The 56909-nt window shown below is 59.4% G+C and carries 53 protein-coding genes, 1 tRNA gene, 3 pseudogenes and 1 riboswitch (1 of these 58 running past the window's edge); of the genes and pseudogenes, 27 read left to right on the top strand and 30 right to left on the bottom strand.

The genetic code is table 11. The features are described from left to right. Positions 1 to 1990, top strand: a pseudogene (locus AC1DIS_RS04355) (calcium-binding protein); the annotation flags it as partial. Between the two features lie 109 nt (positions 1991 to 2099). Here the strand turns inward: AC1DIS_RS04355 and AC1DIS_RS04360 are convergent. From AC1DIS_RS04360 to AC1DIS_RS04380, 5 genes are all read right to left on the bottom strand, one after another. Then, positions 2100 to 4838: a winged helix-turn-helix domain-containing protein gene (locus AC1DIS_RS04360; RefSeq protein WP_477780784.1), complete on the bottom strand. Its 2739-nt coding sequence runs from the start codon at positions 4836 to 4838 to the stop codon at positions 2100 to 2102. A 229-nt stretch (positions 4839 to 5067) separates the two neighbouring features. Further along, positions 5068 to 6432, bottom strand: a complete 1365-nt coding sequence (locus tag AC1DIS_RS04365; protein ID WP_018929604.1) for a DUF1329 domain-containing protein — start codon at positions 6430 to 6432, stop codon at positions 5068 to 5070. A 28-nt stretch (positions 6433 to 6460) separates the two neighbouring features. Then, positions 6461 to 8350 (bottom strand): DUF1302 domain-containing protein, encoded by a 1890-nt coding sequence (locus tag AC1DIS_RS04370; RefSeq protein WP_477744012.1) that lies wholly within the window; start codon positions 8348 to 8350, stop codon positions 6461 to 6463. Positions 8351 to 8683: 333 nt separating this feature from the next. After that, positions 8684 to 10366, bottom strand: a complete 1683-nt coding sequence (locus AC1DIS_RS04375) for a fatty acid--CoA ligase (protein ID WP_477744013.1) — start codon at positions 10364 to 10366, stop codon at positions 8684 to 8686. A gap of 147 nt (positions 10367 to 10513) precedes the next feature. Further along, complete coding sequence (locus AC1DIS_RS04380) at positions 10514 to 11698, bottom strand: MFS transporter (RefSeq protein ID WP_477780785.1); 1185 nt, start codon at positions 11696 to 11698, stop codon at positions 10514 to 10516. A gap of 84 nt (positions 11699 to 11782) precedes the next feature. Between AC1DIS_RS04380 and AC1DIS_RS04385 the strand changes: the two genes are divergently transcribed. Continuing rightward, on the top strand, positions 11783 to 12553 hold the full coding sequence (locus AC1DIS_RS04385; protein ID WP_111454523.1) for an AraC family transcriptional regulator: 771 nt from the start codon (positions 11783 to 11785) through the stop codon (positions 12551 to 12553). A 13-nt stretch (positions 12554 to 12566) separates the two neighbouring features. Here AC1DIS_RS04385 and AC1DIS_RS04390 read toward each other — a convergent pair whose 3' ends face one another. After that, on the bottom strand, positions 12567 to 13196 hold the full coding sequence (locus tag AC1DIS_RS04390) for a LysE family translocator (protein WP_019582369.1): 630 nt from the start codon (positions 13194 to 13196) through the stop codon (positions 12567 to 12569). Positions 13197 to 13287: 91 nt separating this feature from the next. Here AC1DIS_RS04390 and AC1DIS_RS04395 point away from each other — a divergent pair, with 91 nt between their 5' ends. The 3 genes from AC1DIS_RS04395 to AC1DIS_RS04405 all read left to right on the top strand — a co-directional run bounded on the left by AC1DIS_RS04395 (position 13288) and on the right by AC1DIS_RS04405 (position 16136). Continuing rightward, positions 13288 to 14253 (top strand): 2-hydroxyacid dehydrogenase, encoded by a 966-nt coding sequence (locus AC1DIS_RS04395; protein WP_477744015.1) that lies wholly within the window; start codon positions 13288 to 13290, stop codon positions 14251 to 14253. Positions 14254 to 14285: 32 nt separating this feature from the next. Next, a complete protein-coding gene (locus tag AC1DIS_RS04400; protein ID WP_064616188.1) occupies positions 14286 to 15284 on the top strand; it encodes a class I SAM-dependent methyltransferase in 999 nt (332 codons plus the stop codon). Positions 15285 to 15335: 51 nt separating this feature from the next. Continuing rightward, positions 15336 to 15460: riboswitch (yybP-ykoY riboswitch) on the top strand. A gap of 91 nt (positions 15461 to 15551) precedes the next feature. After that, a complete protein-coding gene (locus AC1DIS_RS04405; RefSeq protein WP_026286682.1) occupies positions 15552 to 16136 on the top strand; it encodes a TMEM165/GDT1 family protein in 585 nt (194 codons plus the stop codon). Between the two features lie 80 nt (positions 16137 to 16216). Here the strand turns inward: AC1DIS_RS04405 and AC1DIS_RS04410 are convergent, their stop codons facing one another. Next, positions 16217 to 17035, bottom strand: coding sequence for a M48 family metallopeptidase (locus tag AC1DIS_RS04410; protein WP_018929596.1), 819 nt, complete (start codon positions 17033 to 17035; stop codon positions 16217 to 16219). Positions 17036 to 17309: 274 nt separating this feature from the next. Between AC1DIS_RS04410 and AC1DIS_RS04415 the strand changes: the two genes are divergently transcribed. Continuing rightward, complete coding sequence (locus AC1DIS_RS04415) at positions 17310 to 19451, top strand: methyl-accepting chemotaxis protein (protein WP_086946024.1); 2142 nt, start codon at positions 17310 to 17312, stop codon at positions 19449 to 19451. 66 nt (positions 19452 to 19517) lie between these two features. Here AC1DIS_RS04415 and AC1DIS_RS04420 read toward each other — a convergent pair whose 3' ends face one another. The 3 genes from AC1DIS_RS04420 to AC1DIS_RS04430 are packed head-to-tail and all read right to left on the bottom strand — an operon-like array spanning position 19518 to position 20632. Next, positions 19518 to 20141 (bottom strand): SOS response-associated peptidase, encoded by a 624-nt coding sequence (locus tag AC1DIS_RS04420; RefSeq protein ID WP_007939796.1) that lies wholly within the window; start codon positions 20139 to 20141, stop codon positions 19518 to 19520. 35 nt (positions 20142 to 20176) lie between these two features. Continuing rightward, positions 20177 to 20437, bottom strand: coding sequence for a putative signal transducing protein (locus tag AC1DIS_RS04425; protein WP_007939795.1), 261 nt, complete (start codon positions 20435 to 20437; stop codon positions 20177 to 20179). 12 nt (positions 20438 to 20449) lie between these two features. Further along, positions 20450 to 20632 (bottom strand): CPXCG motif-containing cysteine-rich protein, encoded by a 183-nt coding sequence (locus AC1DIS_RS04430; RefSeq protein WP_018929594.1) that lies wholly within the window; start codon positions 20630 to 20632, stop codon positions 20450 to 20452. A 138-nt stretch (positions 20633 to 20770) separates the two neighbouring features. On the opposite strand from AC1DIS_RS04430, the gene AC1DIS_RS04435 reads away from it, so the two are divergent. Beyond that, positions 20771 to 21937: a 1-acyl-sn-glycerol-3-phosphate acyltransferase gene (locus AC1DIS_RS04435; protein ID WP_064616186.1), complete on the top strand. Its 1167-nt coding sequence runs from the start codon at positions 20771 to 20773 to the stop codon at positions 21935 to 21937. 94 nt (positions 21938 to 22031) lie between these two features. On the opposite strand, the gene AC1DIS_RS04440 is transcribed toward AC1DIS_RS04435, so the two are convergent. Beyond that, positions 22032 to 22310: a hypothetical protein gene (locus AC1DIS_RS04440; protein ID WP_007939791.1), complete on the bottom strand. Its 279-nt coding sequence runs from the start codon at positions 22308 to 22310 to the stop codon at positions 22032 to 22034. Between the two features lie 194 nt (positions 22311 to 22504). Between AC1DIS_RS04440 and AC1DIS_RS04445 the strand changes: the two genes are divergently transcribed. Continuing rightward, positions 22505 to 22711, top strand: a complete 207-nt coding sequence (locus tag AC1DIS_RS04445; protein ID WP_018929592.1) for a hypothetical protein — start codon at positions 22505 to 22507, stop codon at positions 22709 to 22711. Between the two features lie 79 nt (positions 22712 to 22790). Here the strand turns inward: AC1DIS_RS04445 and AC1DIS_RS04450 are convergent, their stop codons facing one another. Beyond that, positions 22791 to 23375, bottom strand: a complete 585-nt coding sequence (locus tag AC1DIS_RS04450) for a YajG family lipoprotein (protein ID WP_018929591.1) — start codon at positions 23373 to 23375, stop codon at positions 22791 to 22793. Between the two features lie 186 nt (positions 23376 to 23561). On the opposite strand from AC1DIS_RS04450, the gene AC1DIS_RS04455 reads away from it, so the two are divergent. Beyond that, entirely contained in the window at positions 23562 to 23795 is a 234-nt protein-coding gene (locus AC1DIS_RS04455) for a hypothetical protein (RefSeq protein WP_064616185.1), read from the top strand. 741 nt (positions 23796 to 24536) lie between these two features. Further along, entirely contained in the window at positions 24537 to 26045 is a 1509-nt protein-coding gene (gene mqo, locus AC1DIS_RS04460; protein ID WP_018929589.1) for a malate dehydrogenase (quinone), read from the top strand. A gap of 218 nt (positions 26046 to 26263) precedes the next feature. Here the strand turns inward: mqo and AC1DIS_RS04465 are convergent, their stop codons facing one another. Further along, positions 26264 to 26551 (bottom strand): PA4642 family protein, encoded by a 288-nt coding sequence (locus AC1DIS_RS04465; RefSeq protein ID WP_018929588.1) that lies wholly within the window; start codon positions 26549 to 26551, stop codon positions 26264 to 26266. Positions 26552 to 26614: 63 nt separating this feature from the next. Beyond that, positions 26615 to 27100 carry a hypothetical protein gene (locus AC1DIS_RS04470; RefSeq protein WP_111454521.1) on the bottom strand — a complete coding sequence of 162 codons (486 nt, stop codon included), beginning with the start codon at positions 27098 to 27100 and terminating at the stop codon, positions 26615 to 26617. A gap of 151 nt (positions 27101 to 27251) precedes the next feature. On the opposite strand from AC1DIS_RS04470, the gene dauA reads away from it, so the two are divergent. Then, on the top strand, positions 27252 to 28973 hold the full coding sequence (gene dauA, locus AC1DIS_RS04475) for a C4-dicarboxylic acid transporter DauA (protein WP_477744016.1): 1722 nt from the start codon (positions 27252 to 27254) through the stop codon (positions 28971 to 28973). Between the two features lie 101 nt (positions 28974 to 29074). On the opposite strand, the gene AC1DIS_RS04480 is transcribed toward dauA, so the two are convergent. Further along, positions 29075 to 29632, bottom strand: coding sequence for a hypoxanthine-guanine phosphoribosyltransferase (locus tag AC1DIS_RS04480; RefSeq protein WP_007939779.1), 558 nt, complete (start codon positions 29630 to 29632; stop codon positions 29075 to 29077). Positions 29633 to 29808: 176 nt separating this feature from the next. On the opposite strand from AC1DIS_RS04480, the gene upp reads away from it, so the two are divergent. Beyond that, complete coding sequence (gene upp, locus AC1DIS_RS04485; protein WP_007939777.1) at positions 29809 to 30447, top strand: uracil phosphoribosyltransferase; 639 nt, start codon at positions 29809 to 29811, stop codon at positions 30445 to 30447. Positions 30448 to 30449: 2 nt separating this feature from the next. After that, positions 30450 to 31724, top strand: coding sequence for a uracil-xanthine permease family protein (locus tag AC1DIS_RS04490; protein ID WP_018929585.1), 1275 nt, complete (start codon positions 30450 to 30452; stop codon positions 31722 to 31724). Between the two features lie 177 nt (positions 31725 to 31901). Here the strand turns inward: AC1DIS_RS04490 and hemH are convergent, their stop codons facing one another. Together hemH and AC1DIS_RS04500 are read right to left on the bottom strand one after the other, a co-directional pair. Continuing rightward, the gene (hemH, locus tag AC1DIS_RS04495) at positions 31902 to 32924 is read right to left on the bottom strand and encodes a ferrochelatase (protein ID WP_477744017.1); all 1023 of its coding nucleotides are present in this window, start codon (positions 32922 to 32924) and stop codon (positions 31902 to 31904) included. Positions 32925 to 32937: 13 nt separating this feature from the next. After that, positions 32938 to 33840 (bottom strand): TIGR01777 family oxidoreductase, encoded by a 903-nt coding sequence (locus AC1DIS_RS04500; RefSeq protein WP_026286681.1) that lies wholly within the window; start codon positions 33838 to 33840, stop codon positions 32938 to 32940. 196 nt (positions 33841 to 34036) lie between these two features. Between AC1DIS_RS04500 and AC1DIS_RS04505 the strand changes: the two genes are divergently transcribed. From AC1DIS_RS04505 to AC1DIS_RS04530, 6 genes are all read left to right on the top strand, one after another. Continuing rightward, positions 34037 to 35023, top strand: coding sequence for an NAD(P)/FAD-dependent oxidoreductase (locus tag AC1DIS_RS04505; RefSeq protein WP_477780786.1), 987 nt, complete (start codon positions 34037 to 34039; stop codon positions 35021 to 35023). A 154-nt stretch (positions 35024 to 35177) separates the two neighbouring features. Beyond that, positions 35178 to 36140 carry a YbgA family protein gene (locus AC1DIS_RS04510; protein WP_477744018.1) on the top strand — a complete coding sequence of 321 codons (963 nt, stop codon included), beginning with the start codon at positions 35178 to 35180 and terminating at the stop codon, positions 36138 to 36140. Continuing rightward, positions 36140 to 37081 (top strand): MerR family transcriptional regulator, encoded by a 942-nt coding sequence (locus AC1DIS_RS04515; protein ID WP_258613129.1) that lies wholly within the window; start codon positions 36140 to 36142, stop codon positions 37079 to 37081. The genes AC1DIS_RS04510 and AC1DIS_RS04515 overlap by 1 nt, the downstream gene beginning before the upstream one ends. A 34-nt stretch (positions 37082 to 37115) precedes the next feature. Next, entirely contained in the window at positions 37116 to 38564 is a 1449-nt protein-coding gene (phrB, locus tag AC1DIS_RS04520) for a deoxyribodipyrimidine photo-lyase (RefSeq protein ID WP_086946021.1), read from the top strand. Positions 38565 to 38631: 67 nt separating this feature from the next. Beyond that, positions 38632 to 39405, top strand: a complete 774-nt coding sequence (locus AC1DIS_RS04525) for an SDR family NAD(P)-dependent oxidoreductase (RefSeq protein WP_026286680.1) — start codon at positions 38632 to 38634, stop codon at positions 39403 to 39405. A 60-nt stretch (positions 39406 to 39465) separates the two neighbouring features. Beyond that, positions 39466 to 39771: a YkgJ family cysteine cluster protein gene (locus tag AC1DIS_RS04530; RefSeq protein WP_018929577.1), complete on the top strand. Its 306-nt coding sequence runs from the start codon at positions 39466 to 39468 to the stop codon at positions 39769 to 39771. A gap of 69 nt (positions 39772 to 39840) precedes the next feature. Here AC1DIS_RS04530 and AC1DIS_RS04535 read toward each other — a convergent pair whose 3' ends face one another. The 6 genes from AC1DIS_RS04535 to hemA all read right to left on the bottom strand — a co-directional run bounded on the left by AC1DIS_RS04535 (position 39841) and on the right by hemA (position 45208). Further along, a complete protein-coding gene (locus AC1DIS_RS04535) occupies positions 39841 to 40359 on the bottom strand; it encodes an acyloxyacyl hydrolase (RefSeq protein WP_018929576.1) in 519 nt (172 codons plus the stop codon). 116 nt (positions 40360 to 40475) lie between these two features. After that, positions 40476 to 41267: a glutamate racemase gene (gene murI / locus AC1DIS_RS04540; protein WP_018929575.1), complete on the bottom strand. Its 792-nt coding sequence runs from the start codon at positions 41265 to 41267 to the stop codon at positions 40476 to 40478. Next, positions 41260 to 42015 (bottom strand): molybdopterin-synthase adenylyltransferase MoeB, encoded by a 756-nt coding sequence (locus AC1DIS_RS04545; protein ID WP_018929574.1) that lies wholly within the window; start codon positions 42013 to 42015, stop codon positions 41260 to 41262. Before AC1DIS_RS04545 ends, murI begins: the two co-directional genes overlap by 8 nt. Beyond that, a complete protein-coding gene (gene prmC, locus AC1DIS_RS04550; protein ID WP_018929573.1) occupies positions 42009 to 42839 on the bottom strand; it encodes a peptide chain release factor N(5)-glutamine methyltransferase in 831 nt (276 codons plus the stop codon). Before prmC ends, AC1DIS_RS04545 begins: the two co-directional genes overlap by 7 nt. Then, positions 42840 to 43922: a peptide chain release factor 1 gene (prfA, locus tag AC1DIS_RS04555; protein ID WP_007939759.1), complete on the bottom strand. Its 1083-nt coding sequence runs from the start codon at positions 43920 to 43922 to the stop codon at positions 42840 to 42842. Further along, positions 43919 to 45208, bottom strand: coding sequence for a glutamyl-tRNA reductase (hemA, locus tag AC1DIS_RS04560; protein WP_477780787.1), 1290 nt, complete (start codon positions 45206 to 45208; stop codon positions 43919 to 43921). The genes prfA and hemA overlap by 4 nt, the downstream gene beginning before the upstream one ends. 234 nt (positions 45209 to 45442) lie before the next feature. On the opposite strand from hemA, the gene AC1DIS_RS04565 reads away from it, so the two are divergent. The 8 genes from AC1DIS_RS04565 to ychF all read left to right on the top strand — a co-directional run bounded on the left by AC1DIS_RS04565 (position 45443) and on the right by ychF (position 52362). Next, positions 45443 to 47167 (top strand): tetratricopeptide repeat protein, encoded by a 1725-nt coding sequence (locus tag AC1DIS_RS04565; RefSeq protein WP_086946020.1) that lies wholly within the window; start codon positions 45443 to 45445, stop codon positions 47165 to 47167. Between the two features lie 4 nt (positions 47168 to 47171). After that, on the top strand, positions 47172 to 47789 hold the full coding sequence (gene lolB / locus AC1DIS_RS04570; protein WP_018929569.1) for a lipoprotein insertase outer membrane protein LolB: 618 nt from the start codon (positions 47172 to 47174) through the stop codon (positions 47787 to 47789). Positions 47790 to 47791: 2 nt separating this feature from the next. Further along, positions 47792 to 48643, top strand: a complete 852-nt coding sequence (ispE, locus tag AC1DIS_RS04575) for a 4-(cytidine 5'-diphospho)-2-C-methyl-D-erythritol kinase (RefSeq protein ID WP_477780788.1) — start codon at positions 47792 to 47794, stop codon at positions 48641 to 48643. Positions 48644 to 48680: 37 nt separating this feature from the next. Further along, positions 48681 to 48755, top strand: a tRNA-Gln gene (locus AC1DIS_RS04580). A 46-nt stretch (positions 48756 to 48801) separates the two neighbouring features. Further along, entirely contained in the window at positions 48802 to 49743 is a 942-nt protein-coding gene (locus AC1DIS_RS04585; RefSeq protein WP_003171603.1) for a ribose-phosphate pyrophosphokinase, read from the top strand. Between the two features lie 142 nt (positions 49744 to 49885). After that, positions 49886 to 50485 carry a 50S ribosomal protein L25/general stress protein Ctc gene (locus AC1DIS_RS04590; protein ID WP_477744070.1) on the top strand — a complete coding sequence of 200 codons (600 nt, stop codon included), beginning with the start codon at positions 49886 to 49888 and terminating at the stop codon, positions 50483 to 50485. 169 nt (positions 50486 to 50654) lie between these two features. Beyond that, on the top strand, positions 50655 to 51239 hold the full coding sequence (gene pth, locus AC1DIS_RS04595) for an aminoacyl-tRNA hydrolase (RefSeq protein ID WP_008074178.1): 585 nt from the start codon (positions 50655 to 50657) through the stop codon (positions 51237 to 51239). A gap of 22 nt (positions 51240 to 51261) precedes the next feature. Further along, positions 51262 to 52362, top strand: coding sequence for a redox-regulated ATPase YchF (ychF, locus tag AC1DIS_RS04600; RefSeq protein ID WP_018929566.1), 1101 nt, complete (start codon positions 51262 to 51264; stop codon positions 52360 to 52362). Between the two features lie 73 nt (positions 52363 to 52435). Here the strand turns inward: ychF and AC1DIS_RS04605 are convergent. The 7 genes and pseudogenes from AC1DIS_RS04605 to bcsC form a co-directional block, all read right to left on the bottom strand. Further along, a pseudogene (locus AC1DIS_RS04605) lies at positions 52436 to 53004 on the bottom strand (hypothetical protein). Positions 53005 to 53007: 3 nt separating this feature from the next. After that, on the bottom strand, positions 53008 to 53451 hold the full coding sequence (locus tag AC1DIS_RS04610; RefSeq protein ID WP_477744019.1) for a DUF3592 domain-containing protein: 444 nt from the start codon (positions 53449 to 53451) through the stop codon (positions 53008 to 53010). 321 nt (positions 53452 to 53772) lie between these two features. Next, on the bottom strand, positions 53773 to 54396 hold the full coding sequence (locus AC1DIS_RS04615; protein ID WP_477744020.1) for a glutathione S-transferase family protein: 624 nt from the start codon (positions 54394 to 54396) through the stop codon (positions 53773 to 53775). A gap of 151 nt (positions 54397 to 54547) precedes the next feature. Next, positions 54548 to 54856: pseudogene (locus AC1DIS_RS04620) on the bottom strand (LysE family translocator); the annotation flags it as partial. Between the two features lie 257 nt (positions 54857 to 55113). After that, positions 55114 to 56001, bottom strand: a complete 888-nt coding sequence (locus AC1DIS_RS04625) for a helix-turn-helix domain-containing protein (RefSeq protein ID WP_477744021.1) — start codon at positions 55999 to 56001, stop codon at positions 55114 to 55116. Between the two features lie 48 nt (positions 56002 to 56049). Further along, positions 56050 to 56337 carry a putative quinol monooxygenase gene (locus tag AC1DIS_RS04630; RefSeq protein WP_204125528.1) on the bottom strand — a complete coding sequence of 96 codons (288 nt, stop codon included), beginning with the start codon at positions 56335 to 56337 and terminating at the stop codon, positions 56050 to 56052. Positions 56338 to 56456: 119 nt separating this feature from the next. Then, positions 56457 to 56909: the 3' end of a cellulose synthase complex outer membrane protein BcsC gene (gene bcsC / locus AC1DIS_RS04635; protein ID WP_477780789.1), read on the bottom strand. It continues 3024 nt past the right edge of the window; 453 of the gene's 3477 nt are visible here — the last part of the coding sequence; its start codon lies off the right edge, out of view — the gene reads right to left on this strand; the stop codon is at positions 56457 to 56459.

The following is a 56909-nucleotide window of genomic DNA, read 5'->3' on the forward strand; positions in this document are numbered from 1 at the left end:
CGACCTGAACAACACCCTGCTCGGCAACGCCTACAACAACACCCTGCAAGGCGGGGCCGGCAATGACTGGCTGGATGGCGGCGCCGGCGCCGACACCCTCAGCGGCGGCAGCGGCGACGACACCTACGTCATCGACAACGCCACCGACACGGTCACTGAGCTCGCCGACGAAGGCCACGACCTGATCCGCACGGCGGTGAGCTACACCCTCTCGGCCAACGTCGAAGACGGCGTGCTGCTCGGCACCGCCGCGTTGAACCTCACCGGCAACGAACTCRATAACAGCCTCACCGGCAACGCCGCCGCCAACTTCCTCAATGGCGGTGCCGGCCAAGACCTCATGATTGGTGGTGCAGGCAACGACGTTTACGTTGTGGATAACGTGGGTGACGTGGTGGTGGAAACCGGCACCTCGCTGAGCGAAATCGACACGGTTATGTCGTCGATCAGCTACACCCTGGGCAGCAACCTCGAGAACCTGACCCTCACCGGCAACGATAACCTCACCGGTACCGGCAACGCCCTGAACAACGTGCTGATCGGCAACAGCGGCAACAACGTGCTGGAGGGCGGAAGCGGCGCCGACGTGATGATTGGCGGCTTCGGCAATGACACCTACGTCGTCGACARCCTCAAGGACRYGGTCRCCGAGACCAGCACCCTGCTATCTGAAATCGACACCGTRCGYKCCTCGGTGAGCTGGGCCCTGGGCGCCAACCTGGAAAACCTCACCCTGACTGGCAGCGACAACCTCAACGGCGTCGGCAATGCCCTGAACAACGTGCTGACCGGCAACAGCGGCAACAACGTGCTCAACGGTGGCGCGGGGCTGGACACGCTGATCGGCGGCGCCGGCGACGACACCTATATCCTCGACCAGGCCGGCGAACTGGCGCTGCTGCAGGAAACCGCCGACCAGGGCCGCGACCTGCTGAACATCAGCTACACCTCGACCCTGGCCAGCAGCACCGTCGACCTCAGCCAAAGCAACCTGCAGAACGTCGAAGATGTCACCGTCACCGGCCTCGGCAACTTCACCGTGATCGGCAACGACCTGAACAACACCCTGCTCGGCAACGCCGCCGCCAACTTCCTCGACGGCAAGGCCGGGGCTGATACCCTGGACGGCGGGGCTGGCAACGACACCTACGTGGTCGACAACCTCGGCGACACGGTGATCGAACGCGGCACCTCGCTGGTCGAAATCGACACGGTCATGTCGTCGATCAGCTACACCCTGGGTAGCAACCTCGAGAACCTGACACTCACCGGCAGCGACAACCTCGACGCCACCGGCAACTCCTTGGGCAACCGTCTGACCGGTAACAGCGGCAATAACGTTCTGGATGGCGGAACCGGCGCCGACCTGATGATCGGCGGCACTGGCAACGACACTTATATCGTCGACAACCTCCAGGACGCGGTCACCGAGACCAGTACCCTGGCGAGCGAAATCGACACCGTACGTTCCTCGGTGAGCTGGACCCTGAGTGCCAACCTGGAAAACCTCACCCTCACCGGCAGCGACAACCTCACCGGCGTCGGCAACGCCCTGAATAACGTGCTGACCGGCAACAGTGGCAACAATGTGCTCAATGGTGGAGCAGGCAACGACCTGCTTGATGGTGGTATGGGCAATGACCTGCTGATAGGAGGCCTGGGCACAGACATCCTGACGGGCGGCTCTGGTGCCGACCGGTTTGTTTTCAATTTACTCAGTGAGCTGGGCAAAGGGGCAAACAGTGACGTCATCACCGACTTCAGCAGCCTACAGGGCGACAAGATCGACCTGTCAAAACTCGATGCCAATATGCTCACCACTGCGTTCAACGCCTTTACATTCATTGACTCGAATGCGTTCACAGGAGCAGGACAACTGCGTTTCGAAGATCATGTGTTGTACGGCAACGTCAACGGCAGGCTGGATGCAGATTTCGCAATCCAACTGGTAGGCGTCGATACCTTCAGTGCCAAGGACTTGGTAGTTTGACCAAGGTTTGAACAATACGCCCTGACCAATGTCGGGGTGTTTTGTTTTGTATCACCAAGACTGAACCCAAGCGCCAAGACTTGAACGCGAAAAATGTCGGGGGCCCCGTTCACCCCAACACCCCTAACTCTTTCGCCCGAGCCACGGCCTGCGTGCGCCGCTCAACACCTAATTTACTGTTGATATGACTGGCATGGGTCTTGACCGTATGCAGCGAAATGAACAACTGATCACTGATTTCCTGATTCGAACATCCCTGCGCGATCAGCCGCAAAACCGCCAGTTCACGCGTACTGAGTTGTTCAGCAACAGGCGATGACTCAACCACTGGACGGGAGGCCATGGCCGGAAGCTTTTCCAGCAGATGCTGCGAAACCGGCGTCGGCGCACAGGGTTGAAGTTGCCCACGCAGCCAGTCCGGATGCTCGGCCAGTAATCGGTCAAACGGTTGCAGGACACCTCCGGCGGCCGCTTCCAAAGCCTGGGCCAGCGCCTTGYGGGCCTCGGGTTCGCGTCCGCCCGCCAACAACAGCGTAACGTTCTGATTCAGCGCCATCACGCTGAGCATCTGCCGACCGCTACGCTGACCGTGTTCATGCAGCGCATTCAGGCGCCCTTCGGCGAGCATGGGCTGGCCCTTCATCATGTCCAGCACCGCCTGTTGCAACTCAATGTGCAGCGGCAGTTGTGGATGGAATTCCGGGGGGGCAGCCGGGTGCTCGCCGTTATAGGTCTGGCCCAGTCGCGCAAGCCAGGCTTCGGCCAGATCGGTGCGACCCTGAGCCAGCCAGAGTTCACATTTGACCAGGGTAATCATCGCCAGATAGTAAATCGGCGGGACGTCCCAGATGTGCATCAGGCGCTCGGCCTCGGCAAGTTCGGCGAAGGCCTTCGCGAATTCGCCGCTGTTGCCCTCCAGCCGGGCAATCACGCAGTGGCCGATCAATACGCTGATATCGCGACAGGCCCGGGCTTCGCCCAACCCCGCTTGCAAACGTGCCCGTGCGGCCTGGGGTTGCAAGCGCAGCGCCAGCAAAAAACCCTCGTACAAGGTCAGGCGTGCACGCACCGCATAGAGTCGTTGAGGGGATAAACCTTGCAAGCGTTGCAACCCCTGACGGACTTCATCCAGTGAACGAAGAATCTCCCCGCGCGCCTGCAATACCCGGGCGCGGTCGTAATGAGCCAAGGCCTCGAACAACGGATTGCCAACGCGCTGTGCCAACTCCAGCGAATCACGATTCAACCCCCGGGCACGCCACAAGTCGCCATCGGCAATCGCCAGATTGGACAATGTCGACAGGCACATCAGTCGCTGTCCATACCGTTTGGCCGGCAGGCTTTCCAGTGCTTCGGCGCAATAGAGCATGGTCAGCTCGCGATTGCCTCGCCCCCGGGCAATGATCCCGCTCAGGGCCAGCCATTGCGCCAGCATGGATTTTTGCGCAGTAGCCGACGGCGCCGGCAGGAAGCGGCTCAGGTGACTGGCCAGCTCTTCGGCGGCGTCCAGTTGACAGGCCAGCCCCAATGCCCAGCTGTAGAGCACGATCAGCCGTGGCGTGCTGATTAACAGGCTATCGGGCAAGTCCATTTTCCAGCGCAGCAACATGCCGACGTTCTGCTCGGCCAGCAGTTGCTCTTCAGAAAGGTTTTGCACCAGATTCGCCGCGACATCCAGATGCCCGGCGCGCAACGCCTGCTCCACCGCCTCATCGAGTAGCCCTTGGGCGTTGAACCAGCGGCAGGCGCGCAGGTGCAAGCTGGCCGTCGGCACCATCGCCTGGGCGGTGGGCCGGCTGCGCAACAGGTCGGAAAACAGGTGGTGATAGCGGAACCAGTGACCGTGTTCGTCCAGCGGCACCAGAAACACCTGATGCGCCAGCAGGAAACGCAGGATCTCGGCGCTGTCATGGGCCTCGCGCACAGCGTCGCACAGCTCACTGCAAAAGCGCTCCTGGGGCGCGGTGTCGTACAGGAATGACTGCACCTCGGCGGGCAGGCAATCGATGACTTCTTCGAGCAGGTAGTCGCGAATCAGCCCTTCCCCGCCGTACAGCGACTGGGGCAATGCACCCTCGCTGCCCACCTCGGAGGCCGCCAATAGCCAAAAGCGCAGCCCTGCCACCCAGCCTTCGCTGCGCTGGATCAAATTCTCCAGCGCCTCGCCACGCAATGAAATGCTGTGTCGATCAAGCAGGCTCAGGGCTTCATCATGGGTCAACCGAAGATCCTGCTCATGCAACTCGAGCAGTTGCCGCGACAGCCGCAGGCGTGCCAGATGCCAGTCCGGACGCTGCCGACTGGTGACCATGACCAACAGGCCATCGGGTAAATGATTGAGGAAAAACTGCAGACAACGATCGAGCACCGGCCCCTGGGCCAGATGATAGTCATCAAGTACCAACAGCAGCGGCGTGTTGGGTGAAAGGTGCACGGCCAGTTCATCGAGCAAACCGTCCAGCCATTCTTCAAAGGCGAACGGTTGATGACGTTGGCGCATTTTCAGCAGCCCCAACGCCTGGCTGCCCAGTTGTGGAAAGTAGTCCTGAAGACCTTCGAGCAGGCGCTCAAGAAAACGGCCGGGATCACTGTCCCGCAGACTCAAGCCCAGCCACAGGCTTTGCCAGTGATCCGGCAACCCCTGACAAAACTCCACCGCCAATGAACTCTTGCCGAACCCTGCCGGCGCGCTGACCAACAACAGCCTGCCACCGAGACCTGCACTCAGGCGCTCGCACAGACGCGGCCGCAGCACATGGCCGGCGGGCAGCGGAGGCCGGAAAAAACGCCCGTCCAGTGCCGCGACGGCAACGCTTGCAGGGCCCGGAAGTGGGGACAGATCAGTCATGGCCGGCTCTTGTTTGAAATACTGATGGCGGCGTTACAGATGTCCGCAGCCTAGCGGTAAACGAAGAGCTATTGAAGGTTATTGCTACAAATGGCTACAAAAAGACTACGAGCAAAAATGTCGGTAAACCGGACAGCCACACCGGACAACGATCTTTATGAACTGCCAAAAAAACGCCCCGAACCAGTCGGGGCGTTTTTTCGAGGATGCGGCCTCGGGTTACAACGTTTTAGCGAACGCCTTCCTGACGCAACGCGGCCGGAGTGAAGTCGGCGGTGCTGGCGGTGAAGCCGAAGTTATAGGCCGACTTCTCTTCGTTCTTCATGCCCAGTGCCAGGTAGCGGCCCGATTGCAGGTCGTACAAGGTTTCGAGGGCATACCACGGCACTTGCTTGTCGTAGTAGTTCTCGGAGTGAGCCTCGGCGACGCGCCACAGTTGCCCGCGACCGTCGTAGTGGTCGACCACTGCCGCCTGCCAGGTGTCTTCGTCAATGTAGAAGTCACGTTTGGCGTAGATGTGACGCTGACCTTCCTTAAGCGTCGCGACCACATGCCAGACCCGGCGCAGTTCATAGCGAGCCAGGTCCTGGTTGATGTGACCAGCCTTGATGATGTCGGCGTACTTCAGCTGTGGCGAATCGAGCTTGTAGCTGTCGGAGGCGATGTACATCTCTTTCTTGCCTTCGAGCTTCCAGTCATAGCGATCCGGCGCACCGTTGTACATGTCCAGGTTGTCGGAGGTACGCAGGCCATCGGCAGCGGTACCCGGCCCGTCATAGGACACTTGTGGCGCACGACGCACTCGGCGCTGCCCGGCGTTGTAGACCCACGCCGAACGCGGCTCTTTCACCTGGTCGAGGGTTTCGTGCACCAGCAGCACGCCACCGGCCAGACGAGCCGGCGCGGTCACTTTCTGCTTGAAGTAGAACAGAATGTTGCCCGGGTTCTTCGGGTCGTAATCCTTCATCCTGTCGCGGAACACGAACTGGTCCTCGAAGTACACCAGGCTGAACGAGCCGTTCGCCTGCGGCGTGGCCTGGGTTATCAGACGGGTCACACTGCCGCCGCGATAACGGGTGATATGGTTCCAGATGACTTCAACGCCACTTTTCGGAATCGGGAACGGGATCGCGGTTTCGAAGTTCTCCAGACCATTACCACCGGACACCAGGTTAGTGTTGGTAGCGTTCTTCTTGATGGAGGCAAACACCTCATCCGGCACAGTGGCGCCACGATGGGACGGGTAGACCGGCATCTTGAAGGTTTCCGGGTAGCGCTTGAACATCGCGTACTGGCCCGGCGCGAGTTTGTCCTTGTACTGGTCGACGTTCTGCGCGGTGATGGTGAACAGCGGTTTTTCACTCGCGAACGGATCAGACAGAAAACCCTTGCTGTCCACGCTACCGGCGTTTTTTGGCATCGGTTTCCAGGCCGGGATCGAGCCGTCGGCGTTGCCTGCCATCTCGGCCCCCATCGGGGTCAGGCTCTTGCCCAGCTTGTCCGCTTCGGCCGCAGGGACCGCCGCCATGACAGCGGTCGCCAGCAGCGAAAGCCCCAGAACACCAACATGGAACAGACTCTTTGTTATTTTCATAAATGTGTTCGTCCTGAAAATGCAGTGCTTAGAAGTTCACGCCGAAGCTGAGCGCAACGAAGTCGCGGTCATCTACGGTGGTGTACTTGCCGTCAAAGAAGTTGGTGTACGCCAGGCTCGCGGTGTAGGTGTTCTGGTATTCGGCATCGAGCCCCAGGCTTACCGCTTTACGACCTTCCTCGAAGTTGCCGCCAGGGCCTGGCGAGTAACCGCTCACGTCGTGGGACCAGGCCACGTTCGGCTTGAGGTTCACACCGGCGAATACGTCGGGGTATTCCCAAATGGCCCGGGCGCGATAACCCCACGAAGTAGCCGTAGTGAAGCCGTCGTTGTTGCAATTGCGGCTGCGGTTGTTGGTAGCGGCACCCGCGCCGGCACCATTGATGGTGCTGGTGTTGAGGATCGCCGAGCAGGTATCGAGGCCACCGGTGGACGGCAGTTCGCCAGGCCCGTAGACCGGGTCACGACCATAACGGACGTCAGAGGTACTTTCCAGGCCTCCGACGTGGGTCACGCCCACTTCGCCCACCAGGGTCAGGCGGCTGGCGCCCATGACCTGATCGAAGAAGTGCGTCAGGGTGGTCTGGAACTGGGTGATTTCCTTGCGGCGATAGCCGTGCAAGTCCTGACCCGGCACACCGTTAAGCAGCGAAGCATTGGTCAGGGTGCCGCCCAATGGACGCACGCCGGCGAACAGAATGTCGGTGGAGTTGAGCTGCACCGGCGCGTTCGGACGATAGCTGAGCTCACCGCTCCACGCCGTGCCGGTAGGCAAGGTGGTGGAGAAGCTCAAGCCGTAGAGGCGGATGTCTTCCGGGTACTCGACGAAGTAGTTCGAGTTACCCGCGACCACCAACGGCGCCAGAGCCCGAAGCGCCCCCGGCAAGGCCGCTGCCTGCGCATAGGCCGATGCTGGAGCCCCCGTAGCGCTGAAGATCGGCGCACGGCTGTGGTAGTTCATGAAGTAGGCACCGAACTCGGTGTCCAGCGGCTCGAACATGTATTTGAGGGACGCGCCCCATTGGCCGCTGTCCCGTGCATCGCGATCAGGGCCACGACGCACCAGTACACCTTCGTCGTTAACGTCGACGCCCAGCCTGGCCAATGCGGGCAAGGCGGCGCCCGGAATGGTCGAACGCTTGTTCAGCACGCGCAGGTTGTTGTCGCAACCGTCGGCAATGATGTCGGGCTGGGAGAAAAAGGTGCCGCAGTTATCGACGACGGTCTGGTCCCATTCCAGTTGATAAAAGGCTTCGGCCGACAGAGTGTCGGTGAGGCTCTGGGACACGTAGAACATGTTGACCGGGATCAGACCTTCCTTGACCTCGGCGCCGGGACGACGAAACGCGGAGACGTCGATCGGGTTGATCGAGTTGATGCCGCCGCCGATGAAAGTACTTTCACCCCAGCTCACAACCTGCTTGCCCAGACGCACGGAACCCGGCTGATCGGCAATGGAGTAGTTGTGGTAGACGAAGGCGTCGAGGAGCTCGCCGCCGGAGGATTTGGCGCCTTCCTTGCGGTTGCTGTCGCTGATGTCCTTGAATTCGCGGCTTTCATCCTTGAGTTCGAAGTCGTACCAGTATTTGCCTCGGACGAAGACACCGGTGTCGCCGTATTTCAATTCAAGGTCATGAATACCCTTGAAGATCTTCGAGAAGGTTTCGCCACTCTTGAAGTTGGCGTGACCGTCATCGGACGTCTGGGACAGGCCATGGCCCCCGTTATTGACGCCGATCAGGTTTTTGTTGGGACTCTGAGTAGACCAACTGGCTCCGATCGACAGGGATGAGTCGAATTGACCTTCGATTTCACCAACGTTGAAACTGACGCCGAATGCGGGCCCGGCGAGCGAAGAGGCAAGACTGACCGCCAGGGGCAGTTTCGCCCGGCGCCAGAACTGGTTTACTGATGTCATCGACGCTACTCCATGTGCATTATTGTTATGGCTTAGTACTTTTAAAAACGCTGTGGGTAACCGGAAGCCAAGCGGTCCGAAGTCACTCCAAAGTTGCATCGCCCCGTTTATTGCGTGAGCTCCGTTCTTAAAAATCCTTGAGCGGACTATAGCCAGCAGGTAGTAGTGCTTGATCCCTCTAAAGTGTGATTTGCGCTGCCGGCCACCCTGGAACAGTCCTTTCGCCAGTCCGACACATGTCGGCACGGCAAGGATGGCTGAAAAATCGGATTTCACAAGCCAAGCGCTTGCTTGGTGGCTCTGGCGTGCCCTTTCGGGCACGCCAGATGACGCTTAAAGCGTCGAGAGGAAGGTGCTGTTGTTGGCCTGCCATTCGGTGATGTCGACGCGGATACGCTTCTTGTCGAGCTTGCCGACGCTGGTCTTGGGAATTTCAGTAACAACGGCGATCTGACTCGGGATAGCCCACTTGCTCAGGTGCCCCTGTTCAACGTACGGCTTGAGGTGCTCCTTGAGTTCCCTGGCCCCGATCTGATGCCCTTCGCGAACCACCAACAGCGCAAATGGGCGCTCGCCCCACTGCGGATCGGCGATGCCCACTACTGCTACCTCACGTACCGCAGGGTGGCGACTGATCAGGTCTTCCAGGTCCAGGGAAGAGATCCACTCGCCACCGGTCTTGATCACATCCTTGATCCGGTCACGGATGTCGATCACGCCCATGCTGTCCAGGGTTGCCACGTCGCCGGTGTGCAGCCAGCCCCCGGCCCAGAGCTCGGCGCCTTTTTGCGGCTCGTTGAAGTAACCCTCGGTGAGCCACGGCGCACGCAGCACCAGTTCGCCCTGGGTTTCACCATCGGCAGGCAGGAAGTTGCCCTCGGTGTCGACGATTGCCGCCTCGACCAACGGCCCCGGCACACCAGCCTTGATCCGGTAGGTGGTGCGTTCGTCTTCGGTGCCGGCCATCAGCTCATCGTTGAGGTGGGCGCATGATACCAATGGCCCGGTCTCCGACATGCCATAGGCGGCGGTCAATTGGATGCCCTTGGCCTTGGCGGCGTTGTACAGCGCATGGTTGAGCGCACTGCCGCCGATGACGATTTTCCAGCCACCGAAATCGACGTTTTGCGCCGCCTTGGCATTGAGGACCATTTGCAGAATGGTCGGCACGCAGTGGGAAAAGCTCACCTTCTCCTTGCGCCACAGCTCCACCAGATACTCGGGGTCGTAACGGCCCGGATAAACCTGCTTGAGCCCGAGCATGGTCGCCACATACGGCAAGCCCCAGGCATGCACATGGAACATCGGGGTGATCGGCATGTACACGTCGTTGGTGCCCAACAGCCGCACGCTGTCGATGGCGCCCATGATGGTCGCCACGCCCATGGTATGCAGCACCAGTTGCCGATGGGTGAAATACACGCCTTTGGGGTTACCGGTGGTGCCGGTGGTGTAGAACGTGGTGGCCACCGAGTTTTCGTCGAAGTCCTGGAAGTCGTACTGCGGGCTCGCCGCGGCCAGCAGTTGCTCGTACTCGCCGACAAGGTTCGGCAACTCGGCAGTTTTTTCCGGCAAGTCGGTCAGCAGCAGGGTTTTCTCCACCGTGGTCAGGTGCCCGGCAATCGCCTTGTACAAACCGACGAACTCGCTGTTGACCAGCACAAAGCGGTCCTCGGCGTGGTTCATGGTGTAAAGAATCTGTTCTGGCGACAGCCGCACGTTAATGGTGTGGATCACCGCGCCGATCATCGGGATGGCGAACATGCACTCCAGGTAGCGATGGCTGTCCCAGTCCATTACCGCCACCGTATCCCCGGCCTTCACGCCGGCCTCTGTCAGCACATTGGCCAGCCGCGCAACCCGCTCGATCAGGGTCGGATAGCTGTAGCGCAACTGATCGCGGTAGATGATTTCGCGAGTTTTTTCGTAACGGGCGCCGGACATCAGCAGCCGTTTAATCAACAGCGGATACTGGTAAGCGCCCTCGGCTGGAGGAATAACGCGAGTCTGCAACATAAGAGTCCCTTTTTGACTGCACAGTCTTGGCTGCTAAAGCTAAGCACTCTAGAGGCCTTGAACGCCAGCCAAATCAGCCAAAGGTATGATTTGCAGAGCCGTACAAATGCTAGCTTTACGCCAGCACTTGCGAGAATTCGTCAGCCGTTACGCCATTTTTCCTACGGCAGCCTCGGCCGGTGTCCGGGGGAAAACCATTGCAGCCACGAAGGTCAACGCCGCAATACTCGCCAATATCAGGTAAAGACCTACAAAACCTTGGCGCGGTTCGACGAACGAAATCAGCGGAATCGCGGTAGCACTGGCACCGAACGATAAACAGTAACGCAGCGCGAAGACTCGGGATTGCCATTGCGGCGCGACAAAGTTGGCGACCATCGCATCATTCACCGTGACCTGGCCAAACACCACGAACATGAACGCCGCACCCAGCACGATCACGGCCCAGCCGTCGACATAGGCCAACCCGAACAACAGTGGCGCCTGGCACAGCGTCAACACTATGAACGGCCATTTCAGACTGAAACGATGCAAGACCCGGCCGATGCTCAACTGCGCCACGGCGCCGAAGGCATACGCCAGGCTGACCACGACGCCAAGGATTTGCGGTGAAGTAAACAAATCGTGCAGGCGTTCCTGAAACAATTTCGGATAGGTCATGGTCGTTGCGTTGAACACCACACCGCCGGTCGCGGTGGCCAAGGCCAGTACGCCGAACACCATGACCATGGAAATCCGCTGACCGGCCGCATCTTTGAGCGGTGTGTGCGCACGCTTGGGGATCGGTTCTTCGCGCACCTGAAACGCGAAACCGATGCCCAGCCCAATCGCCACCATGCCAGGCAAAACGAATGCCGAACGCCAGCCGAGTTGCGCCACCAGCAACCCGGTGATCAGCGCCGAAAACGCCACGCCAAGGTTGCCCCACATGCCGTTGATACCGATTTCGCGGCCCCGGTTGTACGCGTAAGCCACCAGCATCGCGGTGCCCACCGGGTGATAGATCGCGGCGAAAATACCGATCAGCGTCAGGCCGAGTACCAGCATCGGTGTGCTGCTGCTCACGCCGGTAAAGATCGCTGAAGCGCCAATGCCGAAAAAAAACACCAGCATCATTTTCCGTCGGCTCCAGCGATCCCCCAGCCAGCCGGCCGGCAGCGAACAGGCGCCAAAGGYAATAAAGCCGCCGAGAGACAGGCCGATCATCGCGGCGTAGTCCAGTGCGAAGGCCTGGGTCATGCCGAGAACGGCGGCGGGAAAAATCAGCATGAACATGTGATCGATCACATGAGCTGCGTTGATATAGCGAAGGACATTTCTGGACTGGTTCATCGCGGCACGCTTACGTTGTAGTGAGCGGCTTATGCTAAGTTGGCGAAAAAGAGTAATCCTGACAACAAAGTCATTGGATCTGACATGTTAATCAGCCATTTCCTGCACGGGCCGGTCAGCGCCTATCCGCGAGATTACGTGGACGGTGCTCACCAGGAACTGCATCAACACCGCGAAGCTCAGTTGCTGTACGCCGTTTGCGGCACCATGCGAGTGGTCACTGCGCAAGGTGCCTGGGTCATTCCACCAACCCGAGCCGTATGGATTCCACCATTGGTGGCGCATGAAATTTTCATGTCGGGCGAGGTGCGCATGCGTTCGCTGTTCATTGCCCCCGAACTGTCGCCGCCAACGCTGCAACAGTGCTGTGTGCTGGCCGTCACACCGCTGCTGCGCGAGCTGATCCTGCGCGCGGTGCAAGGTCCGCGACACGCGGAAAACTCATTGATTCAGAAGCTGATGCTAGAAGAGATCGCCAGCCTGGAAAACCTTCCGCTACACATTCCAATGCCCGAGGACCGACGCCTGCAGGGCATCTGCATGGCGCTGCTGCGCGCACCGAATCACTCCAACACCCTGGAAGACTGGGCACAACAGGTCGGCGCCAGCTCTCGAACCTTGGCGCGGCTGTTCCAGCAGCAACTGAAGATGAATTTCAATGCCTGGCGCCAGCAACTGCGCCTGATGGAAGCCCTGCCGCGCCTGCTCGCCGGGGAAAGCGTGCAGAGCGTGGCGCGCGACCTGGGCTACGGCAGTGCTCGGGCGTTCAGCGCAATGTTTCGCCGTTTGCTCGGGGAAAACCCTCGGGAATACCTGAACGCGCTGAACAAATTGAGCGAGCTCAATCCCCCGTAGACACTCAGCGCGATCAATGCATCTCGGTGAACGCGAGTTTCACGCCGATGGCGATCAGCACCGCGCCCATGGTCCGGTCGAACCAGTGGCCCATGCGGGCGAAACCGGCGCGCACGCGTTGTTGACTGAACAACATCGCCACCAGGCAAAACCAGAGCGCCGTTGCCGCTGCCAGATAGATCCCGTAACCGGCCTGTACCGCCAGCGGCGTGTGCGGGTTGATCACCACGGTGAACAGCGACAGGAAAAACAGCGTGGCTTTCGGGTTCAGGCCATTGGTCACGAACCCCGCAGTGAAGGCGCCCCGCGCGGTGCGCTCACCCGCTTCCTGGTGCAGATCGTCAGCCGCAGGTTTGGCCGGTTGCGCGCGCAGGGCCTTGTAGCCGATGTACAGCAGGTACGCGGCAGCGGCCCATTTCAAGGCGTTGAACAGCACGATCGACTGAGACACGATCAACCCGATCCCCAGCAGCGAATAACCGACGTGCAGGAAAATCGCCGAACCAACGCCCAGCGCAGTCCAGGTCCCGGCGCGGCGACCGTGAGTCACGCTCTCCCGCACCACCACGGCGAAATCCGGGCCGGGGCTTGCAACAGCCAGCAGGTGAATCAGCGCAACGGTCAAGAATTCTGTCCAGTACATGGGGGCTCCTTTTGGCCAAGCGTAACTGCTTGTTTCATCTGGTAGGCTCGGCAGATTACGCCCTCAGTTCAATGCACAAAAGGTACAGTTGATGACGAACTCTCGCCGCGCCGTTTTCCTTGACCATCCGTCCCTGGACCTCGGCGATCTCGACCTCAACCCACTACGCGAGTGCTTCAGCGACTTGCAGCTGTTCGCCCAGACCACGCCTGCGCAGGTGATCGAACGCCTCAAAGGCGCCACTGTCGCCATCACCAATAAAATCTTGATTGATGCGGCGGCCATGGCGGCCAGCCCCGAGTTGAAGTTGATCCTGATCACCGCCACCGGCACCAACAATGTCGACCTTGCTGCAGCCCGCGCCCACGGAATCACTGTTTGCAATTGCCAGGGTTACGGCACGCCGTCGGTGGCTCAGCACACGATCATGTTGTTACTGAACCTGGCGACGCGCCTGGGCGACTATCAAAAAGCCGTCGCCGAAGGTCGCTGGCAACAGGCGAAACAGTTCTGCCTGCTGGATTACCCGATCGTCGAACTCGAAGGCAAAACCCTCGGCTTGCTCGGCCACGGTGAACTGGGCGGTGCCGTCGCGCGGCTGGCCGAAGCGTTCGGCATGCGCGTCTTGCTGGGGCAGATTCCGGGTCGCCCTGCCCGCCCGGATCGCTTGCCGCTGGACGAACTGCTGCCGCAAATCGACGCCCTGACCCTGCATTGCCCGCTCAACGAACACACCCGACACTTCATCGGTGCCCGTGAACTGGCCTCGATGAAGCCCGGTGCTTTCGTGGTCAACACCGCGCGAGGCGGCTTGATCGACGAACACGCATTGGCCGACGCCCTGCGCAACGGCCACTTGGGCGGCGCGGCCACCGACGTGTTGAGTGTCGAACCACCGACTGCGGGCAATCCGCTGCTGGCCCAGGACATTCCACGGCTGATCGTCACCCCGCACAACGCCTGGGGTAGCCGCGAGGCGCGGCAGCGAATCGTTGGCCAGTTGACGGAAAACGCTCAGGCTTACTTCAGCGGTAAAGCGCTGCGGGTCGTCAGTTGATAAACTGCGGCACTTTTTTCAAGGAGCAGAGTATGGATCCGCGCAGTGAAGTACTGCTTCGTCAGGCCGAGTTGTTCCAGGGTTCGGTGCTGCTGGCCGGTTTGCCCGCCGATGACTTGCTGGGTCGCTTGCCCGATGCCCACGGCTGGTGCTGGCACGCCGGCGATCAAGCAGCACTGGACGCCCGTTTCGCCGGGCGCAGCCATTTTGGCGTGAATGCGCCCGAGCGCGAATTCGACAGCGCCGTGGTGTTTCTGCCCAAGTCCAAGGACCTGACCGACTATATCCTCAACGCCCTCGCCTCTCGTCTGGCCGGTCGTGAGTTGTATCTGGTCGGCGAAAAACGCAGCGGCATCGAAGGCGCGGCCAAGCAGTTGAACCCCTTCGGCAAACCACGCAAGCTCGACAGCGCACGGCATTGCCAGCTCTGGCAGGTCACCGTGGCCAATGCGCCAGAAGCCAAATCGCTGGAAAGCCTGGCCCAGACCTATGAACTGCCATTGGCCGAAGGGCCGTTGAAAGTCATCAGCCTGCCGGGCGTGTTCAGCCACGGTCGACTGGATCGCGGCAGCGCCCTGCTGCTGGAACATCTGGACAAACTGCCCAGCGGCCACCTGCTGGACTTCGGTTGCGGTGCAGGCGTGCTGGGGGCCGCGGTCAAGCGGCGTTATCCGCACAACCAGGTCACCTTGCTCGATGTCGACGCATTTGCCGCCGCCAGCAGTCGCCTGACCCTGGCCGCCAACGGTCTGGAAGCGGAAGTGCTGACCGGTGACGGCATCGACGCAGCGCCCATGGGCTTGAGCGCGATTCTGAGTAATCCACCGTTCCATGTCGGCGTACACACCGACTACTTCGCCACAGAGAACTTGCTGCGAAAAGCAGCTAAACATCTGAAAAATGGCGGCGAACTGCGGTTGGTTGCCAACAGTTTCCTGAAGTATCAGCCGCTGATCGAAGAGCACTTGGGCGCGTGTGCGATCAAGGCTGAAGGACAGGGTTTTAGAATCTACCGGGCCAAGCGTGGCTGAAAACGCTTTTGCAAAAGAGGGCTTGCCCAATCGGATTTGCCTAGGCAGAATCCGCTCCGTCCTAGGGGAGTAGTCTCCCACGAGCGCCATGCTCGTCCGGCATACGTCAACATACTTGGTCCTCAGACCATGGCGTATGCGACCCACGCGTCCGCATCAGACGGATCGCAGGGTTTGACAAGACCTATGACACGAACACCTTACCCGGGGCGGGAAGGCTGTACGTGTCATAGCCGTGTCGACCCGCCCCTTAGGAAAACCCTGATGATGCTGGACTCTCTACTCGTTCCCACCGCAATCGTTGCCTTGGCCGAAATCGGCGACAAGACGCAACTGCTCGCGCTCATTCTCGCTGCCCGCTTTCGCAAACCCTGGCCGATCATTGCCGGCATCGTCGCCGCGACCCTGGCCAACCACGCGGCGGCCGGTGCGGTAGGCGCCTGGTTCGGCAGTTTCTTCTCGAATGCGACGCTTCACTGGATCCTCGCCGCCAGCTTCGCCGCCACGGCGCTGTGGACACTGGTGCCGGACAAGATGGACGAAGACGAAGCCAGCACCGCCCGCAAGTTCGGACCGTTCCTGACCACGCTGATTGCGTTCTTCCTCGCGGAGATGGGCGACAAGACTCAGGTTGCGACCGTGATGCTCGCCGCGCAATACCCGGATCTGTGGCTGGTGATCCTCGGCACCACCGCCGGGATGTTGATTGCCAACGTGCCGGTGGTACTGGCGGGTAATTTTGCAGCGGAAAAACTGCCTCTGACTTTGATCCGTCGCCTGGCGGCGTCGGCGTTCTTCATCCTGGCGATTGTCGCGGTGTACAAGGCGATGCAGAGCAGTGGCTGGGTTTGACCCTGGATCTGGTGAGTAACAGATTGTGGCGAGGGGGCGTTCCGACAAGCCCCCTCGCCACAAGCCTCAGCACTTGATGATCAGGATTTCCTGGCTTTCTCGTACAACGGCATGACTTTCGGAATCGCCGCCTGCAACGACGCAATCCGACTGGCCGACGCCGGGTGAGTGCTCAAGAACTCTGGCGGCGCGCCTTCCGAGGCTTTGCTCATTTTGTTCCACAGGGTGATCGCAGAGTTCGGGTTGTAACCAGCGCGGGCGGCCAGTTCGAGGCCGATCAAGTCGGCTTCGTTTTCGTTCTCGCGACTGTTGGGCAAGGTCATGCCGTATTTGGCCACGGTGTCCGCCAGGGCCAGGCTGTCCTGCCCCAGACCGAGCAACGCACCGGCGCCCTGCTTGGCCATTTCGAGACCATAAGCCCTGGACATCGCTTCACGACTGTGCTCGCGCAAGGCGTGAGCGATTTCATGGCCAATGATGGCGGCGATTTCGTCGTCAGTGAGTTGCAGGGTGTCGATCAGCCCGCTGTAGAAAATGATCTTGCCACCAGGCCCGCAGGAGGCATTCAGCTCATCGCTCTTGATCAGGTTCACTTCCCATTGCCACTGGGCCGAATCCGGACGAAACACCGGTGCCTGGGCAATCAGGCGATTGGAGATGGCCTGGACGCGCTTCGCATTGTTACTGGATTTATCCAGCACGCCTTTGGTGCTCGCCTCCCCGATGGTCTGTTGATAAGACTGGGCGTACATCTGGTTGACCTCGGAGGTCGACAACATACTGAACATGTATTGCGTGCGCTCAACGCCCACGGCGCCACCGCTGGTGGTGTTGACCGACTGACAACCGGCAAGCAGCAGACTTGCACTCAGTGCACACAAAACCAATGTCTTACTCATCAAGAAGCTCCCTGGAAACATGCCGCGTATCCTAGGTGGGGATTTGTATCGGCGCCAGATACAACGGACGTGTAGCACGTACATTTCAGACAAAGCCCCGATTACCGTAGGAAAAAATTCACACAACAGCGTCCACCGCGGCTGATCACGGCCAGCAATGATTCATTTACGACATCCAGCACTCTAAAACAGCCAATTCGTTACACCTGGCTCATGCCCCACCGCCCCAGTGCCGATACAGCTCTGCAGACGTCCTCTTGCGTGCGGAGCACCCATGAAATTCAAGTCGATCCAGTTTTCCGTTGCCGCCCTGGCCGGCGCCATTGTGCTCAGCGTTGTCGCAGCCCTGGTGCTGTACGCGCTGTTTTCCGGCGCCCGGACCCAAGACATGGTCCAGCAACGGACTCAGGCGCAGTTTGAGCAAGTCATCGAACAGCGCCTGACGTCGCTGGCACAAACCCAGGTCAGCCAGATCCAGCGCGAACTCGAAGCACCGCTGCTGATTGCCGGCGGTCTGGTGCGGGTCAACGCATTGATCGGCACACCGGGCGCCGACGGCCAGCCGCAACTGAGCCTTAGCCGCGAGCAACTGATCAGCCTGATCAAGGAAAACGTCGCCCGGAACCCGAAAATTCTCGGCACCTACATTGGGTGGGAAAAAAACGCCCTCGACCACAACGATGCGGCCTACGTCGACACCAAAGTAGTCGGCATCGACGCCAGTAACGGGCGCTTCCTGCCGTGGTGGTTCCGTAACGAAGACGGCAGCCTGGGCCTGGACAAACTGGTCGACGTCGACGACCAGAAAACCTTGTCCACCGGTGTGCGCGCCAGCGAGTACTACCTGTGCTCCAAGGAAACCAAAAAATCCTGCGTGATCGATCCGGCGCCCTACAAGGTTGGCGACAAGATCGTCATGCTCGCCTCCTTCATTGAACCGATCATGCTCAACGGCGCGTTCCAGGGCATCGTCGGCGCCGACCTGTCGGTGAACTTCATCCAGGAAATGCTCCTGGGGGCGAATCAGAAACTGTACAGCGGCGCCGGAGAAATGGCCCTGATCGGCGGTAACGGCCGGATCGTCGCCTACACCAAAGACCCGAGCAAATTCGGCGAAAAGGTCAGCGACATCCTCGACAGCAAGCAGATTGCCAACATGGCCAATCTCAAGCGTGGCGAAGTGACTTACACCGTCGACAAGGCCCAGGGCCGGATCGAGTTGTACCTGCCCTTCGGCATCGGCCAGACCGACGCCCGCTGGACCTTGATGCTGCAACTGCCGCTGAACGCGGTGATGGCCGACCTGCAAAAACTTCAGAGTGACCTGGACGCACAGCGCAAGTCCGACACCTTTGGCATGGCCATGGTCGGCCTGCTGATCGCCGGCATTGGTTTGTTGGTGATCTGGCTGGTGGGCCACGGCATTGCCCGGCCGCTGAAGCAGATGGTGACCATGCTCGATGACATCGCCCAGGGCGAAGGCGACCTGACCCGCCGCCTGACCAGCGACCGCAGCGACGAACTGGGCTCGATCGCGAAGGGCTTCAACACCTTCCTGGCCAAGTTGCAGGCGATGATTACTCAAGTGGTGACTTCGGTGCAGAGCGTCAGCGACTCGTCGGAACACACCGCCGACATTGCCATTCGCACCAACATCGGTGTGCACAAACAAATGGCCGAGATCGATCAGGTCGCCACCGCCGTACACGAAATGACCGCCACCGCCCAGGACGTGGCGCGCAACGCCACCCAGGCCGCGCAAGCTGCCAGTCATGCAGATCAGGCGGCGGCACAAGGCATGCAAATCGTCCGGGATACGTCGAATTCGATTGGTGTTTTGGCCATCGAAATCGGCAAAGCCGTCGGCGTGGTGCAGACCCTGGCCAAGGACAGCGAAAACATCAACGCGATCCTGACGGCCATTCGCGGCATCGCCGAGCAGACCAACCTGCTCGCCTTGAACGCGGCCATCGAAGCCGCGCGGGCCGGTGAACAGGGTCGGGGTTTTGCGGTGGTGGCCGATGAAGTACGCAACCTGGCGCAGAAAACCCAGAAGGCCACGGAAGAAATCCAGACCATGATCCAGCAACTGCAACAAGGCACCCGCGATGTGGTGCGGGTCATGGAAGACAGTCAGAACCGCACCGACGAAAGCGTGCAGCACGCGGCGAAAGCGGCCCAAGCGCTGGAAACCATTACGCAAGCGGTGTCGGTGATCAACGACATGAACACCCAGATCGCCAGCGCCGCCGAGGAACAGAGCGCGGTGGCCGACGACATCAACCGCAACGTGATCAACATCGGGCAAGTAGCCAATGAAGTGGCTGGTGGTGCGGATGAATCGAGCGCAGCGAGTGCGGATTTGACCAAGTTGGCGGAACAGCAGCGCCGGTTGATCAATCAGTTCAAGGTTTAGGGTTCAATGACGCGGAGCGTCCATGGCTGCATTCCCACGCGGAGCGTGGGAACGATCATTACGCGCTCAGCCCGGGGTCAAACACTCCGGCCCATTGAGCTTCGGATCATTCACCATGTTCGCCAGCACCCGCTCGCGCAGCGCCGCGGGTTCGCTGGCCAGCAGCGCCTGCAAGGCATGTAGCGGGGTTTCAGGATTGAGCCAGGCTTCCTGCCCCGCCGCATCGAGAATCAACGGCCGACGCTGACTCGAAGCAGGTTGGGTGATTACCGCCGTACTCAGCCATACCTGCTCCTGCACTGGATACGCTTCCCAGATCGCCGCGAAGTAAAGCGTCGAGCCCTCCCCCGGCGTCAGCCAGTATGGACGTTTGCGCGTAGTACCGCGCCACTCGTAAAAACCATTGGCCGGCAGCAGACAACGGCGCAGGCGCAAAGCTTCGCGAAACATCGGCTGTTCGGCAACGGTTTCGGCACGGGCATGGGCCGGCGTGCGGGACAGGTCGGTCAGCCACGGTGGCGTCAGGCCCCAGCGGGCGCGGGCCAACTCACGCTGCCCGTCTGCACCGGCACGCAGCATCAACACCGAATCGTTGGGAGAAATATTCCACTGGGCCTGCTGATCGGCGGGAAATCCGGGCAGGGCTGCGAAGGCGGGGTTCCAGCGAAACAGGGCATAACGTCCACACATGGGGCAATACGACTCTTGATCAAACGAACGTCAGCCTAACAGACCAGCGTGCCGGGAAAGCTGTCCGGTTCATCGCCGGACAGCGGCAGCGCGGCATTGTACGCGGCGATCAGTTCCCGCGCGTATTGCGCCTGGTCGTTATCGACCGATACACCCAGCAGGCCGAATATCGGCAATTCCCCGGTACCGCCGATCAAATCCCGGCCCACCAGATGCGCCTCGATACCTTCACTGGCCAGCATACTTAGCAGCAATTCGCCTTCCATCAGATTTTCCGGCTCATAGATACGCTGCATGGGTGACCCCCTTCATTCGTTTTCGCTGTAGACGTCGAGGTGCCATTCCTCGCCGTGAACCTGCAAGACAAAGGTAATGGGACGACAACACACCGGACAATCCTCGATATAGGTCTGATCACCGCCAGACAAATCCAGAACAGCCTCGACTTCTTCACCGCAATACGGACATTCATACTGCGCAGTTTCCAGCATCGCGGTCTCCCAGGTGACTTGTGCGTATAATCGCCGGTCTATTTGCAGGGCTATTTTTGTCTGACTACCTTTCAGACCGTGCCCCGTTGGTTTTCGATCAATACCTTTACTTACCCTAGCCGTTTCTAACAAGAGAGCATGATGGGCGAATTCGATGCCATCCGACCTTACGACGACAGCGAAGTCCCAGCGGTGCTGGCACGGCTGCTCGGCGACAAGGCGTTTCTAGATATCCTCACCCACTTCCGCTTCCCGCGTTTTGCCGGTGCCTTCGGCTGGATGCTCAAACCTCTTATAGCGCATCGGCTGCGCCGTGAGTTCGCCGACGTCACGTCAGTGGCCACGTTGCAGGACAAAGTCGAGTTTTACGTCGACCACACCATCGAGCGCGCCACGGACGGGGTGACCTACACCGGCGTGGAGCAATTCAAGTCCGGCAGTGCCTACCTGTTCATCGCCAACCACCGCGACATCGTGATGGACCCTGCCTTCGTCAACTACGCCGTGTACCACGCCGGCCTGCCGACCCCACGCATCGCCATTGGCGATAACCTGCTGCAGAAGCCTTTTGTCAGCGACCTGATGCGCCTGAACAAGAGCTTCATCGTGCACCGTTCGATCACCGGTCGTCGCGAGAAAATGGCGGCGTATCAATTGCTGTCGGCCTACATCAACCACTCGATCCGCAACGATTGCGCCTCGATCTGGATCGCTCAGGCTGAAGGCCGGGCCAAGGACGGCGACGACCGCACCGAGTCGGCGATCCTCAAGATGTTCCACATGAGCCGCAAGGACGAGCCGTTCGGCGAAGTCATCCGTTCGCTGAACCTCACCCCGGTGTCGATCAGCTACGAGTACGACCCCTGCGACCAGGCCAAGGCCCGCGAGCTGTACATTCGCGCCACCACCGGCACCTACACCAAGGCACCGGGCGAGGATGACGCGAGCATCGCCAAGGGCATCACCGGTTACAAAGGCCGGGTCCACGTGAACTTCGCCGCGCCGATCACCGAACTGTTCGAAGACACCAAGCAATTGGCGATCGAAATGGACAAGCAGATTCTGGGCGGTTACCGGTTATTCCCGGTGCATTACCTGGCGTATGCGCAGTGGAAAGACGCCGACCCGCAATTGCAGGTGCCGAAAGCGGCCGAGCTGTTTGCGGCAGATGAACTGGCCAAGGCTCAGGAAGAATGGCAGCGTCGACTGGAAGCTTGCCCCGAGGAACATCGTCCGTTCCTGGTGCTGCAATATGCGATGCCGGTGCGTAATCAGTATCGGGTCAAGGCCGGGCTACCGTTGTAGGGTAATGGCTGGATACGACAACGGCGCCTTCGGGCGCCGTTTTTGTTTGTCTTGGTGCAGTAGGTCAGTCAGACACTGTAACTGTGTCAGAACTTCAGACGCGAGTACTGACCCACGACACCAGCAACGCCATCCCAAGGCAGGCAAAACCGAAGCGATAGAAAAACCGGTTCATGCGCAAGGTCGCCCAATCGAGGGTTGGCTCTTCGCTGGGCCTGCTCTGGCGCTGGGCTTCGATACTGGCCATCGCGCGCTGTTCACGACGACGGGTGGCGTGCAGCAACCAGCCGCCCGGGCAGGCGAACAGCAAGGCCAGCAGGTTGATCAGTTTGGCGGGATGAGCGGTAAAGAGCGAAATCAATTGCAGCGACATCACAAACCTCAGGCAAACCGGTGTAACAGACGCCGGGACCGACGACCACGGCGCGGATTCTACCGAAAGCGCTCCGGCCTGCCCCCCCTTTCCGACAAATAACGAAACCATTTAGCCGATTATTGTCCTGTGTCACGGCGCCGTCATCTGAATCCGCCAGTCTGTCGCCCTTCGAAACCGACACGGACCGCGTCATGCTCCACGCCGAAAACCAGGATCGTCTTTACCTCATTGCCCAAAGCGACGAACAACAAACCTTAGTCGGCAGCCTCGCCTTCAATGTACAGGACCGGCATTGGCTGGTGTATTGCGCGTTGGGCGGGCATCAACATGCGGATTTGCCGGAGACGGATTTGCTGACCGGGGTGAGTGTTCTGGACTTCTATTCGCAAGCGGCTTGATTTCCCTTGCTGGAGCGGCAGGCACAAAAAAACCCGGCGCCATCGCTGGCACCGGGTTCTTTAAACAAACTGCAAACCGTTACTCGCCAAGCACCTGACCAATCGTCGGGTCCTTGAACAAGCGGGTCAACGCATCACTCAGCACATCACTGACCAGCTTGGTATTGGTTTCCTGATTCGGCGCCATGCCAAAACGCTGATCCAGCGACGCGCCGTAGCGACCGCTGTAACGACGGTTGGCATTCTGCACATCGGAACGGAACGTCGCGCCAATTGTAGCTTCAGTCACATACAAACCTTCTTTGGGCGACTGATACTTCAGCTCGGCCAGGGTCACCGTCAATTGCGGCGCATTCAGCGCATTGGCCGTCGGCGTGAAGCCCAGCAACCGCACGGCCGCCTCAGCCTGAGCCTGYAGCTTCGGCAGAATCTGCGCGCCCTGCACCGTGATCGCACTGGTCTCCGGGTACAAACCGCCACGGGTCCCCAGGGTTGGCGATGGACGACCGTCCACCACACGCACCACCACCGGCTGACCATGGCCGACCGGCGCCAGCTGAGCCGTCAGCTTGGGTTCCGGGCTCAGTTGTTGCGGGCTGTGGGCGCAGCCGACGAGGGTCAAACTGGTCACAGTGATCAAACCGAACAACAGGCGTTGCAACATGCTCTTCTCTCCAGAATCAGGCAACTAACGATGCCCGCAGTATAGCGGTGCGCCACTGCGGCGAACTAGCTTCGCGCAACGATTACTGAAATCTCTGACAAACCCGGCGCAACGCGGTTCCTGTCACACCTTTGTCACCGCCCGCTGGCAACCTTTATGGCAGTCACCCCCAAAAGGTACGTTGCCATGCGTTTTCTCGTCTCCCTGTTCGCGCCACGCCCGCTGCACCGCAGTTTCGCCCTGCTCGACCACAATGGCCACTGCCAGGCCTTCAAGCAGTGCAGCCTCCAGCCCATGGGCGATGGTTGGGTCGAAATCGAAGAAATTCGCCTCAACTGGCTGCACCAGCCCCTGCCCGCCAGTGCCCGTGTCAGCCAGCACCAGCCACGTGCACGCGCGCAGCAACTGCTGACCACCTGACCCGACGCCTAATAAAAGTCATTAAACACGACCATTTCCCTGCGTTTCTTAGATACAATCTCCCCCCGATTATAAGGACGTCTCCTGATCGGGCCTCGCAGCATCGTTCAATGCCTCGGTATTGACACCCCGCACCGCCCACAGAGAGCCGCCCACACAGATCGAGTGAAGCTGGCGCGCTTGCTGTTTCTCAAGCAAAACCCCCACTTTTCGCGAATCTGCAGAGCTGTCATTACGCTCGGTCACTGAGCTGTTTGCCCGTTTTTGCTGCCCATGCACCCCATGGCGGCAATCCATCCGGGCACGGTGCCAGGCTGGGACAGCCCTTTTTTGAGGTTCACGTCTTCAAAAGAGCGTGAAAAAAACGGGTTTTCACAACTTCACAAGAGTGTGGCGAGCAAATGAATAGTTTTGCGTCTGAAAATGCACCATTAGCGTCTACAACAGCCCAACGACACAGGACCGAGTACTCCTCGAACACCGGAGCCTGAAGCCTGTCCGCTACGGATTTGGTTGCACAAACGGATGTCTCGACCATAAGTCGAATTGCCAGCCGCGTGCCGAAATGAGTTCATGTGACTCTTGAAGCCAGGCCGCATGCATCCGTCGAAGTTGCGAAAAATTGCGAAGATTCGGACATGGCGATCCTGGCCATGGGTACCTGGGGCATCACTGACACGCCCCGGAACGCCTGGCAGCTATGCCGACAATTTGGTGCTGCAGATTTTGGAGACGCGTTAAATGGCGCATAACGAAGCAGTCGACGTAGTACTGGTTGGGGCCGGCATCATGAGTGCCACCCTCGCTGTACTGCTTAAAGAGCTCGACCCCGCGATCAAGCTGGAAGTCGTCGAGCTGATGGATTCCGGTGCCGCGGAGAGTTCCAATCCGTGGAACAACGCCGGTACCGGTCACGCCGGGCTGTGTGAGCTGAACTACACGCCGCAGGCCGCTGACGGCACCGTCGACATCAAGAAAGCCGTGCACATCAACACCCAGTTCGAGGTGTCGAAGCAGTTCTGGTCCTACCTGACCAAGAAAGGCACCTTCGGTTCGTGCAAATCGTTCATCAGCCCGGTGCCGCACCTGAGCTTCGTGCAGGGTGAGAATGGCGTGTCCTTCCTCAAGGAACGCTTCAAGACCCTGAGCAAGCACCATGCCTTCTCGGACATGGAATACACCGAAGACAAAGCCAAGATGGCCGAGTGGATGCCGCTGATGATGCCGGGCCGTCCGGCTGACGAGGTCCTCGCCGCCACCCGCGTGATGAACGGCACCGACGTCAACTTCGGCGCCCTGACCAACCAACTGCTCAAGCACCTGACCAGCGCGCCCGATGCCCAGGTCAAGTACTGCAAGCGCGTCACCGGCCTGAAGCGTAACAACGGCGGCTGGACCGTCAGCATCAAGGACGTCAACAGCGGCAATACCCGCGAAGTCGACGCCAAATTCGTCTTCCTCGGCGCTGGCGGCGCGGCACTGCCGCTGCTGCAAGCGTCGGGCATCGAAGAAAGCAAAGGCTTCGGCGGCTTCCCGATCAGCGGCCAGTGGCTGCGTTGCGACAACCCGGAAGTGGTCAAGCACCATCAGGCCAAGGTCTACAGCCAGGCCGCGGTCGGTTCGCCACCAATGTCCGTGCCGCACCTGGACACCCGTGTGGTCGATGGCAAAAAGTCCCTGCTGTTCGGACCTTATGCCGGCTTCACCACCAAGTTCCTCAAGCACGGTTCGTTCATGGACCTGCCGATGTCGGTTCGCGCCGGCAACATCGGTCCAATGCTGGCCGTGGCCAAAAACAACATGGACCTGACCAAGTATCTGGTCAGCGAAGTGATGCAGTCGATGGAGCAGCGCCTGGAATCCCTGCGTCGCTTCTACCCTGAAGCGAAAGCCGAAGACTGGCGCCTGGAAGTGGCCGGCCAACGGGTGCAGATCATCAAGAAAGACCCGAAGAAAGGCGGCGTTCTGCAGTTCGGTACCGAACTGGTCGCGGCCAAGGACGGTTCCCTTGCCGCTCTGCTCGGCGCCTCGCCAGGCGCCTCGGTGACCGTGTCGATCATGCTGGAATTGATCGAGAAATGCTTCCCGAACAAGGCCAAGGGCGAGTGGGCTGCCAAACTGGCGGAAATCTTCCCGGCTCGGGAGAAAGTCCTGGAAACCGACGCTGCGCTGTATCGCAAGATCAATGCGCAGAACAACGTCGCACTGGAACTGGTTGAAGCAAGCAGCGAAACCCAAAGCTACGCTTGATTCAGCCGCATAAAAAACGCCCCGTCCTCATTGAGGGCGGGGCGTTTTTTTGTGTGCGGTGAAACAATCTTGTGGCGAGGGTGCTTGCTCCCGCTTGACCGGGCTGGCGCACCAGTGCGCAGCGCTCACAAAATCTCCGCCATTCGCAGCATTTTGGGGCCGCTTCGCAGCCCAACGGGAGCAAGCTCCCTCGCCACAAAATTCCAGTGTGCCTGACGTTAACCGCGAGCCTTGTCGATCAACTCGATGTACTCGGCCGCGTTACGTTGATCCTGAATCAGGGCCACGAAGTCATTGCCGTGCTCATCCTTGCCGTCCAGATCGTAGCCGGCTTCGACAAAGAACGTCAGAAAACGCTCGAAGTCATCGATGCGCAGACCGCGGTAGGCCTTGATCAGTTTGTGCAGCGACGGTGAAGTGGCGTCGACCGGCTCAAAATCGAGGAACAGTTTGATCTGCGCATCGCCGATCTCGTCACCAATCACTTGCTTCTTATCTTTACGCATTGCCGACTCCAGCTCGCAGACATTTCACAGGGCGGGCAGTTTACCCCTGCCTTGATGCCGGGCTCAACGCGGACGAACGCTGCCGGTGTGCAGATCGGCCCAGATATGGCCGTTGGCGTAACTCAGAAACTGGCAATACACCGTGTCGTTGCGCAGCAAGTCGATCACCACCCGGTACTGGGCCAACGGGTAATAGAGCGTTAGCGTTTTGCTTTTGTTGTCGTAGATCGGCTTTTTCAGGCTTTTGCTTTCGCCATCGAAGTTGACCATCACCTGGCTGATGGTCGCACCCTTGTTCAAGGGTTTGCCCTTGAGGCGGATCAGCAAGGGTGAGGTGACCGGGATCGGTTGTTGGTTGGACTGACGTTGGCTGCCGAGGACCACCGAATACTCGGTGACCTGCAACAGTTGTTGCTGCTCGGGTTCCGCTTCACGCAGAGTCAAGTCGTCCGGGGGCAAAAACTGCACATGCATCGGTGCCGGAGCGGCGGCCAGGGGTAGGCTGAAGACCAACATCAGGGCGGCGCAGCTGCGGATCAAAAGACTCATGACAGGCTCCTGGGACGAGGCCGAGCACTCTAGCATGATGATCAATCGGGCGAATAACCGATCCAGATCAATACTCTCGAAGACAAGGCTGGGCATACTGAAAGAGCCTTCAGCCCTATTTCGACGGCGTGCCGTCTACTGTGGAGTCCCTATGCCATTCTCCATCCCCCCGTTATTCGCCGCCTGGCGTCAAACTCTGCGTGCAGGTTATAGCCTCAGACGCTTGCGCGGCGACATCAGTGCCGGGGTGACGGTAGGGATTATCGCCATTCCCCTGGCCATGGCCCTGGCGATTGCGGTGGGAGTAGCGCCCCAGCAAGGTTTATATACGGTGCTGATCGCGGCCCCCCTGATCGCCTTGACGGGAGGCTCGCGCTTCAATGTCAGCGGGCCGACAGCCGCGTTCATGGTGATACTGCTGCCGATCACCCAACAATATGGCCTGGGTGGCCTGCTGCTTTGCACCATGCTTGCCGGGGCCATCCTGATTGCCTTGGGGCTGATTCGGGCCGGGCGGCTGATTCAGTACATTCCTTATCCGGTGACCCTGGGCTTTACCGCCGGGATCGGCATAGTCATCGCCACACTCCAACTAAAGGATTTGCTGGGCCTGAGTACCACCGGGCATGCCGAACATTACATCGAGCAATTAGGTGCGCTGCTCCAGGCATTGCCCAGCGCCCGCCTGGGGGACGGAATCATCGGTGTCATGTGCCTGGCGGTTCTGATCGTCTGGCCGCGGTTTGTGCCGAGGGTTCCGGGGCATCTGGTGGCGCTGGCCGTCGGCGCAATGTTGGGGCTGGCGCTGGAAAGCGGCGGGTTACCGATTGCGACGCTGGGCGAGCGCTTCAGCTATATCGTCGATGGCGTCAGCCACCCCGGCATTCCGCCGTTTCTGCCGAGCTTCGACTGGCCGTGGAATCTGCCAGGACCCAATGGTCAGCCGCTGCATCTGTCTTACGACCTGATCCGCCAATTAATGGCACCAGCGTTCGCCATTGCCATGCTCGGCGCCATCGAATCGTTGTTGTGTGCGGTGGTGGCCGATGGCATGACGGGCAGCAAACATGACCCCAACGCCGAACTCCTGGGTCAAGGCATTGGTAACCTGGTCGCACCGTTGTTCGGCGGCATTACCGCCACCGCGGCGATCGCCCGCAGCGCCACCAACGTGCGCAGCGGGGCGTTTTCGCCATTGGCGGCAATTATCCACAGCGCGGTGGTGCTGCTGGCGATACTCGTCCTCGCCCCGCTGTTCAGCTACTTGCCGATGGCCGCGCTGGCGGCGCTGCTCGTGATGGTGGCGTGGAACATGAGCGAGGCCCGGCATGTCGTGCACACCCTGCGCATTGCACCACGCAGCGACGTATTGGTCTTGCTGACCTGCCTGAGCCTGACAGTGCTGTTCGACATGGTACTGGCCGTTGCCGTTGGGCTATTGCTGGCCGCCGGGTTGTTCGTCAAGCGCATGAGCGACCTCACGGACACCGCCGAACTGCCTCGAGAGTTCCATCAAGCCTTACAGGATTTGCCGGAGCATGTTCGTTGCTATGCGATACGCGGACCGTTGTTTTTCGGTGCAGCGGAAAAGGCCCTGGGCGTGCTGCGCAAATTCAGCCCGGAGGTCAAAGTGGTGATTGTCGAGATGAGTGCCGTGTCCATGCTGGACATGACGGCGTTGGCAGCCTTCGACAATATCCTCAGGGATTATCGCACCGACGGCATCGGCCTGATTCTGGTCGGGACGGCAGCGCGCGTGCGCCTGAAACTCAGGCGCGCGGGCATCCATCGGGAACAGCGTCAATTGGCTTACGTGAACAACCTGGAACAGGCTCGACGCAAAAGCGAACGCTGGCTCGTCGGGCAGGACTGAGCGCGCGGTTCAAGCGAACTGCGCACGCATTCGGATGGGATATCTGCCTTCAAGCATCAACGTGTCTGGCGGCTGAAACCACCCCCAGACAGTCAACCTGCTTACAGGCCTTTAACGGCAAAAATTCCGTTCGCGTTACGCCAGTAGCCTTTGTAGTCCATGCCATAACCGAAGATGTAACGGTCAATGCACGGCAGGCCGACGAAATCGGCTTTCAGGTCCGGGCGAGCCTTGCGGTCGTGGTCCTTGTCGATCAGCACGGCGGTGTGCACTTTGCGGGCGCCGGCATGTTTGCAGAAATCGATGATCGCGCCCAGGGTGTGACCTTCATCGAGGATGTCGTCGATGATCAGCACGTCACGGTCGATGAACGAAACTTCCGGCTTGGCTTTCCAGAACAGCTCGCCGCCGCTGGTTTCGTTGCGATAGCGGGTAGCGTGCAGGTAGGACGCTTCCAGCGGGAATTGCAGATGGGTGAGCAGCTTGCCGGCGAAAATCAGGCCGCCGTTCATCACACAGAACACCACCGGATTGCTTTCAGCCAGTTGTTCGTTGATATGTGCACCGACGCGGGCGATGGCCGCCTCGACTTCAGCTTCGGTGTACAGGCAGTCAGCCTCTCGCATGATTTGACGGATATGCTCGAGATCAGCGGACATGGCGCTCTCCAAGGGGTTTGAGGGGGAGGGACGGATTCGGAAAAGCGGGCAAAGGTACGCATCCCGCACGGCCAGATCAAGCGTTTGTGGACTAACGTACTGTATGTCTATAGGACAACACCCTCGGATAGATTAATCTAGGCCGGTTTTTTTGCCCGCCGCCGGAGCCTTTCCCCATGCCCATCCGTGAGATCCGCCATCCGCTGATCCGTCATAAACTTGGCCTTATGCGCCGCGCCGACATCAGCACGAAGAATTTCCGTGAGCTCGCTCAAGAAGTCGGCGCCCTGCTGACCTATGAAGCCACCAAAGACCTGCCGCTGGAAAGCTACGACATCGAAGGCTGGTGCGGCACGGTGTCGGTGGAGAAAATCGCCGGCAAGAAAATTACCGTGGTGCCGATCCTGCGTGCCGGTATCGGCATGCTCGAAGGCGTGCTGAGCCTGATCCCGGGCGCCAAAGTCAGCGCCGTGGGCGTGGCCCGTAACGAGGAAACCCTCGAAGCCCACACCTACCTGGAAAAACTGGTGCCGGAAATCGACGAGCGCCTGGCGATGATCATCGACCCGATGCTCGCCACTGGCGGCTCGATGGTCGCCACCATCGATTTGCTGAAGAAGGCCGGCTGCAAGGACATCCGCGCGATGGTCCTGGTGGCCGCTCCCGAAGGTATCGCCGCTGTGGAGAAGGCTCACCCGGACGTGACCATCTACACCGCTTCCATTGACCAGAAACTGAACGAACACGGTTACATCATCCCAGGCTTGGGCGATGCCGGTGACAAGATCTTCGGCACCAAGCAGAAGGACGCGTGACCATGCAGCAAGAGTTCAACGATCCGCTCTGGCGCACGGTATTGTCCGGCGCGCAGATGCTGTTCGTGGCCTTCGGCGCCCTGGTGTTGATGCCGCTGATTACCGGCCTCGACCCGAACGTGGCGCTGTTCACCGCAGGTTTAGGGACGATCCTGTTCCAGATTGTCACCGGGCGTCAGGTGCCGGTATTCCTGGCGTCGAGCTTCGCCTTCATCACCCCGATCATTCTCGCCAAGGGCCAGTTCGGCCTGGCGGCGACCATGGGCGGTGTGATGGCGGCCGGGTTCGTCTACACCTTCCTCGGCCTTGCGGTGAAGATCAAAGGCACCGGGTTTATCGACCGTTTGCTGCCTCCGGTGGTGATTGGCCCGGTGATCATCTCCATCGGCCTGGCCATGGCGCCGATTGCCGCCAACATGGCGATGGGCAAGGCGGGCGACGGTACTGAGCTGATTCATTACCAGACGGCGATGATGATTTCGATGCCCGCGCTGTTGACCACCCTGATCGTCGCGGTGTTCGGCAGAGGTATTTTCCGCCTGGTGCCGATTATCTCCGGTGTGCTGGTGGGTTTTGCCATGGCGTTTTATTTCGGCGTGGTCGATACCGCGAAGATTGCCGTGGCACCGTGGTTCGCGATTCCACATTTCACCGCGCCGGAATTCAACTGGCAGGCGATTCTGTTCATCGTTCCGGTGGCCCTGGCCCCGGCCATCGAGCACATCGGTGGCGTGATTGCCGTGGGTAGCGTGACCGGTCGCGACTACCTGAAAAAGCCCGGCCTGCACCGCACCCTGCTCGGTGACGGCATCGCCACCACCGCGGCCGGTCTGTTCGGCGGCCCACCCAATACCACTTACGCCGAAGTGACTGGCGCGGTGATGCTGACCAAGAACTACAACCCGAAAATCATGACCTGGGCGGCGATCTTCGCAATCAGCCTGGCGTTCATCGGCAAATTCGGCGCGCTGCTGCAAAGCATCCCGGTGCCAGTGATGGGCGGGATTCTCTGCCTGTTGTTCGGTTCGATTGCCGCGGTGGGCATGAACACCATGATCCGCCACAAGATCGACCTGGGCGAAGCACGCAACCTGGTGATTGTCTCGGTGACGCTGGTGTTCGGGATTGGCGGCATGCTGGTCGGCACCGGTACCGGCCAGAACGATTTCGGCCTCAAAGGCATCGCGCTGTGCGCGGTGGTGGCGATTGCACTGAACCTGTTGCTGCCGGGCAATGACAGCTGGAAGCACAAGAAGGCGGATGAGCCGCTGTTGTAAGCAGGCGACTCAATCCCCTGTGGCGAGGGAGCTTGCTCCCGCTTGACCGGGCTGGCGCACCAGTGCGCAGCACTCACAAAATCTTCATTGACTGCAAAGATTTTGGGGCCGCTTCGCGACCCGGCGGGAGCAGGCTCCCTCGCCACAACCAGCCAGCCGTCACTTCAATGTACGTTCCTATAAAGCCAATGGCGCCCTTTCGCACATGGCACTCAACGCCTTGACCCACAGCGGCTCATCGTTGAGGCAAGGCACCAGCACCAACTCCTCCCCTCCCGCCTCGCGGAATTGCTCCTTCCCACGATCACCGATTTCCTCCAGCGTCTCGATGCAATCGGCAACGAACGCCGGGCACATCACCAGGACTTTCTTCACGCCGCTTTTGGCCAACTCGTCGAGGCGAGCTTCAGTGTAGGGTTCTATCCACTTGGCCCGGCCCAGACGCGACTGAAACGATACGGACCACTTGCCGTCCGGTATGCCCACACGTTTGGCAAACTCTGCGGCCGTGCGCAGGCACTGACCGCGGTAACAGGTCGCGACCACTTCCGGTGGCGCACCGGCGCAGCAATCGCCGCCACCCTCGAAGCTGTGCCCCGGATTAAGCTTTTTCAGGTGACGTTCCGGCAAACCGTGGAAGCTCAGCAGCAGATGATCGAAATCCTGTTGCAGATAAGGCCTGACACTGGCCACCAACGCATCGAGGTATTCCGGCTGATCGTAAAACGGCTGAAGAACCGAGAACTGCACGTCGAGCTTTTTATCGCGCACCACGCGCTTGGCTTCTTCGATCACCGTGGTCACAGTGCTGTCGGCGAATTGCGGATAGAGCGGTGCCAGGGTCACTTTCTTATGCCCCTGGGCAGCCAGCCGCAGCAGCGCGGACTCAATGGACGGCTCGCCGTACCGCATCGCCAGCTCAACAGGCCCGTGAGTCCACTGCCGAGTCATGGCCTGTTGCAGGCGACGGCTGAGCACCACCAGCGGCGAGCCCTCCTCCCACCAGATCGACGCGTAAGCGTGAGCCGATTGTTCCGGGCGCTTGATCAGAATCAGCGACACCAGCAAACGCCGCACCGGCCAAGGCAGGTCGATCACATACGGGTCCATCAGAAATTGATTGAGGTAACTGCGCACATCCGCCACCGAGGTGGAGGCAGGTGAACCCAGGTTGACCAGAAGCAATGCGTGATCGGTCATGCAACGTCCTATTTCAGAGGCGGCCGGACAGATCGTCCAATGCCGCGCGCAAATCAGTGAACCGGAAAGTGAAACCCGCTTCCAGCAAGCGAGCCGGCATCGCCTTCTGCCCCCCCAGCAACAACAATGACAACTCGCCCAGTCCGACCTTCAAGACGAGAGTCGGCATCGGCATGAACGCGGGACGATGCAACACGTCACCCAACGTTTTAGCGAATTCGCGATTGCGCACCGGCTTGGGCGCGCAGGCATTATAGGGACCGCTGGCCCCATTGCGATGCAGAAGAAAATCAATCAGGGCGATTTGATCTTCAATATGAATCCACGACATCCACTGCCGACCGCTGCCGATCGGCCCGCCCAGCCCCAGTTTGAACGGCAACAACAGCCGCGACAAAAAGCCGCCCTCGGCGGACAACACCAACCCGGTGCGGATGAGAACCACGCGGATGCCCAAGGCGTCGGCACGTTGCGCGGTTTCTTCCCAGGCGATGCACAACTGGCTGGCGAAATCATCGATGACCGGTGGCGATTGCTCGGTCAACTCCCGCTCGCCGCCGTCGCCGTACCAACCAATCGCTGAGCCGGAGATCAGCACCTGCGGTTTCTGCTCACGACTTTCGAGCCAGGCCAACAGGGTTTCGGTCAGGGTGATCCGGCTGCTCCACAACAGCGCCTTGCGTTTGTGGGTCCAGAGCCGATCGGCGATCGGCGCCCCCGCAAGGTTGACAATTGCATCCACCGGTTCTGGCCCAAAATCCTCAAGCCGTGCGATTCCCCGTACCTGAGTGCCGCAGATTTTGGCGACTTTAGCGGGCGTGCGACTCCAAACCGTGAGGTGATGTCCCTGACTCAACCAGTGTCGGCAGAGCTGACGTCCTATCAAACCAGTACCGCCGGTCAGCAATATGTGCATGACATCTTCCTCGCGTGGCGTTTTACCCGGATCACTAGTCTATTTTTATAAGCAGGGATCTTTGGTATCGGGCAGGTTCTGTGTTTAACAATAGGCCAAGCTCTCAGAACGAGAACGCTAAAAGTTATACCAAAAAACAATATTGTACAGGTTTGAACCACGGCGTAGTCTGTACAGAAAGGCAAACGAGGCCCCTATGACTGTACCTATCGCAATCATCGGCACCGGCATCGCCGGACTCTCAGCCGCCCAGGCCCTTACGGAGGCCGGGCATGTCGTTCATCTGTTCGATAAAAGCCGCGGCAGTGGCGGACGCATGTCAAGCAAGCGCAGCGATGCGGGCGCTCTGGACATGGGCGCGCAATATTTCACTGCCCGCGACCGTCGCTTCGTCACCGAAGTCCAGCGCTGGCAAGCCAACGGTTGGGTCGCCGTGTGGAYACCGCAGCTCTATACCTACCACGGCGGCCAGCTCAGCCCCTCGCCGGACGAACAGACACGCTGGGTCGGCACGCCGCGCATGAGCGCCATCACCCGTGCCCTGCTCGGTGACCTGGAAGTGCAGTTCAGCTGCCGGATCACCGAGGTCTATCGCGGTGAAGAGCACTGGCATCTGCAAGACGCCGAAGGCTTCACCCACGGGCCGTTCAGTCATGTGGTGATTGCCACGCCAGCCCCTCAGGCGACCGCGCTGCTGCCCTCCGCGCCGAAACTCGCCGGGGCCGCCGCCGGGGTAAAAATGGAGCCGACCTGGGCGGTCGCCCTGGCTTTCGACACACCATTGGATACCCCGATCGAAGGCTGCTTCGTGCAGGACAGCCCCCTCGACTGGCTGGCGCGCAACCGTAGCAAACCGGGACGCGACAACACCCTCGACACGTGGGTGCTGCACGCCACCAGCGCCTGGAGCCGGCAACATATCGATCTGTCCAAGGAAGCGGTGATCGAGCAATTGCATGGTGCCTTTGCCGAACTGCTGCACGACGCCATGCCTGCACCGACTTTCAGCCTCGCTCACCGCTGGCTTTACGCCCGTCCGGCCAGCAGCCATGAGTGGGGTGCCCTGGCTGATGCTGATCTGGGCTTGTATGTATGCGGTGACTGGTGCCTGTCCGRCCGTGTCGAAGGCGCCTGGCTCAGTGGCCAGGAAGCGGCCCGCCGTCTGCACGAACACCTGCAGTGAACCGCCTCGATTCGAGCACATTGCTGCTGTCGACACGGACAGCAGCCCTGAAAAAACCTATACAAAAAAATTGACTTGTACACCTTTGAATCTATGCTGAACGAATGTTGTACAGATTTAACAATCCGTACAGGTCTGGATTCGAGGTGCCCCGATGTCTGCACAATCAACGACCCCACCCAAAATCGCCATCAGCGCCTGCCTGATGGGGGCCGAGGTGCGCTACAACGGCGGGCACAAGACGTCACGGCTGTGCAGCCACATCCTTTCCGATTATTTCGATTTCGTCCCGGTGTGCCCGGAAGTTGCCATCGGCCTGGGTATCCCTCGCGAACCGATCCGCCTGGTCGGCAACCCTGAACATCCGCAGGCGGTCGGCACGGTCAACCCTGAAAACAACGTCACCCGGCCGCTGGCCGAATATGCTCGGAAAATGGCTTTGGAACTGGGCGACATCTGCGGCTATATCTTCATGCAGAAATCCCCTTCGTGCGGTCTGGAGCGGGTCAAGGTCTACCACGCCAACGGCGCGCCGGTGGACGGCGGTAGCCGTGGCATTTACGCCCGGACCTTCTGCGCGCTGCATCCCGATTTGCCGGTGGAGGAAGAAGGCCGGCTCAACGATCCGGTGCTGCGGGAAAACTTCCTTACCCGCGTATTCGCCTACAGCGCCTGGCAGCAGTTGCTGCAAACCGGCCTGACCCGGCGCGGCCTCACGGATTTTCACTCGCGCTACAAATACCTGTTAATGGCCCACAACCCGGTGCAATACAAAACCCTGGGAAACCTGCTCGGCAACATGGGCCGGACCGCCCCTGAAGTCATCGGCCCGCGCTATTTCAGCGAGCTGATGGCGGCCTTGAAAAAATGCGCCACGCGCCGCACCCACACCAACGTCCTGCAACACCTCAGCGGCTATCTCAAACAGGCCATCAGCACTGAAGACAAACAGGAAGTGCAGCATGTGATCAGCCAGTATCGTCACGGCATCGTGCCGCTGGTGGTACCGCTGACGTTGCTCAAACACTACTTTCGCCAGCACCCGGATCCATACATTGCGCAACAGGTTTACCTGCAACCGCACCCGGAAAACCTCAGCCTGCGAAACGCAATCTAATGAAAACCCCACCGGACACCAGCGCCAGCGAAGACCTCGGCACCGACTTCAAAAAGGCCCTGGACGCAGGCTGGCTGCCCATCCGTGAAGTGGCCCGGCAGACCGGGGTCAACGCTGTCACCTTGCGCGCCTGGGAACGGCGCTATGGGCTGATCGTGCCTCAGCGTACTCCCAAGGGGCATCGGCTGTTCTGTGCCGAACACGTTCAACGCATCCTGACGATCCTCACCTGGCTCAATCGCGGCGTGGCGGTCGGTCAGGTCAAGCAACTGCTCGACACGCCTCAGGTACTTGCCGAGCCCGTCGGAAACGATTGGCTGGTGTTGCGCCAGACACTGCTACAAGCCGTTACCCAACTGGCCGAACGCACCCTCGATGACACCGTAAACCAGGCGATGGCGCTGTATCCGCCACGCACCTTGTGTGAACACCTGTTGATGCCGTGGCTGGCGGAACTGGAACAACGCTGGCAAGGCCAGTTCGGCGCGCAGATGGAGCGGGTGTTTGTCTATTCCTGGTTGCGCAGCAAATTCGGCGCGAGGATTTACCACAACAACCGCCAGTTACGTACCGCGCCGCTGTTGCTGATCAATCAATCGGACCTGCCTCTGGAACCTCATCTATGGCTCACCGCCTGGCTGATCAGCAGCACCGATTGCCCGGTGGAAGTTTTCGACTGGCCACTCCCGGCCGGCGAACTGACGCTGGCGGTCGATCACCTGCAAGCCCGCGGCGTCCTGCTGTATTCCAGCAAAGCCATGAATCTTGCAAAATTGTCGAAACTTTTGAATGGCGTCAGTTGCCCAAAAATGATCGCCGGACCAACGGTGTGCATCCACCACGCCGATTTGTCCGCAAAAAACACCGCCATTGCTGATTTGATCCTGGCCGATAACCCGTTATCGGCCCATCTGGACCTGATACAGCGCGGGCTCATTTAATGGCGCTTTTTTGATGAATCGTACGGATACGACCATGCAATTGATCTGGCTGCGCAGCGACCTGCGTCTACACGACAACACCGCCCTCTCGGCCGCCGCAGCCCGTGGCCCGTGTGTGGCGGTGTATTTGCCGAGCCCGCAGCAGTGGCTTGCGCACGACGACGCGCCGTGCAAAGTGGACTTCTGGTTGCGCAACCTCGCCGAATTACGACGCGCGCTGGACGCCCTGAACATCCCGCTACTGATTCGCCAGGCGTCCCGCTGGGATGAAGCGCCCAAGGTTCTGCTCGAACTGTGCCAGCAGCTGAAGATCGACGCGGTGCACGTCAACGAGGAATACGGCATTCATGAGACCCGCCGTGATGCGGCGGTGGCCCAAGCGCTGAAAGCCCGGGGCATCGACTTTTACAGCCACCTCGATCAGCTGCTGTTCAAGCCAGGCACCGTGCTCACCAGAACCGGAACCTACTTCCAGGTCTTCAGCCAGTTTCGCAAGGTCTGCTACGAACGCCTGCACGCTTCATTGCCCGGATTGGTCGCTGCACCCGCCCTTCAGGCTCCATTGGATATCAGCAGCGACGAACCGCCCTCCCGTGTCGAGGGTTTCGATTCTCCCAACGACAGCTTGCGTGCCCTCTGGCCAGCCGGTGAAACCGAAGCCCGACGCCGCCTCGACACCTTTGTCGACGCCCAGATCGACTATTACCACAGCGAACGCGACTTCCCGGCAAAGCCCGGCACCAGCCAGCTCTCGGCCTATCTCACCGCCGGGGTGATCTCCCCTCGTCAGTGCCTGCACGCCGCGTTGCGAAGCAATCAGGGCGAGTTCGAAAGCGGCAAGGTCGGCGCCATCACCTGGATCAACGAGCTGCTGTGGCGCGAGTTCTACAAACACATATTGGTGGGCTACCCCCGTGTATCCCGGCACCGCGCCTTCCGGCCGGAAACCGAAGCCCTGGTCTGGCGTGACGCCCCGCAAGAACTCAAGGCCTGGCAGCAAGGCCGCACCGGCCTGCCGATCATCGATGCCGCCATGCGCCAATTGCTGGAAACCGGCTGGATGCACAACCGTCTGCGCATGGTGGTGGCGATGTTCCTGACCAAGAACCTGCTGATCGACTGGCGTGAAGGCGAGCGCTTCTTCATGCGGCACCTGATTGATGGCGACCTGGCGGCGAACAATGGTGGCTGGCAGTGGAGTTCGTCCACCGGCACTGATTCGGCGCCCTACTTCCGGATTTTCAACCCGCTGAGCCAGTCGGAAAAGTTCGATGCACAAGGGGTGTTCATCAAGCACTGGTTGCCGGAGCTCAACGAAATGAACAATAAAGACCTGCACAATCTGGCCAATCTCGGCGGATTGTTCGGTGTGAGGGGCTACCCGTCGCCTATCGTCAATCTGAGTGCTTCCCGTGAACGGGCCCTGGACGCGTTCAAGAACCTGCCATCACGACAGGGTTTATCGCCACCGTCATTAAATTGATGCTGCAGCGTTGCGTCATGAACACGGAATTGAGCCAGGGAAATATTGGGTAAATAAGGGGATTGGGATGAGTCGTACACCTCCAAGGCGATACTGGTTGACCGGCGCCAGCAACGGTATTGGTGCTGTGCTGGCTGAAGAAATACTGAAAACCGGGGCTCATCTGGCGGCCAGCTCCCGCTCGGTGGCATCACTGATATCCCTGTCTGAGCGCTATCCCGGTCAAGTGCTGGTGGTCGCGGGCGATTTGACCAACAGCCAAAGGGTGCGCGAAATCGGTGAGCAGATTGCGCAGGAATGGGGCTCTCTGGACACCATGATCCTTAACGCAGGCACCTGCGAATACGTCGACGCCAATCAGCTCGATTCGTCAATCATCGAGCACATCATGCGTACCAACTTGCTTGCCAGCAGTTATTGCATCGCAGCCGCCCGGCCTTTGCTGCAGGCGGGCACTGCGCCGCATCTGGTGGGCATTGCCAGTTCGGTGACCTGGTTACCCCTGCCGTGGGCCGAATCCTATGGCGATTCAAAGGCCGGGTTGCGTCATCTATTCGAGTCATTGCGCATCGACATGACGCCGGAAAACATCGAAATGACCGTGGTCAGCCCAGGGCTTATCGATACGCCTCTGAACGACGGCGCCCCGATACATCTCGACTGGTCGGCAGGCCAAGCCGCGCGATACCTCCTCGACATGATCAAGAATCGTCCACTGGAATGCTCCTTGCCGGAGCTGCTCATGCCTGTTCTTTGGCCCCTGCCGCAACAACCCGACCGGGCGGGACTGGCAATCGACGAACAAGCGCGAAACAAGCCGCCGATCGAGGATCTGCCGTGAAGCCTGAGCGTCTGTCAGGCCTTTTACACAGCGTGGGCCCACTGCCTTACACTGCGCGCCATGAAAACCATTCCCCACACGCAAGTCGCCGAGCCTGCGGTCACCTGCTCGACCTGCGCAGCCTGCTGCTGCCAGCTTGAAGTGATGCTGATCACTGACACCGGCGTGCCCGAACGTTTTATCGATACCGATGATTGGGGTGGTGAAGTCATGCTGCGACTGGATGACGGCTGGTGCGCCGCACTGGATCGCAACAGCATGATGTGCACCATCTATGAAAAGCGTCCGCTGATCTGCCGGGAGTTCGAAATGGGCGCACCGGAATGCATCACCGAACGCCAGGGGATTGCGACGGCGTATCGGTGAGATCGCAGTCACCCGATGCCATGTGAGAGCCCCCGCCACAGGTAGCTCCCACATCTAAACACTGCAGGCTTACAACGGCATCGTGTAATGCAATGCGTAGCTTTCTACACCGTCGTTCGGGTTACTGATCCCGGCATTGGAGTAGTGGGTGGCGCGAATCCCGACTTCATGTCCGCCGGCAAAGCGCAGACCAAACCCGAAACGGTCTTCGAACTGAAAGGCACTGCCGAGCTTGTTATCTTCGTATTCGGTGTTGGCAAACACCGCGATACCGATACCCGCTTCGACGTAGGGCTTGATGGTCTGACCGGCAAACTCGTACACCAGTACCGGCGAGAACGACAAACTGTGATTGCTCGCCGTTTTGTCGCCTTCCCAGTAGGTGTAAGCGCCGCTCCAGTAGCCGGTCAAGCGGCCAACATCACTCTGCAACCAGCTCTTGTCCCAATCGAACTGCATGCCCAGTCGGTAGGTCATGGTCGAATCGCTGGTCTGGCCGACCCCGAACTCCACCCCTGCCGCCTGCGCGGTAAAACTGTGCCCCATCAATGCGGTCGCAATCGCGGCCAAACAGAATAGTCGCTTCATTAGAAACATCCTTTTCCGAACAATTTAGTATGATTTTTATGCTGCAAAACAAACAAAGCTATAGAAGTCACCGTTTAATCAGAAGCTCACCCCAATTATTCGTTTGCTACGCGTCTCTACTTTTCGAAGCTTCGCACAACCCCAGACATATTCCACAGGATCGGCAAGATATTTCTGAAATGTTCTGGGTCCGCACTCGACCAGAACTGTGCGGGGCGAGCAGGCCCCTCGGCCAGCAATTCACGCTCGGCCAGCAGACGCTGGAGCTGCCGCGCCACAGCGGCACCCGTATCGATCAAGCTGATGCTTTGCGGGAGCATCTGCCTTAGCAGTGGCTTTAAAAAGGGATAATGGGTACAGCCCAGAATGATCGTATCTGCACCTGCAGCCAGCAGCGGCTCGACATACCCTTGCAGCAACTGACGCAATGTCTCGCTGTGCAGATCGCCATTTTCAATCAGCTCCACCAGCCCGGGGCACGGCTGAGTAATCACCCGTACATCGGTGGCGAAACGATCGAGCAAGGCAGCAAACTTGGCACTCTGCAAAGTACCGGTGGTGGCGAGCACGCCGACCACACCGCTGCGCGTCGCCGCAGCGGCCGGTTTGACCGCAGGCTCCATGCCGACGATAGGCCACTCGGGGTAATCGCGCCGCAAGTCCGCAACACCGGCCACCGTCGCGGTGTTGCAAGCCAGCACCAGCGCCTTGGCGCCTTGCTGCTGAAAGAACTGCGCCATGACACTGCAACGCTGGCGGATGAATGCCGGGGTTTTCTCGCCGTAGGGAATATTCCCGCAATCGCCGAAGTACAACAGAGACTCGTTGGGCAGCAACTGCTGGATCTCGGCCAGCACGGAGAGTCCACCGACGCCGGAATCGAACACAGCAATCGGCGCTTCACGCATGGCGCGACCCGCAGACGCTGCAGCCCGGATCACGCTTGACCCGCAATTCACGGAAGCGTGAGCCCAAGGCATCGATCAATAACAGGCGCCCCACCAGCGGCTCGCCGAACCCCACCAGCAGTTTCAGCGCTTCCAGTGCCTGGAGGCTGCCGACCAACCCGACCAAAGGACCGACGACGCCCGCCTCGCTGCAGGTCAACTCGGCCTCGCTGCCGTGCCCGTATAAACAGTGGTAGCACGGGCTCTCTGGACGACGCGGGTCGAACACCGACAATTGCCCTTCCAGACGAATCGCCGCACCGCTGACCAGCGGCTTGCGCGCGGCCACACACGCAGCGTTGACCGCCTCGCGGGTGGAAAAATTGTCGGAACAGTCCAGCACCAGATCCACCGCGGCAACAGCGGCGGCCAGCGAATCCTCGTCCAATGCAGTGCGATGGGCGATCAGCTGAATCTCTGGATTGATCGCGGTCAGGCGACGGATCGCCGAATCGACCTTGCTCAGGCCGACGCTGTCGGTGTCATGAACGATCTGGCGTTGCAGATTGGTCAGGTCGACCGTGTCGAAGTCTGCCAGATGCAACTCACCGACACCGGCCGCGGCCAGGTACAGCGCAACCGGCGAACCTAGGCCACCGAGACCGATAATCAGCACACGGCTTTCCTTGAGCCGTAACTGGCCGTCGATGTCGACGTGTTGCAGCAGAATCTGCCGGCTGTATCGCAGCAATTCCTGATCATTCAGCACGGCAAGCGCCCCAGACTGATGCGTTGGTGACCGCCCAGATCGGTGCGGCTATGGACTTCTTCAAAGCCGCGGGTCAGCAGCAAATCGCACACTGCGCAGGCTTGATCGTAACCGTGTTCGAGCATCAACCAGCCACCCGCTTCAAGATAATCCGGTGCCTGGGCGACGATCAGACGCAAATCGTCGAGCCCATCGACACCCGCCACCAAGGCACTGGCCGGCTCAAAGCGTACGTCGCCCTCTACCAGATGCGGATCGGTCGAAGCTATGTAGGGCGGATTGCTGATGATCAGTTGAAAACGCTGGCCTTCCAGGGCACTGAACCAATGACTGCTCAACACCGTGGCATTGCTCAGGTTCAAGCGCTGACGATTGCGCTCGGCCAGGGCCACGGCTTCCAGCACGCGATCCACGGCGGTGACCTTCCAGGCCGGACGCTCGCTGGCCAGCGCCAAGGCGATGGCACCACTGCCGGTGCCCAGATCGAGCACCTTGGCTGGGGTGGCCGGCAACAGTTCCAACGCCGCTTCCACCAGCAATTCAGTGTCGGGACGCGGAATCAGCGTGTGGGGCGCGACTTCCAGGTCGAGCTTCCAGAAGCCTTGCTGACCCAGAATATAGGCCACTGGCTCACCGCTGCGGCGGCGCTGCAAATACTCGGCAAACTTCAGTGCCGCTTCGCTCGGGACGATACGCTCAGGCCAGGTGTGCAGAAAGCTGCGGGACTTGCCCAAGGCCGCCGCTAACAGCAATTCGGCATCCAGACGCGCGGTGGGCGAATCAGGCAAATCGGCGGCGCGCAGCAAGCTGGCAATGATCGTCATTTACTCACCTATCGCTGCCAATTGATCGGCCTGGTACTCGGCCAGCAACGGTTCGATCACCGCATCCACGCCGCCCGCAAGAATTTCGTCGAGCGAATACAGCGTCAGGTTGACCCGATGGTCGGTGACCCGGCCCTGGGCGAAGTTGTAGGTACGGATCCGCTCGGAGCGGTCACCGGAACCGACCAGCAATTTACGCTCGCTGGCGATGGCATTGGCCGCGGCACTGGTCTGCTGGTCGTTGAGCTTGGCCGACAGCCAGGACATCGCCCGGGCGCGGTTCTTGTGCTGGGAACGTTCTTCCTGGCACTCGACGACAATACCGGACGGCAAGTGGGTGATACGAATCGCCGAGTCGGTCTTGTTGACGTGCTGACCACCGGCACCGGAGGAGCGATAGGTGTCGACCCGCAGATCCGCCGGGTTGATCTCAATGGCTTCCTGCTCATCCGGCTCGGGCAATACCGCCACGGTGCAGGCCGAGGTGTGGATGCGACCTTGGGATTCAGTGGCCGGAACCCGCTGCACACGGTGCGCACCGGATTCGAACTTCAGTTTGCCGTAGACGTTCTCGCCTTCGACACGGGCGATAACTTCTTTATAGCCACCGTGTTCGCCTTCGTTCTCCGAGAGAATCTCTACCCGCCAGCCACGCCGCTCGGCGTAACGCGAATACATGCGGAACAGGTCGCCGGAGAAAATCGCCGCTTCGTCACCGCCGGTGCCCGCGCGGATTTCCAGGAACACGTTACGACCGTCGTTCGGATCCTTGGGCAGCAGCATGCGTTGCAGGCTGGCTTCGAGCTCGATCAATCGTTCCTTGGCTTCGCGGACTTCTTCCACGGCCATTTCACGCATGTCCGGGTCGCTGTCCTTGAGCAGTGCCTGTGCGCCTTCGAGGTCGCCCTGCACTTTAAGCAGCTGTTTATAGGTGTCGACGATCGGCTCGACTTCCGCGTATTCCTTGGAATAGGTGCGGAATTTGTTCTGATCGGAAATGACTTCGCCATCGCCAAGCAGGGCGGTCAATTCCTCGAAACGGTCCTGGAGGATGTCCAGCTTATTGAGCAGTGACGCTTTCATTGCGGTTTCTTATCCGAAAAGCTATCCGATGAGCCCTCACCGAGGGCAAAGAGTTCCTGGGCCATGGCCAGCGCATCGAGGCGGCCTTCGGCAGAGAGCTTTTTCAATTGCACGCTCGGGGCATGCAAGAGTTTGTTGGTCAGGCCACGGGCCAGTTGCACCAGCACGTCCTCGGCACTGCTGCCGTTGGCGAGCATACGCTGGGCCTTCTGCAATTCTTCGTCGCGCAGGCGCTCGCTTTGTTGACGATAAGCCTTGAGCACATCCACCGCCGCCAGTTCGCGCAGGCGAACCATGAAATCTTCGGCACCGACCGACACCATCTCTTCGGCCGCCTGAGCGGCGCCCTGACGGCTCTTGAGGTTTTCGGCGACCACTTCGTGGAGATCGTCGACGCTATACAGATAAACGTCATCCAACTCGCCGACTTCCGGCTCGATATCCCGAGGGACTGCGATATCCACCATGAAAATCGGCTTGTGCTTACGCAATTTCAAGGCGCTTTCCACCGCGCCTTTACCGAGAATAGGCAACTGGCTGGCGGTGGAGCTGATGACGATGTCGCTGCGCACCAGTTCTGTCGGGATGTCCGAGAGCAACACCGCATGGGCGCCAAACTGCTCGGCCAGGGTGCTTGCGCGCTCCAGGGTGCGGTTGGCGACCACGATTCGCTTCACGCCCAGCTCATGCAGATGGCGGGCGACCAGGGTGATGGTCTCGCCGGCGCCGATCAACAAGGCCTGGCTGCGTTGCAAATCACTGAAAATCTGTTTCGCCAGGCTGACCGCGGCAAACGCCACGGACACCGGGTTTTCACCGATGGCGGTGTCGGTTCGCACCTGTTTGGCCGCATTGAACGTGGCCTGGAACAAACGCCCGAGTAGCGGACCAATGGTGCCCGCCTCGCGAGCCACGGCGTAGGCCGATTTCATCTGGCCGAGAATCTGTGGTTCACCCAACACCAGCGAATCGAGCCCGGAGGCGACCCGCATCATGTGRCGAACTGCCGCATCATCTTCRTGCACATAAGCGCTSGCACGCAGCTCATCGAGGCTCAAATGRTGATAATCGGCCARCCAGCGCARCACGRTRTCRGCMGAAAGSTGATCCTGTTCTATATACAGTTCACTGCGATTGCAGGTGGAGAGGATCGCAGCTTCGCGGCTGTCGGTGAGTCGGCAGAGCTGCTGCAAGGCCTCAACCAGCTGCTCAGGGGTAAAGGCCACGCGCTCGCGGACGTCTACTGAAGCAGTCTTGTGGTTAATACCGAGTGCAAGGAAGGCCATTCAAGGTCGCTGATGGTGACGTGAAGCCGACAATTGTCCTACTTCGACAGAGCCAGAACAACCACTCGATATCTATCGTCCCGGTTGACGCTGCCGAAGCTGCGATCCGTTCTCGTTTACACCGGCACCGGGCCTGCCGGGATTGCGTATGCGGGTAAATTGGCCGGGCGGTTATGTTTGGCCGAAGGCTTGTGTCATGATGATCCGACCGCAGGTTAGTCGTCCTCTTCCTATATGAATAGATCTTCCGCGTTGCTCCTCGCTTTTGTCTTCCTCAGCGGCTGCCAGGCCTTGGCACCCGTTTCGTCGGACGGTACGCCGCCGGTCGAAGACAGCACTCCGGCGCCTGAAAAGCCCAAGGTTTACAGCTCGTTCAGCGAAGAAACTGTCTTCAGCCTGTTGAGCGCCGAACTGGCTGGCCAGCGCAATCGTTACGACATTGCCCTGGACAACTACGTGACCCAGGCTATCAATACCCAGGATCCGGGCATCTCCGAGCGGGCATTTCGCATTGCCGAATACCTGGGCGCCGATCAAGCGGCCCTCGACACTTCGCTGATCTGGGCAAAAAACGCCCCGAACGATCTCGAGGCGCAACGGGCGGCGGCCGTGCAACTCGCCCGTGCCGGGCGTTACGACGACTCCATGGCTTATATGGAAAAAGTCCTGCAAGGCAAAGGCGACACTCATTTCGACTTCCTCGCCCTGTCTGCGGCCGATACCGACCAGGAAACCCGCAACGGCCTGATGAAAGGTTTTGACCGTTTGTTGCAGCGCCACCCGCACAACAACCAGCTGATTTTCGGCAAGGCCTTGCTGTTGCAACAGGATGGCGACGCCAAAGGCGCGCTGACCCTGCTCGAAGACAACCCGCCGGAAGAAGGCGAAATAGCGCCGATTCTGCTGCGCGCGCGCCTGCTGCAAGGGCTCAACCGTGGCGGTGAAGCCTTGCCGTTACTGCAAAAAAGCATCAAGAAATACCCGGACGACAAACGCCTGCGCCTGACCTACGCGCGCACGCTGGTCGAACAGGACCGCATGGACGACGCCAAGGTCGAGTTCTCGAGCCTGGTGCAGCAATACCCGGAAGACGACGAACTGCGTTATTCGTTGGCTCTGGTCTGCCTGGAAGCCAAGGCCTGGAACGAGGCAAAAGGTTATCTGGAAGACTTGATCGCCAGGGAAAGCCACGTCGACTCGGCGCATCTGAACCTTGGGCGTATCGCGGAAGAGCGTAACGACCCCCAGGGCGCGCTGATCGAGTACGCCCAGGTCAGGCCGGGCAACGATTACCTGCCAGCGCAATTGCGTCAGGCCGATATTCTGATGAACAACGGCAGGACCGCCGAAGCCCAAAGCCGTCTGGCGGCCCAGCGCGACGAGCAACCCGATTATGCGATCCAGTTGTACCTGATCGAAGTCGAAACCTTGTCGGCCAACAAACAGGGCGACAAGGCCTGGAACGTCTTGCAGCAAGCCCTGCAGAAATTCCCGGATGATTTGAATCTTCTGTATACCCGAGCCATGCAGGCGGAAAAACGTAATGACCTGGCGCAGATGGAAAAAGACCTGCGACTGATCATCAAACGTGACCCGGACAATGCGATGGCGTTGAATGCCCTCGGCTACACCCTGTCCGACCGCACCACGCGTTACGCCGAAGCCAAGGCCCTGATCGAACAGGCGCACCAGTTGAACCCGGAAGACCCGGCCGTTCTCGACAGCCTCGGCTGGGTGAATTTCCGCCTGGGCAACCTCGATGAGGCCGAGCGCTATTTGCGCCAGGCACTGGAGCGCTTCCCTGATCAGGAAGTTGCCGCTCATCTGGGCGAAGTCCTGTGGGCCAATGGCAAACAACGCGAAGCCAAACAAGTCTGGAGCAAGTTCCTCAAGGAGCAGCCCGACAGTCCTACCCTGCGCAGTACCATCAAGCGCCTGACCGGATCAGAGACTCTTTAAAATTATGTTTTTGCGCCACATTATCGTTTTCAGCTTCATCGCCCTGCTCGCCGGTTGCGCGGGCTTCAGCGCCCGTGAATCGGTCGGGGGACACGGTAACCCGGCCCAATGGCGCGAGCACAAACAACAACTGAGCAGCCTCGACGGCTGGCAGATCAACGGCAAGATCGGTATCCGCGCGCCAAAAGATTCGGGCAGCGGCACCCTGTTCTGGCTGCAACGCCAGGATTACTACGATATCCGCCTCTCCGGCCCGCTGGGTCGCGGCGCGGCCCGCTTGACCGGGCGCCCCGGCAAAGTCTCGCTGGAAGTGGCCAATCAGGGCCGTTATGACGCGTCGACTCCGGAAGCCCTGGTCGAAGAGCAACTGGGCTGGAAATTACCGGTGTCCCATCTGGCGTGGTGGGTTCGCGGTCTCCCGGCCCCGGACAGCAAAAGTCGTCTGACCCTGGACGTCGACAGCCGCCTGGCCAATCTCGAACAGGATGGCTGGCAGGTCGAGTACCTCAGTTATGCCGAGCAAAACGGCTATTGGCTGCCCGAGCGGATCAAACTGCACGGCACCGACCTTGATGTCACGCTGGTGATCAAGGACTGGCAACCGCGCAAACTGGGGCAGTGAAGATGACTGCCCCACGCCTGACTCTGCCCTCGCCCGCCAAACTCAACTTGATGCTGCATATCCTCGGCCGCCGTGAAGACGGTTACCACGAGTTGCAGACGATTTTTCAGTTTCTCGATTACGGCGATGAAATCACCTTCGCCGTTCGCGACGATGGCGTAATTCGGTTGCACACCGAATTCGCCGACGTCCCTCACGACAGCAACCTGATTGTCAAAGCCGCGAAAAAACTCCAGGAGCAATCCGGTTGTTCACTGGGCATCGACATCTGGATCGAAAAAATCCTGCCCATGGGCGGTGGAATCGGTGGCGGCAGTTCGAATGCGGCGACCACGTTGCTGGGCCTCAATCATCTTTGGCAACTGGGCTGGGATGACGACAGGCTGGCCGCGCTGGGTCTGACACTTGGCGCCGACGTCCCGGTTTTCGTGCGTGGCCACGCGGCTTTCGCCGAGGGCGTGGGGGAGAAACTCAYGCCTGTAGAACCCGAGGAACCGTGGTATCTGGTGCTTGTGCCGCAAGTATCTGTAAGTACAGCAGAAATTTTTTCAGATCCGCTGTTGACACGTAACACTCCTCCCATTAAAGTGCGCCCCGTTCCCAAGGGAAACAGTCGAAATGACTGCTTACCGGTGGTAGCAAGACGTTATCCAGAGGTACGTAACGCCTTGAATTTGCTAGGTAAATTTACCGAAGCAAAACTCACCGGAACTGGAAGTTGTGTGTTTGGGGGCTTCCCAAGCAAAGCTGAAGCTGATAAAGTCTCGGCCCTTCTTACAGAGACCCTTACAGGGTTTGTAGCAAAAGGAAGCAACGTTTCGATGTTGCATCGCAAGCTGCAAAGTCTGCTCTAAAAGGAATCGGGTACTGGGTACTCGTAGCAACAGATACAGGGGCGTCGCCAAGCGGTAAGGCAGCAGGTTTTGATCCTGCCATGCGTTGGTTCGAATCCAGCCGCCCCTGCCATTTTCCTATACTCATCCAGGTTACCCTCAGCCTTCAGGTACTGCGCGTGTCCAAGATGATGGTCTTTACGGGGAACGCTAACCCCGATCTGGCTCGGCGTGTCGTACGTCAGCTGCATATCCCTCTCGGTGACATCTCTGTCGGTAAGTTTTCCGACGGCGAAATTACAGCCGAGATCAATGAAAACGTCCGCGGTAAGGATGTCTTCATTATTCAGCCGACTTGCGCTCCGACCAACGATAACCTGATGGAACTGGTAGTGATGGCTGATGCCTTCCGCCGCTCCTCGGCTACTCGTATCACTGCTGTTATTCCTTACTTTGGTTATGCCCGTCAGGATCGCCGTCCGCGTTCCGCACGTGTGGCTATCAGCGCGAAAGTCGTTGCTGACATGCTTACCGTAGTCGGCATCGACCGTGTTCTCACGGTTGATCTGCATGCTGACCAAATCCAGGGTTTCTTCGATATTCCGGTAGATAACATCTACGGCTCCCCGGTACTGGTGGATGACATTGAAGATCAGCGCTTCGAAAACCTGATGATCGTGTCCCCGGACATTGGCGGCGTCGTGCGTGCACGGGCTGTTGCCAAATCCCTGGGCGTGGATCTCGGGATCATCGACAAACGCCGTGAGAAAGCCAATCACTCTGAAGTGATGCATATCATCGGTGATGTCGAAGGGCGTACCTGTATTCTGGTCGATGACATGGTCGATACCGCCGGCACTCTGTGTCACGCGGCCAAGGCCTTGAAAGAGCATGGCGCTGCCAAGGTTTTCGCCTACTGCACGCACCCTGTGCTGTCGGGTCGGGCGATCGAAAACATTGAAAATTCCGTGCTGGACGAGCTGGTGGTGACGAACACCATCCCGCTGTCCGCTGCAGCACAAGCCTGTGCGCGTATCCGCCAACTGGATATCGCACCGGTAGTTGCCGAGGCGGTCCGCCGCATCAGCAATGAAGAATCGATCAGCGCGATGTTCCGTTAAGGGCCCTGCCCTTTTCATTACATCCTGTTGACGAAAAGCGCCCCGCCCCGGCATTCATGTCGGGGCGGGGCTTTTTTGCCCATATCGCCTTTAGCGCTGGTCGCAAACGCTGGGGCGAATGTGGTTATTTTGGAGATACAACATGAACGATTTTACTCTGAATGCTGAAGTGCGTTCCGACCTGGGGAAAGGTGCGAGCCGCCGCCTGCGTCGTCTCGCAAGCCTGGTTCCAGCTGTAGTTTACGGTGGCGAAAAAGCCCCTGAATCCATCAGCATGCTGGCTAAAGAAGTTGCCAAACTGCTCGAAAACGAAGCGGCTTACAGCCACATCATCGAGCTGAACGTTGGCGGCACCAAGCAAAACGTAATCATCAAGGCTCTGCAGCGTCACCCGGCCAAAGGCCACGTGATGCACGCTGACTTCGTACGCGTAGTTGCTGGCCAAAAGCTGACCGCTATCGTTCCAGTGCACTTCATCAACGAAGCTGCTCCGGTGAAGAAAGGCGGCGAGATTTCGCACGTTGTTGCTGAAATCGAAGTGTCCTGCCTGCCGAAAGACCTGCCTGAATTCATCGAAGTTGACCTGGCTAACGCCGAAGTCGGCTCGATCATTCACCTGTCCGACATCAGCGCTCCTAAAGGCGTTGAATTTGTTGCTCTGGCTCACGGTAACGACCTGGCTGTTGCCAACGTTCACGCTCCACGTGTTGCTCCAGAAGCTGCAGAAGGCGCTGGAGAGTAATTTCACTCTGTACGCCGGAGTGACCGGAAACATCGCGGACTAGAGCGTAGCGAGAAAGCGGGCGAGAACGCGGAGTTTACATAATGGTAAATGAGCACTTGTCGTCCACTTTCGCCGCACTCCCTGATGGCGGCGATGTTATCCACCACTTCAAGGAAGGGCCCCTATCGTGACTGCCATCAAACTGATCGTTGGCCTGGGAAATCCAGGCGCTGAATACGAACAGACCCGGCATAACGCAGGGGCCCTTTTTGTTGAGCGCATCGCGCAGGCTCAGGGTGTCAACCTTGTGGCCGATCGCAAATATTTCGGCCTGACCGGGCGCTATTCGCATCAGGGTCAGGATGTTCGTCTACTGATTCCCACCACTTACATGAACCGCAGCGGCCAGGCCGTAGCGGCACTTGCCGGCTTCTTTCGCATAAAGCCGGAAGAAATTCTGGTGGCGCATGACGAACTCGACCTGCCTCCGGGCGTTGCCAAGCTCAAACAGGGCGGCGGCCATGGCGGTCATAACGGGTTGCGCGACATCATTGCGCAACTGGGCAATCAGAATACCTTTCACCGCCTGCGGCTTGGCATTGGCCACCCGGGCGTTGCCAGTATGGTTTCAAACTTCGTCCTGGGTCGTGCGCCACGCGCCGAACAGGAAAAACTCGATGCCAGCATCGACTTTGCCCTCGGCGTGCTGCCGGATATCCTCGCCGGGGAATGGAACCGCGCGATGAAAAACCTGCACAGCCAGAAGGCCTGACTCTTACCCGAGGGGAAACACCATGGGATTCAATTGCGGCATCGTCGGCCTGCCTAACGTCGGCAAGTCCACCCTGTTCAACGCCCTGACCAAGTCCGGGATCGCGGCCGAGAACTTCCCCTTCTGCACCATCGAGCCCAACAGCGGTATCGTGCCGATGCCGGATCCGCGCCTGGAAGCCTTGGCGGCCATCGTCAAGCCCAAGCGTATCCTGCCGACCACCATGGAATTCGTCGACATCGCAGGCCTGGTGGCCGGCGCCTCGAAAGGTGAAGGCCTGGGCAACAAGTTCCTCGCCAACATCCGCGAGACCGATGCCATTGCCCACGTGGTCCGCTGCTTCGAAGACGAGAACGTGATTCACGTCTCCAACAGCGTCGACCCGAAACGCGACATCGAAATCATCGACCTGGAACTGATCTTCGCCGACCTCGACAGCTGCGAGAAGCAGCTGCAGAAAGTCGCTCGTAACGCCAAGGGCGGTGACAAGGACGCAGTGGTCCAGAAAGGCCTGCTGGAGCAGCTGATCGCTCACTTCACCCTGGGCAAGCCTGCGCGCAGCCTGATGAAAAACATGAGCACCGATGAGAAGCAGGTGATTCGCGGTTTCCACCTGCTGACCACCAAGCCGGTCATGTACATCGCCAACGTCGCTGAAGACGGTTTCGAAAACAACCCGCTGCTGGACGTGGTCAAGGCCATCGCCGAAGAAGAAGGCGCCGTGGTGGTTCCGGTCTGCAACAAGATCGAAGCCGAGATCGCCGAACTGGAAGACGGCGAAGAGAAAGACATGTTCCTCGAAGCCCTCGGCCTCGAAGAGCCTGGCCTGAACCGCGTAATCCGCGCCGGCTACGAAATGCTGCACCTGCAGACCTACTTCACCGCCGGTGTCGAAGAAGTCCGCGCCTGGACCGTCCGCGTCGGTGCTACCGCACCGCAAGCCGCCGGCGTGATCCACACCGACTTCGAAAAAGGCTTCATCCGCGCCGAAGTCATCGCCTACGACGACTTCATCCAGTACAAGGGCGAAGCCGGCACCAAAGAAGCCGGTAAATGGCGTCTGGAAGGCAAGGACTACATCGTTAAAGACGGCGACGTGATGCACTTCCGTTTCAACGTGTAGCGTTGTTGGCATCGAAGAAGCCGCGTTGATTCGCGGCTTTTTTTTGGGCGTTATATCGACCTGCTATGCGCGACTAGAACAGATAGCCCATGTAGATTGCGGCGCCTCCACCGGCCTGCACACCGGCGTTCATGCCGGCCATGACCACCGCCCTCTTGGCCGACTGCAGCAACTGCCGGTTGACCGTGGAGGAGGCAATGAGCGAGGTCGCCGGGTTGGAGCTCAGAACCGCCGCCAACGCCAGCAGCGTGGGATCAAGCCCGAACCGCCGACCACCAACCCCGCCCCCACTTCGGTATACAGGCAAGGCCCGGTGATGTCGTCACTGGTCAGGTCACGACTGACCAGGGCGTCGCTGACAAACACCTTGCCAGTGCTGGGAAAAGCCTCCGCCGCACCGGCTGCCCCTACGCTCTTACCCTTGAGCTGGATATTGATCTTGCCGAAACGCGGCAGGCGCGCGCCAAATCCGCCCCCCAACCCGACGCCGCCGTAGCGGTAGCTGACGTTCTCGCCCTAGGGCGAACGCAGGATGATCGAACCGCTACTGCCCGCCACCAGGGCTACGGTCAGACCGCCACCGCTGGCGGTCCGATACTGCCAGCGACTCTCATTGAGCGGGATCGGGATGTTGTAGTTCATCGTTCAAAGTCCTTTATGTGAATGAACTGCGCCGCGACCGCACTGGCGGATAACCCTTAACAGGCCGGCAAGGGTGAACAGCAGACCAATACAACCCAGTACGCCGGGAGTGGCCCACAGTGCAGCAGGGGTATCGACCACGGCGCTACTGGCCGGCTGCTCGGGCAGGTAATACACCCGCACCGGCTGATCCTGCCGATAGCCAAAAATAAAGCCGCCCTGGGGGTATGAAATCTTTTCACCACTGCTGGCGGTGAAGGCGATCTCGGGATGCGAACCACCGGCATTCAAGTGGCTGACGATGCCATCGGCGGTCTGTGCGTGGGCGAGGAATTCGCGTCGTTCAAGCGTGAGATTGACGGCAATGCCCAACAAGCCGATACCAATCAGGGCAAAGAGCAGCCCCTGAAGCATCTTCCCGAGGCGTGACGGGGTGAGGTTAGCCATGGCTTGTCTCGGTATTCGTCCATGAAAGAAGGCGGTCAGGTTAACAAGAAACCACCTATTTGAATGCCTTGGGGAAGCGCGGTTCACCGCTCCTGAAGAACCTCGATTTAGGTTGACTGACTTCCTCAGGGCGTGAAGCTGCCGGTCGCGATGGTTCTGAATCAGGTTCGCAAGTCACCCGCCCTGATGAATTCGATGAACGCTTTCAAGGCTGGTGGCACATAGTGCCGACTGGAGTAATAAAGAAAGAAAATTCGGCCGTTTCTGCCGTCGAGCATGGGAACAAATGTCCCTGGCGCCGCCTGACACCATGCTGAACTATTACGGAGTCCCGTTTCTTCCATGCAGGAGGTAGCCAGGTCGACGACTCAACCGTTCGTAATAGGCACTTACAGCAGGAAAGTCTGGATGATCGAGCGGTGTTTCAAACCACCGGTTAACCGACAGGCCTATCGGTATGTCTGCGAGAGAAAACCCGTCTTCACTGACGTAGGCTCCTGTTGATTCGAGTTGTCGATTCAGGATCTCCATGTGCCTTGACCACAGGCTGCAAGCGGCTGCCAAGGCTCTGCTGTCCTGATGGTCAGGCGAATGCCTGACCAACGACATGAAGGCATACGTCCACGATTTGTTGAGGTCCGACGCTTGCCAGTCTATCCATTGGTCCACCCGCGCTCTTGCTCTCGGTTGGACCGGGTAAAAATGACCTCCGTTATAGCGAGACGCCAAATACCGAATGATCGAGTTTGACTCCCAGAGCACGAAGTCGTCGTCCAGGATCACCGGCACCGTTGCGTTGGGGTTCAGCGAAATGAATTTGGGCGTGTGCGTCGACTTGAAGCCTGACCCCCAATCCTCTCGCTCAAAGGGGATTTCGATCTCGGCGCATGCCCAAAGCACCTTTCGTACATTGATCGACGATGCCTTACCCAGTATGCGCAACATTTCATGTCCTTATCGTTCAGGGTGGTTGGTCAGGGGCTTTCGATAACCCGCTCGGATCTTTCTCTAGTGCGCCTGGCGCGATGCACAGGGGCCGCTCTCAAATCCGGGTGACGCAGGTTTACCGCGCCGCACCAACCGCAAACAGCCCGGTTCAGCGCCGCCCTTCTACGGCCATGCGCACGGCCAGCTCGCGAGGACCGTCCCCGTCCCCATCAGCCAGCGTTGCACGATCTGCCACACGGGCCTGCTACGATGGCGCCAGCCATGACGGCAATCAGCGCGTTGACGCTCACGCTAATGACGATCTGTGTAAAACCAAGCACGATGGATTGCGCCAGCATACTGCCGTGGTCGGCGTGTTGGACTTGACCGCTTGCCAGGCAAGGTAGAGCAGATAGCGCGCGCAGCCGAGTCGCAGCGCGTCATACGCATAGGGAACCGCCAAGACCAAGGCTGCGATAGTAGGGTGGTCAAAGGGGGAACGTTAGATACAGATTGACTGACAAAACGTCATACAGCGGTCGCAGCACTGGGTATCCGCTCCCTGGGAATACGTTCGACTTCAACGTGAGCAATGGCTTGCCCCAATAGCGCATCCAAACACTCTGACGCAGTCAGCCGCGTGCATTATGGATGAGGGCTTTCGGTCAGGAACCGACTGTTGTGACAGGCCAAACAACACCCTGTCGCGGCAGCGGGGGCTTGGGCCTTGTCGCGCTACAGTTCTGCTGCGAAGGTCTTGGCTTTCTTCGGCGTGACACCGTACCGTTGCTTGTAGACCTTGATGAAGTGGGAGGTATTTTCATATCCCACCTCCGCAGCCGCGTCGGTGACGGAATAATTTTTAGCCGTCAACAGCTGATGCGCGATGTCGACTTTTTTTTCGATGATCCAGCGGTTCGGGGTGGTGTTGTAGCTGCGCCTGAAGTCGCGGATAAAGGTCGAAACGCTGCGCCCCGTCAGCAGGGCATAGTCTTCGATCTTCAACTTGTGCGAATAGTACTGCTCCATAAAGTCGGTGATGAGACGACGCTTACGGTTGCCGCCGCAGGACAGCTTGCGCAGGAAACGCAAGGACTTGTCCTGAATGGCGATCAGGTGCAGCAGTTCGAGCAGTTTCAACTCCAGCAGCGCGTCGGAGCCCTCCGCGCCCTTGTAGACATAGTCCAGCGAATCGATATAGCGCTGAATCTGTTCGTTGGCGTGCAGGGTATAAGTGCCGTGCACGTTTTTCTGCAGGCCGTCCGTGTGCGACTGGCCTGTACCGGCCGCACGAGACAGGTATTTGGCGATCAGCTTGTCGTCGAGAAATAGCAACACCGCCTCGAAGATATCACTGCCAGTGACGTAGTCCGATACCGTGTAAACGCCCTTGGAGAGGAAAATCAAATGATTCTCGTCGACAACATGGGACATGGCGTCATAGTCGCGAATAATCTGCTTGCCCTGCTTGATGTAGACGATCAACGGCGTGGCGATATAGATCGCCTTGTTTTCCAGGTTCGTTTCAAGCGTTTTATGGAGGATGGACGAGCTACCGTCAGCAAGAATAGGCTTTACATTGCGCATTGAGTAAAGCGCTGCCGGTACTACTTCGAGTGTCATTGCTATGGCTTCTCAATAAATTAGCCGCCCCATTTGGACGTTACAGCATCACATTTCGCTGAAGTAACCGCTGACCGGCTCACTGCTCAGATGCTCGACGATGACGCTCCACTGACCGCTCGAGATCATCTGCTCGACGTGGGCACCGTGCATTTCACGCGAGTCCCAAGCCTCCACCAGCGTGAACGCGAGTGGATCTTCCACGTGGTTGAGAATCTTGACCGTTTGGCAACCGTCCACCTTCGGCAGATTGATCTTCACGTCGCTCATGATGTTCTTGAAGGATTGCAGCTTTTCTTCTTTCACATTGAAGCTGATGACCAGATTGACGGACATACTACTTCTCCATTTTGATTTAACGAAAGCAACGACTATAGAGAGAGTTGAAAAATCAAAATGATTGAAAATAGTTAAAAATGCGCGTTTCCAGTCACTCTTGCGTTTTTCTTGCCGCTCTAGYGCCTATCCGCATACGGCAAGATTGGCTCCACCGGCAGCGGCAGGTTGCCTAGCCAGGGGTCGAAGGTGTAGCGCAAGTACAGCAAGGCGCGGCTTGGGGCGTAGCCTTCGCTGTGTTGCCAGGTGATGCCGGTCCCCAGCACCAGGTTCTCGGAAAGACGCCGTTCTAACAGGCCCTGGATGCGGAAGTTGACGCCGTTGCTGCTACTCCCACTCTTGGTCAAGGATGGGCTGTCCACCATGGTCCGGTTCGACTGCGCCAGAATATCTTGCAGGTCGGCCTCACCATTGTCTTTGGGGTAAAGGTCCGTGCCGTCGATTTTTGCGAACGACCAGCCCACCGCGCTTTCGAGCAGGACCGACCAGTCAGCGTTGCGCCAGGCATAGTTCACCGGCACGCTGACCGAATAGTATTGCTGCGGACTGTAGTAACCGCCCTGGCCCAGGGT

The sequence above is a fragment of the Pseudomonas sp. 05N433 genome, from assembly GCF_056396925.1.

Excerpts from the sequence above, each read along its gene's own strand:
- AC1DIS_RS04365 (WP_018929604.1), bottom strand. The coding sequence starts at position 6,432 with ATGAAAATAACAAAGAGTCTGTTCCATGTTGGTGTTCTGGGGCTTTCG.
- AC1DIS_RS04370 (WP_477744012.1), bottom strand. The coding sequence starts at position 8,350 with ATGACATCAGTAAACCAGTTCTGGCGCCGGGCGAAACTGCCCCTGGCG.
- AC1DIS_RS04375 (WP_477744013.1), bottom strand. The coding sequence starts at position 10,366 with ATGTTGCAGACTCGCGTTATTCCTCCAGCCGAGGGCGCTTACCAGTAT.
- AC1DIS_RS04385 (WP_111454523.1), top strand. The coding sequence starts at position 11,783 with ATGTTAATCAGCCATTTCCTGCACGGGCCGGTCAGCGCCTATCCGCGA.
- AC1DIS_RS04390 (WP_019582369.1), bottom strand. The coding sequence starts at position 13,196 with ATGTACTGGACAGAATTCTTGACCGTTGCGCTGATTCACCTGCTGGCT.
- AC1DIS_RS04395 (WP_477744015.1), top strand. The coding sequence starts at position 13,288 with ATGACGAACTCTCGCCGCGCCGTTTTCCTTGACCATCCGTCCCTGGAC.
- AC1DIS_RS04400 (WP_064616188.1), top strand. The coding sequence starts at position 14,286 with ATGGATCCGCGCAGTGAAGTACTGCTTCGTCAGGCCGAGTTGTTCCAG.
- AC1DIS_RS04405 (WP_026286682.1), top strand. The coding sequence starts at position 15,552 with ATGCTGGACTCTCTACTCGTTCCCACCGCAATCGTTGCCTTGGCCGAA.
- AC1DIS_RS04410 (WP_018929596.1), bottom strand. The coding sequence starts at position 17,035 with ATGAGTAAGACATTGGTTTTGTGTGCACTGAGTGCAAGTCTGCTGCTT.
- AC1DIS_RS04415 (WP_086946024.1), top strand. The coding sequence starts at position 17,310 with ATGAAATTCAAGTCGATCCAGTTTTCCGTTGCCGCCCTGGCCGGCGCC.
- AC1DIS_RS04420 (WP_007939796.1), bottom strand. The coding sequence starts at position 20,141 with ATGTGTGGACGTTATGCCCTGTTTCGCTGGAACCCCGCCTTCGCAGCC.
- AC1DIS_RS04425 (WP_007939795.1), bottom strand. The coding sequence starts at position 20,437 with ATGCAGCGTATCTATGAGCCGGAAAATCTGATGGAAGGCGAATTGCTG.
- AC1DIS_RS04430 (WP_018929594.1), bottom strand. The coding sequence starts at position 20,632 with ATGCTGGAAACTGCGCAGTATGAATGTCCGTATTGCGGTGAAGAAGTC.
- AC1DIS_RS04435 (WP_064616186.1), top strand. The coding sequence starts at position 20,771 with ATGATGGGCGAATTCGATGCCATCCGACCTTACGACGACAGCGAAGTC.
- AC1DIS_RS04440 (WP_007939791.1), bottom strand. The coding sequence starts at position 22,310 with ATGTCGCTGCAATTGATTTCGCTCTTTACCGCTCATCCCGCCAAACTG.
- AC1DIS_RS04445 (WP_018929592.1), top strand. The coding sequence starts at position 22,505 with ATGCTCCACGCCGAAAACCAGGATCGTCTTTACCTCATTGCCCAAAGC.
- AC1DIS_RS04455 (WP_064616185.1), top strand. The coding sequence starts at position 23,562 with ATGCGTTTTCTCGTCTCCCTGTTCGCGCCACGCCCGCTGCACCGCAGT.
- mqo (WP_018929589.1), top strand. The coding sequence starts at position 24,537 with ATGGCGCATAACGAAGCAGTCGACGTAGTACTGGTTGGGGCCGGCATC.
- AC1DIS_RS04465 (WP_018929588.1), bottom strand. The coding sequence starts at position 26,551 with ATGCGTAAAGATAAGAAGCAAGTGATTGGTGACGAGATCGGCGATGCG.
- AC1DIS_RS04470 (WP_111454521.1), bottom strand. The coding sequence starts at position 27,100 with ATGAGTCTTTTGATCCGCAGCTGCGCCGCCCTGATGTTGGTCTTCAGC.
- dauA (WP_477744016.1), top strand. The coding sequence starts at position 27,252 with ATGCCATTCTCCATCCCCCCGTTATTCGCCGCCTGGCGTCAAACTCTG.
- AC1DIS_RS04480 (WP_007939779.1), bottom strand. The coding sequence starts at position 29,632 with ATGTCCGCTGATCTCGAGCATATCCGTCAAATCATGCGAGAGGCTGAC.
- upp (WP_007939777.1), top strand. The coding sequence starts at position 29,809 with ATGCCCATCCGTGAGATCCGCCATCCGCTGATCCGTCATAAACTTGGC.
- AC1DIS_RS04490 (WP_018929585.1), top strand. The coding sequence starts at position 30,450 with ATGCAGCAAGAGTTCAACGATCCGCTCTGGCGCACGGTATTGTCCGGC.
- hemH (WP_477744017.1), bottom strand. The coding sequence starts at position 32,924 with ATGACCGATCACGCATTGCTTCTGGTCAACCTGGGTTCACCTGCCTCC.
- AC1DIS_RS04500 (WP_026286681.1), bottom strand. The coding sequence starts at position 33,840 with ATGCACATATTGCTGACCGGCGGTACTGGTTTGATAGGACGTCAGCTC.
- AC1DIS_RS04510 (WP_477744018.1), top strand. The coding sequence starts at position 35,178 with ATGTCTGCACAATCAACGACCCCACCCAAAATCGCCATCAGCGCCTGC.
- AC1DIS_RS04515 (WP_258613129.1), top strand. The coding sequence starts at position 36,140 with ATGAAAACCCCACCGGACACCAGCGCCAGCGAAGACCTCGGCACCGAC.
- phrB (WP_086946021.1), top strand. The coding sequence starts at position 37,116 with ATGCAATTGATCTGGCTGCGCAGCGACCTGCGTCTACACGACAACACC.
- AC1DIS_RS04525 (WP_026286680.1), top strand. The coding sequence starts at position 38,632 with ATGAGTCGTACACCTCCAAGGCGATACTGGTTGACCGGCGCCAGCAAC.
- AC1DIS_RS04530 (WP_018929577.1), top strand. The coding sequence starts at position 39,466 with ATGAAAACCATTCCCCACACGCAAGTCGCCGAGCCTGCGGTCACCTGC.
- AC1DIS_RS04535 (WP_018929576.1), bottom strand. The coding sequence starts at position 40,359 with ATGAAGCGACTATTCTGTTTGGCCGCGATTGCGACCGCATTGATGGGG.
- murI (WP_018929575.1), bottom strand. The coding sequence starts at position 41,267 with ATGCGTGAAGCGCCGATTGCTGTGTTCGATTCCGGCGTCGGTGGACTC.
- prmC (WP_018929573.1), bottom strand. The coding sequence starts at position 42,839 with ATGACGATCATTGCCAGCTTGCTGCGCGCCGCCGATTTGCCTGATTCG.
- prfA (WP_007939759.1), bottom strand. The coding sequence starts at position 43,922 with ATGAAAGCGTCACTGCTCAATAAGCTGGACATCCTCCAGGACCGTTTC.
- AC1DIS_RS04565 (WP_086946020.1), top strand. The coding sequence starts at position 45,443 with ATGAATAGATCTTCCGCGTTGCTCCTCGCTTTTGTCTTCCTCAGCGGC.
- lolB (WP_018929569.1), top strand. The coding sequence starts at position 47,172 with ATGTTTTTGCGCCACATTATCGTTTTCAGCTTCATCGCCCTGCTCGCC.
- AC1DIS_RS04590 (WP_477744070.1), top strand. The coding sequence starts at position 49,886 with ATGAACGATTTTACTCTGAATGCTGAAGTGCGTTCCGACCTGGGGAAA.
- ychF (WP_018929566.1), top strand. The coding sequence starts at position 51,262 with ATGGGATTCAATTGCGGCATCGTCGGCCTGCCTAACGTCGGCAAGTCC.
- AC1DIS_RS04610 (WP_477744019.1), bottom strand. The coding sequence starts at position 53,451 with ATGGCTAACCTCACCCCGTCACGCCTCGGGAAGATGCTTCAGGGGCTG.
- AC1DIS_RS04615 (WP_477744020.1), bottom strand. The coding sequence starts at position 54,396 with ATGTTGCGCATACTGGGTAAGGCATCGTCGATCAATGTACGAAAGGTG.
- AC1DIS_RS04625 (WP_477744021.1), bottom strand. The coding sequence starts at position 56,001 with ATGACACTCGAAGTAGTACCGGCAGCGCTTTACTCAATGCGCAATGTA.
- AC1DIS_RS04630 (WP_204125528.1), bottom strand. The coding sequence starts at position 56,337 with ATGTCCGTCAATCTGGTCATCAGCTTCAATGTGAAAGAAGAAAAGCTG.